General features: G+C 69.9%; 51 protein-coding genes and 2 pseudogenes. 10 read left to right on the top strand and 43 right to left on the bottom strand.

Going from position 1 to position 49,072, the window contains the following annotated elements:
- Positions 1-88: 88 nt before the first annotated feature.
- The 3 genes from cobM (at position 89) to CKO43_RS10990 (ending at position 3,631) form a co-directional block, all read left to right on the top strand.
- A complete protein-coding gene (gene cobM / locus CKO43_RS11000) occupies positions 89-871 on the top strand; it encodes a precorrin-4 C(11)-methyltransferase (protein WP_200378663.1) in 783 nt (260 codons plus the stop codon).
- Complete coding sequence (locus CKO43_RS10995) at positions 868-2,190, top strand: cobyrinate a,c-diamide synthase (RefSeq protein ID WP_200378662.1); 1,323 nt, start codon at positions 868-870, stop codon at positions 2,188-2,190. Before cobM ends, CKO43_RS10995 begins: the two co-directional genes overlap by 4 nt.
- A 67-nt stretch (positions 2,191-2,257) precedes the next feature.
- Positions 2,258-3,631, top strand: coding sequence for a diguanylate cyclase domain-containing protein (locus tag CKO43_RS10990; protein WP_200378661.1), 1,374 nt, complete (start codon positions 2,258-2,260; stop codon positions 3,629-3,631).
- Between the two features lie 19 nt (positions 3,632-3,650).
- Here the strand turns inward: CKO43_RS10990 and cobF are convergent, their stop codons facing one another.
- Both cobF and CKO43_RS10980 read right to left on the bottom strand, forming a co-directional pair.
- Positions 3,651-4,400 carry a precorrin-6A synthase (deacetylating) gene (gene cobF / locus CKO43_RS10985; protein ID WP_200378660.1) on the bottom strand — a complete coding sequence of 250 codons (750 nt, stop codon included), beginning with the start codon at positions 4,398-4,400 and terminating at the stop codon, positions 3,651-3,653.
- A 39-nt stretch (positions 4,401-4,439) separates the two neighbouring features.
- Complete coding sequence (locus CKO43_RS10980) at positions 4,440-5,351, bottom strand: LysR substrate-binding domain-containing protein (RefSeq protein ID WP_200378659.1); 912 nt, start codon at positions 5,349-5,351, stop codon at positions 4,440-4,442.
- A gap of 61 nt (positions 5,352-5,412) precedes the next feature.
- On the opposite strand from CKO43_RS10980, the gene CKO43_RS10975 reads away from it, so the two are divergent.
- On the top strand, positions 5,413-6,453 hold the full coding sequence (locus tag CKO43_RS10975; RefSeq protein WP_200378658.1) for a putative sulfate exporter family transporter: 1,041 nt from the start codon (positions 5,413-5,415) through the stop codon (positions 6,451-6,453).
- A 154-nt stretch (positions 6,454-6,607) separates the two neighbouring features.
- Positions 6,608-7,918 (top strand): lactonase family protein, encoded by a 1,311-nt coding sequence (locus CKO43_RS10970; protein ID WP_200378657.1) that lies wholly within the window; start codon positions 6,608-6,610, stop codon positions 7,916-7,918.
- 22 nt (positions 7,919-7,940) lie between these two features.
- On the opposite strand, the gene CKO43_RS10965 is transcribed toward CKO43_RS10970, so the two are convergent.
- From CKO43_RS10965 to CKO43_RS10945, 5 genes are all read right to left on the bottom strand, one after another.
- On the bottom strand, positions 7,941-9,941 hold the full coding sequence (locus CKO43_RS10965) for a sigma-54-dependent Fis family transcriptional regulator (protein ID WP_200378656.1): 2,001 nt from the start codon (positions 9,939-9,941) through the stop codon (positions 7,941-7,943).
- Positions 9,942-10,023: 82 nt separating this feature from the next.
- Positions 10,024-11,532 (bottom strand): AMP-binding protein, encoded by a 1,509-nt coding sequence (locus tag CKO43_RS10960; protein WP_200378655.1) that lies wholly within the window; start codon positions 11,530-11,532, stop codon positions 10,024-10,026.
- Positions 11,533-11,914: 382 nt separating this feature from the next.
- Positions 11,915-12,421 (bottom strand): acetone carboxylase subunit gamma, encoded by a 507-nt coding sequence (locus CKO43_RS10955; protein ID WP_200228248.1) that lies wholly within the window; start codon positions 12,419-12,421, stop codon positions 11,915-11,917.
- Positions 12,422-12,463: 42 nt separating this feature from the next.
- A complete protein-coding gene (locus CKO43_RS10950; RefSeq protein WP_200378654.1) occupies positions 12,464-14,785 on the bottom strand; it encodes a hydantoinase B/oxoprolinase family protein in 2,322 nt (773 codons plus the stop codon).
- 18 nt (positions 14,786-14,803) lie between these two features.
- Positions 14,804-16,969: a hydantoinase/oxoprolinase family protein gene (locus tag CKO43_RS10945; RefSeq protein WP_200378653.1), complete on the bottom strand. Its 2,166-nt coding sequence runs from the start codon at positions 16,967-16,969 to the stop codon at positions 14,804-14,806.
- Between the two features lie 327 nt (positions 16,970-17,296).
- Here CKO43_RS10945 and CKO43_RS10940 point away from each other — a divergent pair, with 327 nt between their 5' ends.
- Together CKO43_RS10940 and CKO43_RS10935 are read left to right on the top strand one after the other, a co-directional pair.
- Positions 17,297-17,935: an MBL fold metallo-hydrolase gene (locus tag CKO43_RS10940; RefSeq protein WP_200228245.1), complete on the top strand. Its 639-nt coding sequence runs from the start codon at positions 17,297-17,299 to the stop codon at positions 17,933-17,935.
- A 147-nt stretch (positions 17,936-18,082) separates the two neighbouring features.
- The gene (locus tag CKO43_RS10935) at positions 18,083-18,370 is read left to right on the top strand and encodes a hypothetical protein (protein WP_200228244.1); all 288 of its coding nucleotides are present in this window, start codon (positions 18,083-18,085) and stop codon (positions 18,368-18,370) included.
- 83 nt (positions 18,371-18,453) lie between these two features.
- Here CKO43_RS10935 and CKO43_RS10930 read toward each other — a convergent pair whose 3' ends face one another.
- The 7 genes from CKO43_RS10930 to CKO43_RS25780 form a co-directional block, all read right to left on the bottom strand.
- Positions 18,454-19,581, bottom strand: coding sequence for a hypothetical protein (locus tag CKO43_RS10930; protein ID WP_200228243.1), 1,128 nt, complete (start codon positions 19,579-19,581; stop codon positions 18,454-18,456).
- Between the two features lie 73 nt (positions 19,582-19,654).
- Positions 19,655-21,004 (bottom strand): hypothetical protein, encoded by a 1,350-nt coding sequence (locus CKO43_RS10925; protein ID WP_200378652.1) that lies wholly within the window; start codon positions 21,002-21,004, stop codon positions 19,655-19,657.
- A gap of 190 nt (positions 21,005-21,194) precedes the next feature.
- Positions 21,195-22,820: an asparagine synthase-related protein gene (locus CKO43_RS10920; protein WP_200378651.1), complete on the bottom strand. Its 1,626-nt coding sequence runs from the start codon at positions 22,818-22,820 to the stop codon at positions 21,195-21,197.
- Between the two features lie 9 nt (positions 22,821-22,829).
- A complete protein-coding gene (locus CKO43_RS10915) occupies positions 22,830-23,057 on the bottom strand; it encodes a hypothetical protein (RefSeq protein ID WP_200378650.1) in 228 nt (75 codons plus the stop codon).
- A 115-nt stretch (positions 23,058-23,172) separates the two neighbouring features.
- Entirely contained in the window at positions 23,173-24,564 is a 1,392-nt protein-coding gene (locus tag CKO43_RS10910) for an ATP-binding protein (RefSeq protein ID WP_200378649.1), read from the bottom strand.
- Between the two features lie 172 nt (positions 24,565-24,736).
- Complete coding sequence (locus CKO43_RS25785) at positions 24,737-24,913, bottom strand: response regulator transcription factor (RefSeq protein ID WP_242481126.1); 177 nt, start codon at positions 24,911-24,913, stop codon at positions 24,737-24,739.
- Between the two features lie 10 nt (positions 24,914-24,923).
- A complete protein-coding gene (locus CKO43_RS25780; protein ID WP_242481125.1) occupies positions 24,924-25,271 on the bottom strand; it encodes a response regulator transcription factor in 348 nt (115 codons plus the stop codon).
- A gap of 358 nt (positions 25,272-25,629) precedes the next feature.
- Here CKO43_RS25780 and CKO43_RS10900 point away from each other — a divergent pair, with 358 nt between their 5' ends.
- Positions 25,630-26,412, top strand: a complete 783-nt coding sequence (locus CKO43_RS10900) for an enoyl-CoA hydratase/isomerase family protein (RefSeq protein ID WP_200378648.1) — start codon at positions 25,630-25,632, stop codon at positions 26,410-26,412.
- A 2-nt stretch (positions 26,413-26,414) separates the two neighbouring features.
- Here the strand turns inward: CKO43_RS10900 and CKO43_RS10895 are convergent, their stop codons facing one another.
- The 13 genes and pseudogenes from CKO43_RS10895 to CKO43_RS10840 form a co-directional block, all read right to left on the bottom strand.
- Positions 26,415-26,813: a VOC family protein gene (locus tag CKO43_RS10895; protein ID WP_200228237.1), complete on the bottom strand. Its 399-nt coding sequence runs from the start codon at positions 26,811-26,813 to the stop codon at positions 26,415-26,417.
- A gap of 92 nt (positions 26,814-26,905) precedes the next feature.
- Positions 26,906-27,475, bottom strand: coding sequence for a DUF4124 domain-containing protein (locus tag CKO43_RS10890; protein ID WP_200378647.1), 570 nt, complete (start codon positions 27,473-27,475; stop codon positions 26,906-26,908).
- Between the two features lie 78 nt (positions 27,476-27,553).
- Entirely contained in the window at positions 27,554-28,381 is an 828-nt protein-coding gene (locus CKO43_RS10885; RefSeq protein WP_242481124.1) for a GNAT family N-acetyltransferase, read from the bottom strand.
- Positions 28,382-28,514: 133 nt separating this feature from the next.
- Positions 28,515-28,883, bottom strand: coding sequence for a cupin domain-containing protein (locus CKO43_RS10880; protein ID WP_200378646.1), 369 nt, complete (start codon positions 28,881-28,883; stop codon positions 28,515-28,517).
- A gap of 17 nt (positions 28,884-28,900) precedes the next feature.
- Positions 28,901-29,623, bottom strand: coding sequence for an SDR family NAD(P)-dependent oxidoreductase (locus CKO43_RS10875; RefSeq protein ID WP_200378645.1), 723 nt, complete (start codon positions 29,621-29,623; stop codon positions 28,901-28,903).
- A gap of 9 nt (positions 29,624-29,632) precedes the next feature.
- Positions 29,633-30,106 carry a GNAT family N-acetyltransferase gene (locus CKO43_RS10870; protein WP_200378644.1) on the bottom strand — a complete coding sequence of 158 codons (474 nt, stop codon included), beginning with the start codon at positions 30,104-30,106 and terminating at the stop codon, positions 29,633-29,635.
- 17 nt (positions 30,107-30,123) lie between these two features.
- Positions 30,124-30,546 (bottom strand): HAD family hydrolase, encoded by a 423-nt coding sequence (locus tag CKO43_RS26310; protein ID WP_346728244.1) that lies wholly within the window; start codon positions 30,544-30,546, stop codon positions 30,124-30,126.
- A 126-nt stretch (positions 30,547-30,672) separates the two neighbouring features.
- Positions 30,673-31,113, bottom strand: a pseudogene (gene aac(6'), locus CKO43_RS26305) (aminoglycoside 6'-N-acetyltransferase); the annotation flags it as partial.
- A gap of 47 nt (positions 31,114-31,160) precedes the next feature.
- Positions 31,161-31,775 (bottom strand): LysE family translocator, encoded by a 615-nt coding sequence (locus CKO43_RS10860; RefSeq protein WP_200378642.1) that lies wholly within the window; start codon positions 31,773-31,775, stop codon positions 31,161-31,163.
- Between the two features lie 93 nt (positions 31,776-31,868).
- A complete protein-coding gene (locus CKO43_RS10855) occupies positions 31,869-32,252 on the bottom strand; it encodes a hypothetical protein (protein ID WP_200378641.1) in 384 nt (127 codons plus the stop codon).
- Between the two features lie 71 nt (positions 32,253-32,323).
- Positions 32,324-32,644: a heavy metal-binding domain-containing protein gene (locus CKO43_RS10850; protein WP_200228224.1), complete on the bottom strand. Its 321-nt coding sequence runs from the start codon at positions 32,642-32,644 to the stop codon at positions 32,324-32,326.
- Between the two features lie 78 nt (positions 32,645-32,722).
- On the bottom strand, positions 32,723-33,100 hold the full coding sequence (locus CKO43_RS10845) for a toxin-antitoxin system HicB family antitoxin (RefSeq protein WP_200228223.1): 378 nt from the start codon (positions 33,098-33,100) through the stop codon (positions 32,723-32,725).
- Between the two features lie 2 nt (positions 33,101-33,102).
- A complete protein-coding gene (locus CKO43_RS10840) occupies positions 33,103-33,300 on the bottom strand; it encodes a hypothetical protein (protein ID WP_200378640.1) in 198 nt (65 codons plus the stop codon).
- A 241-nt stretch (positions 33,301-33,541) separates the two neighbouring features.
- Between CKO43_RS10840 and CKO43_RS10835 the strand changes: the two genes are divergently transcribed.
- Positions 33,542-33,685 carry a hypothetical protein gene (locus tag CKO43_RS10835; RefSeq protein ID WP_200378639.1) on the top strand — a complete coding sequence of 48 codons (144 nt, stop codon included), beginning with the start codon at positions 33,542-33,544 and terminating at the stop codon, positions 33,683-33,685.
- Between the two features lie 229 nt (positions 33,686-33,914).
- Positions 33,915-35,666: a methyl-accepting chemotaxis protein gene (locus tag CKO43_RS10830; RefSeq protein WP_346728243.1), complete on the top strand. Its 1,752-nt coding sequence runs from the start codon at positions 33,915-33,917 to the stop codon at positions 35,664-35,666.
- A 107-nt stretch (positions 35,667-35,773) separates the two neighbouring features.
- Here the strand turns inward: CKO43_RS10830 and CKO43_RS25775 are convergent.
- From CKO43_RS25775 to CKO43_RS25655, 16 genes and pseudogenes are all read right to left on the bottom strand, one after another.
- Positions 35,774-35,929, bottom strand: a pseudogene (locus tag CKO43_RS25775) (heavy metal-binding domain-containing protein); the annotation flags it as partial.
- 17 nt (positions 35,930-35,946) lie between these two features.
- A complete protein-coding gene (locus CKO43_RS10820) occupies positions 35,947-37,146 on the bottom strand; it encodes a M48 family metalloprotease (protein WP_200228220.1) in 1,200 nt (399 codons plus the stop codon).
- 396 nt (positions 37,147-37,542) lie between these two features.
- Positions 37,543-37,983: a hypothetical protein gene (locus tag CKO43_RS10815; protein WP_200378638.1), complete on the bottom strand. Its 441-nt coding sequence runs from the start codon at positions 37,981-37,983 to the stop codon at positions 37,543-37,545.
- Positions 37,984-38,151: 168 nt separating this feature from the next.
- Positions 38,152-38,658, bottom strand: a complete 507-nt coding sequence (locus tag CKO43_RS10810) for a hypothetical protein (protein WP_200378637.1) — start codon at positions 38,656-38,658, stop codon at positions 38,152-38,154.
- Positions 38,659-38,661: 3 nt separating this feature from the next.
- Positions 38,662-39,267 carry a hypothetical protein gene (locus CKO43_RS10805; protein WP_200378636.1) on the bottom strand — a complete coding sequence of 202 codons (606 nt, stop codon included), beginning with the start codon at positions 39,265-39,267 and terminating at the stop codon, positions 38,662-38,664.
- A 172-nt stretch (positions 39,268-39,439) separates the two neighbouring features.
- Entirely contained in the window at positions 39,440-40,084 is a 645-nt protein-coding gene (locus CKO43_RS10800) for a CPBP family intramembrane glutamic endopeptidase (RefSeq protein ID WP_200378635.1), read from the bottom strand.
- A gap of 40 nt (positions 40,085-40,124) precedes the next feature.
- Entirely contained in the window at positions 40,125-40,667 is a 543-nt protein-coding gene (locus CKO43_RS10795) for a flavin reductase family protein (RefSeq protein WP_200378634.1), read from the bottom strand.
- Positions 40,668-40,766: 99 nt separating this feature from the next.
- Entirely contained in the window at positions 40,767-41,516 is a 750-nt protein-coding gene (locus tag CKO43_RS10790; RefSeq protein ID WP_200378633.1) for an SAM-dependent methyltransferase, read from the bottom strand.
- A gap of 895 nt (positions 41,517-42,411) precedes the next feature.
- On the bottom strand, positions 42,412-42,900 hold the full coding sequence (locus tag CKO43_RS10785) for a GNAT family N-acetyltransferase (protein WP_200378632.1): 489 nt from the start codon (positions 42,898-42,900) through the stop codon (positions 42,412-42,414).
- 1,232 nt (positions 42,901-44,132) lie between these two features.
- Positions 44,133-44,399: a hypothetical protein gene (locus tag CKO43_RS10780; RefSeq protein ID WP_200378631.1), complete on the bottom strand. Its 267-nt coding sequence runs from the start codon at positions 44,397-44,399 to the stop codon at positions 44,133-44,135.
- A gap of 130 nt (positions 44,400-44,529) precedes the next feature.
- Entirely contained in the window at positions 44,530-45,624 is a 1,095-nt protein-coding gene (locus CKO43_RS10775) for an IS5 family transposase (RefSeq protein ID WP_200378630.1), read from the bottom strand.
- Positions 45,625-45,907: 283 nt separating this feature from the next.
- Positions 45,908-46,279, bottom strand: coding sequence for a hypothetical protein (locus CKO43_RS10770; protein WP_200378629.1), 372 nt, complete (start codon positions 46,277-46,279; stop codon positions 45,908-45,910).
- A 90-nt stretch (positions 46,280-46,369) separates the two neighbouring features.
- Positions 46,370-46,837 (bottom strand): type II toxin-antitoxin system VapC family toxin, encoded by a 468-nt coding sequence (locus tag CKO43_RS10765; protein WP_200378628.1) that lies wholly within the window; start codon positions 46,835-46,837, stop codon positions 46,370-46,372.
- Positions 46,838-46,932: 95 nt separating this feature from the next.
- Positions 46,933-47,313, bottom strand: coding sequence for a BrnT family toxin (locus tag CKO43_RS10760; protein WP_200378627.1), 381 nt, complete (start codon positions 47,311-47,313; stop codon positions 46,933-46,935).
- A gap of 490 nt (positions 47,314-47,803) precedes the next feature.
- Complete coding sequence (gene hppD / locus CKO43_RS10755; protein ID WP_200378626.1) at positions 47,804-48,898, bottom strand: 4-hydroxyphenylpyruvate dioxygenase; 1,095 nt, start codon at positions 48,896-48,898, stop codon at positions 47,804-47,806.
- The coding region (locus CKO43_RS25655) for a hypothetical protein (RefSeq protein ID WP_207184978.1) at positions 48,891-49,072 on the bottom strand (182 nt) is incomplete at its 5' end. The genes CKO43_RS25655 and hppD, both read right to left, overlap by 8 nt.

Genomic DNA, 49,072 nt, shown 5'->3' with positions numbered 1-49,072 from the left:
GCCCCGGCGCGCGGTTGCTCGCCTCCCGCGCCGTGTCGGCCGACGGTCTGGCGACCGCGGCCCTGGCTCAATCCGCGAAAGAAGAACGATGACGGTCCATTTCATTGGCGCCGGCCCCGGCGCCGCCGACCTGCTGACGCTGCGTGGCCGCGACCTGATCGCCGCCAGCCCCGTGTGCCTGTACGCCGGCTCTCTGGTGCCCGAAGGCGTGCTCGCGCACTGCCCGCCGGGTTGCCGCATCGTCAACACCGCACCGATGAGCCTGGACCAGATCGTCGACGAGATCGCCGCCGCGCACGCGCGCGGCCAGGACGTCGCGCGCCTGCACTCCGGCGATCTGTCGATCTGGTCGGCGATGGGCGAGCAGCTGCGCCGGCTGCGCGCGCTGGGCATCCCCTACGACGTGACGCCCGGCGTGCCCTCGTTCGCCGCCGCCGCCGCTGCGCTGGGCGCCGAGCTGACGCTGCCCGGTGTCGCCCAGTCGCTGGTGCTGACGCGCACCTCGGGCCGCGCCAGCGCGATGCCCGAAGGCGAGAAGCTCGCCGCTTTCGCCGCCACCGGCGCCACGCTGGCGATCCACCTGTCGGTGCACGTGCTGGCCCAGGTCGTCGCCGAGCTGCGCCCGCACTACGGCGACGACTGCCCGGTGGCAGTGGTCTGGCGCGCCAGCTGGCCCGACCAGCGCATCGTGCGCGCGTCGCTGGCGACGCTGGACGCGGCCGTCGGCGCCGAGATGGAGCGCACCGCGCTGATCCTCGTCGGCCGCGCGCTGGGCAGCGATGACTTCGACGAGAGCCGGCTCTACGCCGTCGACTACGACCGGCGCTACCGGCCGACGGGCGCCTCGCCGCGGTTCCCCGAGACCCGATGATCCCGCCCGGGCTGCTGGTCGCGGCGCCCGCCTCGGGCTGCGGCAAGACGACGGTGACGCTGGGCCTGCTGGCCGCCTGGCGCGCCGCCGGGCTGGCGGTGCAGCCGTTCAAGAATGGCCCGGATTACCTGGACCCGGCCTTCCACACCGCCGCCGCCGGCCGCGCGTCGTTCAACCTGGACAGCTGGGCGATGGGCCGCGAGCGCGTCGCCGGCCTGCTGGGCGCGGCGCAGGGTTGCGACCTGCTGCTGGCCGAAGCCTCGGTCGGCCTGTTCGACGGCGCCGCGACTCCCGGCGAATGGGGCCGCGGCGCCGGTGCCGACCTGGCCGAAGCCTTCGGCTGGCCGGTGCTGCTGGTGCTGGACGTGCGCGGCCAGGCGCAGTCGGCCGCGGCGGTGGCGCTGGGTTTCGCCAGCCTGCGCCCGGGCATCCAGCTCGCCGGCGTGCTGCTGAACCGCGTCGGCAGCGCGCGCCATGAGGCGATGGTGCGCAGCGCGGTCGAGGCCGCCGGTTTCCGCGTCTTCGGCGCGCTGCCGCGCGACGCCGCCGTGGCGCTGCCCGAACGCCACCTGGGCCTGGTGCAGGCCGAGGAACTGCCCGAACGTGCCGCGACGCTGGCCGCGCTCGGCCGGCTGGTCGCCGAACACGTGGACCTGGACGCGCTGCGCGCCGCCGCCGCCGGCGCCTGCGAACCCGTGCCGCCGTTGCCGCTGCCGCCGCCGGGCGCGCGCATCGCGCTGGCGCGCGACGCCGCCTTCTCCTTCGTCTACCCGCACCTGCTGGACGCCTGGCACGCCGCCGGCGCGGCGCTGCTGCCGTTCTCGCCGCTGGCCGACGAGGCGCCCGACGACAGCGCCGACGCCTGCTGGCTGCCCGGCGGCTACCCCGAGCTGCACGCCGGCCGCCTGGCCGCCGCCAAACGCTGGCGCGACGGCCTGCGCGCCTTCGCGCGCACGCGGCCGGTGCACGGCGAATGCGGCGGCTACATGGCGCTGGGTTCGGTGCTCGAAGACGCCGACGGCACGCGCCATGCGATGGCCGGGCTGCTGGGGCTGGAAACCTCGTTCCGCAAGCGCCGCCTGCACCTGGGCTACCGCCTGGCCGAGCTGCAGGCGCCGTTGCCCGGTTATGCCGCCGGCACGCGGCTGCGTGGCCACGAGTTCCATTACGCCAGCGTGTCGGCCCAGCCCGACGCGCCGCTGGCGCGCATCAGCGATGCCGACGGCCACGAGGTCGCCGAGACCGGCTCGTGGCGTGCGCTGGACGGCGGCGGGCGGGTCAGCGGCAGCTTTTTCCACCTGGTCGCGCCGGCCGGCTGAGGCCGCCCGCGGCGGCGCAAGCCCCGTGTCCGCCGGCAATCGGCGCATCGGGGAGAATCAGCCGCACATGGCCCCCCTCGACAAGGCGTTCCTGGCGAATGTCATCGACCTGCTGCTCGACGCCGTCTGCGTCGTCGACGCCGAGGGACGCTTCGTCTTCGTCAGTGCCGCCGGTGAGCGCATCTTCGGCTACACGCCGCAGGAGATGATCGGCCGGCCGATGATCGAGCTGGTGCATCCGGACGACCGGGCGCGCACGCTGGGCGCGGTCGACGAGATCGTGGCCAAAGAGCACAAGCCCATCTTCGAGAACCGCTACGTGCGCAAGGACGGGCGCGTGGTGCACATCATGTGGTCGGCGCGCTGGTCGCCCGAGGACCGGGTGCGGGTCGCGGTGGCACGCGACATCACCGAGCGCAAACGTGCCGAGTCGATCCAGGCAGCGCTGTACGCCATCTCCGAGGCGGCGCATGCGGCCGAAGACCTGCTGGCGCTGTTCGAGCAGATCCACCGCATCATCGGGCAGCTGCTGCCGGCGAAGAACTTCTTCGTCGCCCTGTACGACGCCGCCGGCGACTGGCTGAGCTTCCCCTACTTCGTCGACGAGCACGACCCGGCGCCGGCGCCGACGACGCTGGATGCCGAGACGCTGAGTGCGCAGGTGATCCGCAGCGGGCGCGAGCTGCTGGTCAGCCGCGAGTCTTCGTTACCGGCGCCGGGTGCCGTGCATCCCGATGTCGGCCACGCCGCCGTCGACTGGCTGGGCGTGCCGCTGGGCGGGCCGCAAGGTGTCTTCGGCGCGCTGGTCGTCAAAAGCCATTCGCTGGACACCCGCTACGGCCCGGCCGACGTCGAGCTGCTGAAGTTCGTGTCGGCCCAGGTCGCGTCGGCGATCGAGCGCAAGCAGGCCGAACTGCGGCTGCAGCATGTGGCCCGGCACGACGCGCTGACCGACCTGCCCAACCGCAGCCTGGTGCGGGACCGCGTGGCGACGGCGCTGGCGCGTGCGCGGCGCGATCACGCGGACCTGGCGCTGCTGTACCTGGACCTCGACACTTTCAAGCCGGTCAACGACCGTTTCGGGCACGCCGTCGGCGACGGCCTGCTGCAGCAGGTGGCGCAGCGCCTGAAACGCTGCGTGCGCGAGTCCGACACCGTCGGCCGCATGGCCGGCGACGAGTTCGTCGTGCTGCTGAGCCACGTCCATGCGCCACAGGATGCACCGGCGGTGGCCGAGAAGATCCGCCTGGCGCTGTGCCAGCCCTTCGAGGTGGCCGGGCAGCATTTGTCGTTGTCGCCCAGCATCGGCGTCGTCTGCTACCCCGCGCACGGCGAAACCGGCGACCAGCTGATCCACCGCGCCGACGAGGCCATGTACGCGGCCAAACGCGCCGGTGGCAACCGGGTCTGGCTGGCTGAAGGCGGCCGGGCGCCGGCCTGAACACGGCCGGCGCCGGGCTTCAGCCGCCGCGCCGGCGCAGCAGGTAGATGTCCATCACCCAGCCGTGGCGCGCGCGGGCCTCGGCGCGGGCAGCGAGGATGCGCGGGCCCACCTCGGCCAGCGGCCCGGCGATCGTGATCTGCTCGGCCATGCCGACGTAGGCGCCCCACCAGATCTCGACGCCCTGGGCGTCCAGCGCCTCGAAGGCGCCGCCGGCGTCGAGCATCACGACGACGGTGTCCACACCCGCCGGCCAGCCCTCGTCGCGCAGCCGCCGGCCGGTGGTGACGACGAAGGGCGCGCCGATCTCGTTGAGCGGGATCGCGTGCGCCGCGGCCAGCGCCTGGATCGAGGTGATGCCGGGCACGACGCTGATGCGCGGCGCCGGCTGCAGCCTGGCGGCGATGCGCAGCGTGCTGTCGTACAGCGCCGGGTCGCCCCAGACCAGCAGCGCCACCCGCCGCGCACCGGGGTGCGCGGCGATGGTGCGCGCCCAGACCGCGGCGATCGCGTCGTGCCAGTCGTCGACGCGGCGGCGGTAGTCGGGCGTGGCCGCGTCGCGCACCGGCAGGTCGAACTCGGCGAGCTGGGTCTTCGTGTCGTCCAGCAGTTCGGCGCAGATCGTGCGGCGCAGCTCGGCCAGGTCGGCCTTGTCATCGCCCTTGCGCGGAATCATCACCAGGTCGGCCGCCGCCAGCGTGCGCATCGCCTGGCGCGTCAGGTGGTCCGGGTTGCCGGTGCCGATGCCCACCAGCGCCAGTTCGATCATGTCGTGTCTCGGGTGCCGCGAACGCGTAGGACGGCGAGTTTACGGGCCGGCTGCGGGCGCCAGCAGCGCCGCCCGCAGCGCCGGCGACGGCACGCGCGCGCGGTGGTGCACCAGGAACAGCGGCCGCACGATGGGCGGCAGCTCGGTGGCCACCAGGCGCACGCGGCCCAGTGCCAGCAGGTCGGCGGCGACCTGCACCGACAGGCAGGCAATGCCCAGCCCCGCGGCCACGCCCTGCAGCAGCGCCTCGTTGCTGTCGAACTCGAGCGTCTGAACGAAGTAGTCCAGCCGCGGCAGCAGCGCCTGCTCCACCGCCTCGCGCGTGCCCGAGCCCGGCTCGCGCAGCAGCCAGCGCGCGCCGCGCAGCTCGGCGTCGCCGACGGGCCGGCTCGCCAGCGGGTCGGCGGCGGCGCAGACCAGCACCAGCCGGTCTTCGGCCCAGCGCTCGACCACGAGATCGGGTTCGCTGCAATGGCCTTCGACCAGGCCGACGTCGACCTCGAGCCGCGCCACCGCGGCGGCCACGGCACGCGTGTTGGCGATGCGCAGTGCCACCCGGGCCTGCGGCTGGCGGCCGAGCAGCGCCGCCAGCATCGGCGGCACGAGGTAGGTGCCGATGGTGCGGCTGGCCGCCAGGCGCAGGTCCAGCGGCGCTTCACCACCGGCGCCAGGCGTGGCGCCGAAGCCGGCTTCGACGCGGCGCAGGTCGTCGAGCGCGGCACGCACCTGCGGCAGCACCGCGCGCCCCCTGTCGTTGAGCAGCAGCCGGCGGCCGACGCGGTCGAACAGCTGCGCGCCCAGCAGCGACTCCAGCTCGCCCAGCGCCGCGCTGGTGGCCGACTGCGACAGCGCGACCCGTTCGCCGGCCGCGGCGGTGCTGCCGCTGTCGGCAACGGCAATCAGCACCTCGAGCTGGCGCAGCGTGAAACGTAATCGATCAAGCTGTTGCATCGATCGATGATACGTAGAGAAGTCGTTTTTCAGATTGGTCGGCACGGCGCAGAGTGCGCCCGTGAACACCGCCAGCACCACCCTCCTGCCTCGCGCCGCCGCCTGGCGCGGGCGTGCGCCGGGCCTGGTGCTGGTCGGCACGCTCGCCGCCGCGGCGGCGCTGCTGGCCACCCGCCCCTGGTTCGCCGCGCACGGCCTGGGCGCGCTGACGCTGGCCATCGTGCTGGGCATCGTCTGTGCGCACCTGCCGGGCCTGCGCACGGCAGCCGCCGCGCCCGGCATCGACTTCGCCAAACAAGGCCTGCTGCGCGCGGGCATCGTGCTCTACGGCCTGCGGCTGAGCCTGGCCGACCTCGGCGCGCTCGGTGCCACCGGCGTCGCCGTCGACCTGCTGGTGCTGGCCAGCACCTTCGCGCTGGCGATGGCGCTGGGCGTGCGCCTGTTCGGGCTGGACCGGCGCACGGCGATGCTGATCGGCGCCGGCAGCTCGATCTGCGGCGCCGCCGCGGTGATGGCCTGCGCGCCGGTCGTGCGCGCACGCGGCGACGAGGTCGCGGTGGCGGTGGCCACCGTCGTCGTCTTCGGCACGGTGGCGATGTTCGGCTATCCGCTGCTGTACCCGCTGCTGGGGCTGGACGCTGCGCAGTTCGGGCTTTATGTCGGCTCGACGGTGCACGAGGTGGCGCAGGTGGTGGTCGCGGCGCGCCCGCTGGGCGAAGCCGCGGCCGACACCGCCGTCGTCGCCAAGCTGGTGCGCGTGATGCTGCTCGCGCCCTTCCTGCTGCTGCTGTCGGCCTGGCTGGCGCACGAGGGCGCCGGCACCGGTGGGGCGCGCCGCATCGCCGTGCCCTGGTTCGCCTTCGCCTTCGTCGCGGTGGCGGCGCTGCACCCGCTGCTGGGTTTGCCGCCGGCGGTGGTCGAGGCGCTGCTGGCGCTGGACACCGCGCTGCTGGCCGCGGCCATGGCCGCGCTCGGGCTGACGACCCACGTCTCGGCGCTGCGCCGGGCCGGCGCCCGGCCGCTGCTGCTGGCGGCGCTGCTGGCGCTGTGGCTGGCCGGCGGCGGGCTGGCGATCAACCTCGCGCTGCACACCGGGCGCTGAACGCCAGCGCTGGGTAAAGCGGGGGAGAAACCGGTCTGTCTCGCGGTCTGCGCGGTGGCCGGCACGGGCACACTCGGGCGACGCGCCCGGTTCAGGCCGGGCGGCTGCGCGCCTGCCGCGCGGCAACCCCCAACCATCACGCCGACCCGCCAGCATGAGCCTCCGTCCCAAGACGCACCGCCTCCACTTCGCACTGCCTGCCGCGCTGCTCGCGGCCGGCCTGCTGGCCGCCTGTGGCGGCGGCAGCGACTCGGGCAGCTACACGCTCGGCGGCACGATCAGCGGCCTCGCCACCGACGGCCTGGTGCTGGCCAACGGCAGCGACACGCTGGCCGTGGCGTCCGGGGCCACGCGCTTCACCTTCGACGGCACCGTCAGCGGCAGCTACGCGGTGAGCATCAGCTCCCAGCCTTCGGGCCAGACCTGCCAGGTCAGCAAGGGCAGCGGCAGCGCCAGCGGCGATGTCGCCAGCGTCGCCATCAGCTGCCGCACGTACCGGGTCTACGTCGCCAACAGCGCCAGCAACACGCTGTCGCAGTTCGCCGTCGGCAGCGGCGGCACGCTCGCCGCGCTCGGCACGGCGACGCTCGGCGTGTCCTACGCGCCCTCGGCGCTGGTGGTCAACGGCGACGGCAGCCGCGCCTGGCTGAACTACCGCGACGACGAGGCGCTGACGGTGCTGGACATCGACAGCAGCGGCGCGCTGAGCGTGGCCAGCGTCGGCGCCGAGGCCGCGACCTTCGGCTATGCGCTCGCCCTGGCGCCCGACGAGTCGCACCTGTACGCGCTGAACTACGGCGGCGCCAGCGTCTCGCAGTTCAGCCTGGCCAGCAGCGGCAAGCCTTCGGCACTGTCGCCGGCGTCCGCGGCCACCGGCCTGTCGCCGTACGCGCTGGCGATCACGCCCGACGGCGCCTACGCCTACGTGGCCAATGCCAGCGACGACACGATCTCGCAGTACGCGGTGAGCAGCAGCGGCGCGCTGACGGCCAAGTCCACGGTCGACGTCTCCAGCCGCGGCAGCAAGCCGCAGGGCCTGGCGGTCGCCCCGGGCGGCGGCTACCTCTTCGTCACGCTGGCCGGCAGCGCCAAGGTGCTGAGCTACGCGATCAACAGCAGCACCGGCGCGCTCACCTACAGCAGCAGCCAGAGCACCGGCACGACGCCGCGCGCGATCGTGCTCAGCTCCTCCGGCGCCCAGGCCTACGTGGCCAACGCGGGCTCGGCCACGGTGTCGCAGTTCCTGGTGTCGGGCGGCACGCTGACGCCGATGGCCACGCGCACGGTGGCCACCGGCAGCACGCCGTCGGCCATCACGATCACGCCGGACAACGCCTACCTCTACGTCGCCAACGCCGGCGACGGCACGGTGTCGCAGTACACGCTGGGCTCCGGCGGCGCGCTCGGCGCACTGGGCACGGTCGGCGCGGGCGGGTCGTCGCCGGTCGGCATCGTGGCGCGCTGAGCGCGGCGCCCGCGGGCGCGCCTCAGTGCGAGGCCTTGCGCGCGCCGTCGCGGCTCAGGCCGTAGCGCTGCAGCTTGGCGTACAGCGTGCTCTTGGCGATGCTCAGGCGCCGGGCGGCGAGCGTGAGGTTGCCGCCGCTGGCGGTGATGGCGCGCACGATCAGCGCCTCCTCGCCCTCGGCCATGCTGGTCACCGCAGGCTCGGGCGCCAGCGCCGGCGCCGGGGTGTCGAAGGTGCTGGGGTCCAGTTGCAGGTCGGCCACGGCGAGCGGCGCGTCCGGACAGGTCAGCACCGCACCCTCGATGACGTTGCGCAGCTCGCGCACGTTGCCCGGCCAGCGGTAGGCGGCCAGCGCGCCCAGCACCGCCGGCGACAGCCATTCGCGCGGCTGGCCGTTCTGGCTGCGGAAGCGGTCGAGGAAATGCTGGGCCAGCAGCGCGATGTCGCCGGGCCGCTCGCGCAGCGGCGGGATGCGCAGGCTGGTGACGGCGACGCGGTAGTACAGGTCCATGCGGAAGCGCCCGGCGGCGACCTCCTGGCGCAGGTCGCGGTGGGTGGCGGCCACGAGGCGGAAGTCGACCCGGCGCGGCGTGTTGTCGCCCAGACGGTAGATGACGCCCTGCTCCAGCACGCGCAGCAGCTGCGGCTGCATGTCCAGCGGCAGCTCGCCCAGTTCGTCGAGGAACAGCGTGCCGCCCTGCGCCGCCTCGATCTTGCCGATCATGCCGCCCTTGCGCGCGCCGGTGAACGCACCGTCGGCATAACCGAAGAGCTCGCTGGCCAGCAGTTCGCGCGACAGCCCGCCGCAGTTCAGCGCCACGTAGGCGCCGCTGTGCGCGCCGTGCAGGCCGCGCGCGAACTCCTCCTTGCCGGCGCCGGTCTCGCCCTGCAGCAGCACCGGCGCACGCGAGCGCGCGAGCTGGGTGGCGCGGTGGATCAGCTCGCGCATCGCGGGGTCGGTGGTCAGCACGTGGGCGAAGGGGTCGGCGGCGGCGCCGCCGGCCGGCAGCGTGCGTTCGGCGCTGGGCGGCGCCGCGGCGATGCGCGCCCGCCCCTGCAGCGCGGGCATCACCAGCAGCGTGCCCAGGTGCTCGCCCTTGACCACCAGCGGCTCCAGCCACTCGGGCCGCAGCCAGGGCGGCAGCGCGGCGCGGCCGACGCCGCGGCTCAGCGGCGCGGCGCCCAGCTCGGGCACGCTGCGCATCGTCGCCAGGTCGATCGAGCCGCCGGCGTCGGCGATGGCGATCTGCGCGTGCTCGCTGGCTTTCACCGGGCAGCCGCGGCGGTCGAACAGCACCAGCGCGTCGCGCCCGGCCGCCGACCAGCGGCCCATCGCGTGCTCCAGCAGGCGCAGCCGGCGCTCCATCTCGTTCATCGCCAGCCGGCTCTCGATGCGGCTGGCGGTGGTGACGACCAGCGCCAGGCTCTGGCGGTTGTAGGTCGAGGACAACCCCGAGACGTCGACGACGCCGATCACCTCGCCATCGGCCGGGTGGCGCACGACGGTGGCCGAGCAGGTCCAGCGCTTGATGCCGGCGCAGAAGTGCTCGGCCGAATGGATCTGCACCGGCTGACCCAGCGCGAGCGCGGTGCCGATGGCGTTGGTGCCGCACAGCGCCTCGCTCCAGCTGACGCCGGGCACCAGCAGGATGGTCTCGGCCGAGCGCAGCGCCGGCAGGTCGCCCTCGGTGGCGAGGATGGTGCTGCTGGTGTCGGCCAGCGCCATCAGCGCGCCGGTCTCGGCGAGGTAGTCGCGCGCGCAGGCCATCACCGGGGCGCTGGCTTCGAGCATGTCGCGCTGGCGTTCGCGCAGCAGGTACAGGTCCTGTTCGGACACCGGCTGCGGGCCGCTGCGGCGGTTGGGGTCGACCTTGGCCTGGGCGCAGCGCTGCCAGGAGCCGTCGACCAGCGCGCGCAGCACGCCGGCGGGCCGGTCTTCGCCGTTGAGGAAGGACTCCCAGGCCCTGGCCACCGACGATTCGTCGCCGGGGTTGGAGAACATCTGGTCGGGTGATGAGGCCATGCTGCTTTGTCTCCACCGGGCCGTGTGTCCGGCCTCTGGCATCCAGGGCATCAGGGGCGCCGGCGGCCGGCGGCGGCGGGGCTCACCCGCCCCCCGCCCACAGCCGGCGCAGCTCGGTCTTGAGCACCTTGCCGTAATGGTTCTTGGGCAGCTGCGGCAGCAGCCGGTAGTGCCGGGGGCGTTTGAACCGCGCGATGCGCGAGCGGCACAGCGCGTCCAGCGCCGCCGGGTCGCAGGCGGCGTCGGGCCGCGGCACGACGAAGGCCACGACCACCTCGCCCCACTGCTCGTCGGGGGCGCCGATGACCGAGACCTCGGCCACCGCCGGGTCGCGCAGCAGCACTTCCTCGACCTCGCGCGGGTAGATGTTGCTGCCGCCGCTGATGATCACGTCCTTGCTGCGGTCGCGCAGCGTCAGAAAGCCGTCGGCGTCGAGCTCGCCGACGTCGCCGGTGCGCAGCCAGCCGTCCTGCAGCGTGGCCGCGCTGGCTTCGGCGTCCTGCCAGTAGCCGGCCATCACGGTGTCGCCGCGCACCAGCACCTCGCCGGGCGTGCCTGCGGGCAGCGGCCGGCCGGCTTCGTCGGCGATGCGCAGCTCGACCGCGCTGTGGGCGACGCCGACCGAGGCCAGCCGCTGCGCGCGGCGCGGGTGGGCGGCGTCGGCGAGGTGGCGGCGCGACAGCGCGCTGATCGTCATCGGGCTCTCGCCCTGGCCGTAGATCTGCACGAAGCGCGGCCCGAGCTGCTGCAGCGCACGTTCGATGTCGGCCGCGTACATCGGCGCGCCGCCGTAGACGATGGTCTTGAGGCCCTCGCCGTCCAGGCCGTGGGCCTGAGCGTGGTCGACCAGCCGCTTGACGATGGTGGGCGCGGCGAACAGGCTCAAGGGGCCGCAGCGCCGCGCCAGCTCGAACAGCTCGGCGGCGTCGACGCCGCCGCTGGCCGGCACCAGGTGGCGGGCGCCGGCGATGACGTGCGGCACCGCGTACAGGCCGGCGCCGTGCGACATCGGCGCGGCGTAGGTGCTGGCGTCCTCGGGGGCGATGGGGTCGACGTCGGCGAAGTAGCACAGCCCCATCGTCAGCAGCTGGCGGTGGCCCAGCATCACGCCCTTGGGCCGGCCGGTGGTGCCGCTGGTGTAGAACAGCCAGGCCAGGTCGGCGCCGTCGCGCGCGGTGATGGGCAGCGGCTCGGCCTCGAACAGCGCGTGATAGCCGGCGTCGTCGATGGCCAGTAGCGGGCAGCCGGCGTCCAGCCCGGCGCCGGTGTCGGCATCGACCAGGCACAGCCGCGCGCCGCTGTGGCCGACGATCCAGGCGACCTCGCGCGCATGCAGCTTGGCGTTGATCGGCACGATCGCCAGCCCGGCCCACCACGCGCCCCACATCAGCTCCAGATAGGCCGGGTGGTTGTGCAGCACCAGCGCGATGCGCTCGCCCGTCGCCAGGCCCAGCCGGCGCAGCCCGCCGGCCAGCCGCGCGCAGCGCCCGGCCCATTGCCCGTAACGCCACAGCAGCCGCTCGCCGTGCAGCACGGCCGGGCGCTCGGGGTCCTGCGCGGCGACGCGTGCAAGCAGCAGGGCGAGATTCATGGTGGCGGCAGCATGGCGTGGTGATGCCCTCGTCACAAGCAGGAATGTCCCGAGGCGGACTGCCGCCCCGAGGCGCAGGGCCACCCCGAGACAGAGTCCCGCCCCGACGCGCAGGGCTGCCCCGAGGCAGAGTCCCGCCCCGACGCGCAGGGCTGCCCCGAGGCAGAGTCCCGCCCCGACGCGCAGGTCCGTCCCGAAGCGAAGTGCCGCCTCAATCCAGCGGACGCCGTGGACCGGCTCTGCCGGTCCACTGGCGTCGCCCCCTCGGGGGGGCTTCGGCGGGACGTGGACCGTCCGGTGGACGGTCCGCGCCAGCCGAAGGGCCGGGCCACCGGCCCGGCGCGGCCTGCAAGGTGCGCCGAAGGCGCTTCGGGGGGGGGCCTTAGTTCGATCGTTCAGGCAGCGGCAGCTTGACCCACTCCTTGTAGAACGCGTCGATGTCGGGCTCGAAGTCGTGGATCACCGGATACCAGGGCGTCGGCGCCTCGACGTCGTGCAGCGTGCCGCACTGCTGGCAGCTGTACTCGCGGTAGACCTGCCAGGCGGTGTCGGGCGCCATCAGCCGGGGGTAGACCTCGGTCATCGCCGCCTCGGTCTCGCGCACGTACAGGTTGGCGTGCAGCTTCCAGTTCTCGTTCCAGTCGCAGAACACGTGGCCGCAATCGCACTGGATGACCCAGCGCTTGCTCTGCGTCTGCTGCACGACGTGCAGGTGCGGGCCCAGCGGCAGCACGATGCGGTCGCTCCACGGGCGCCTGGCCTGCAGCGCCTGCAGGTACAGCGAGAAACGCTCGGGGTCCTTGGGCATGGACAGCATGCGCAGCGTGGTGTCCCAGTCGAGCTTGCCGTCGACGAGCTTGCTGACCTGCTCGGGGGTGTAGGTGGACATCGGGTTGGCTCTTTCGTCAGAGGGTTGTCGGGGCACCGGGGCTCATTGCTCGACCAGCGTGACGGTGTGCACGTCGGGCATCGCCGAGAGGTCCATGCGGAACTTCGAGCCGTACGAGGGCACGCCCAGGTCTTCTTCCTTGAGCTGCCAGGTGTCGGGCAGGTCCCAGAAGCTGCGGAACTGGTTCTCGAACTTCGCCGACAGCCCGAAGCTGGTGGCGAACATGTGCTGCACCTGCACCGAAGCCTGCTTGTCGAGGATGCGTTCGCGCTCGTGTTTCATCCACTCGCGCGTGGGCACCGAGCGCGCGATGCGCTGCTGGCGGATCTCGATGCGCTGCAGCGCGGTGGCCTTCTCGTCGATCTTCCACTGGCCGTGGGCGTCGCGCGTGGCGACCACGCCGTGCACCTTCTGCGCGTACTCGGGCAGCAGGAAACCGTTGTTCAGGTCGGCGGCGATGGCCGGCAGCTCGCGGTCCAGCGGGTCGCCAAAACCCGGGCCGCCGCGGATGTAGTTGAGGTAGAGGTCGTGGTTGGCGTAGCAGTCCTCGGTGGTCATGCACTGGTGGTCGCGCTTGACGCGGGCGTCGGGGCCGAGGTGGTTCTCGTAGTCGGGCAGGTCGGGGTTGGTGTCGCCGCCCAGCGGCAGCGTCTCGCCCCTGGCGATGCGCTGGGCCAGGCCGGTGTCGTGCGCCTCGAAGCGGTAGCCGGTGGCCGAGGGGTAGCCGCCCATCATTCCCCAGTCGCTGTTCATGTAGCCGTTGCCCATGAAGAACATGGTCCAGTCCTGCGCCTTCCAGACCATGCGCAGCGTCTCGAAGCCGTGGCCGCCGCGGTACTGGCCGTAGCCGCCCGAGTTGGCCTTGACGTTGCGGCCCAGGTACAGCAGCGGCTCGGCCATCTCCCAGATCTCGATGTCGCCCATGTCGCCTTCGGGGTTCCAGATCGCCGCGCCGTGGTTCAGCCCGTCCTTGATCGCGCCGGCGCCGGTGCCGCAGGAACTGGCCTCGAAGCTGTTGACGGCGTGGATCTCGCCGTCCTGGTTGATGCCGCCGCCCTGCAGCCAGTTGCTGGTGTTGGCGTTGCCGGCGTTGACCTCCTCGAGGTAGCCGCGGCTGAAATAGGCCTGACCCAGGCCGCGCCACATCGTCGTCCAGGCCGAGACCAGGAAGTGCCAGGCGTAGGCGTGGCCGGTGCGGCGGTCGTCGGGGTTGTTCCAGCCGCCCTTGGGCATGTGGAACTCGGTGCCGTAGTAGGCGCCGTCGTTGATACGCTGGGTGGGCACCAGGGTCTGCGTCATCATCACCCAGATGCCGCTGGTGAAGGCCACCTGGTGGGCGTTGTAGCTGTGCCAGCCCCAGCGGCTGGCACCCTCGAAGTCCAGCCGCCAGGAGGCGTCGGCGCGGATCTCCATCTCCACCGGCGCGTGCATGATCGAGTCGAGCTTGGCGAAGGCGTTGGAGGTCTGAACGTCGGGGTGCTTGTAGGGCACGTCGACGAAGGCCACCTTGCGGTACTTGCCCGGCAGCGTCATCGCCTTGATGCGCGTGGCCAGGCCGCGGCGGCCTTCCTCGATCACCTCGGTGGCGAACTGCTCGTAGGTCTCCAGCCCGTCCTCGGCGATGGTCTCCTCGACCAGCGCGCGGACCATGTGGCAGCCGGCGATGCGGGTGCGTTCGTCCAGGATCCAGTACTTGGGCGTGCGCACCGAGCGCTGGCTCTCGTGCAGCCAGTCGCGCAGCGGCGTGTCGTTGATGCCGGTCTTGCGGCAGGTGATCATGTAGCCGTCGCCGAAGCGCTGCGTCTGGCCGGTGGACATCGAGCCCGGCGTCACCGCGCCGGTGTCGATGACGTGGGTGACGCCGCCGACCCAGCCCACCAGCTTGTCCTGCACGAAGATCGGCACGATGGTGGCGATGTCGCAGGGGTGGACGTTGCCGATCGCGCAGTCGTTGTTGGTGAACATGTCACCGGGCGCGATGCCGGGGTTGGACTCCCAGTCGTTCTCGATCATGTACTTGATCGCCGCGCCCATCGTGCCCACGTGGATGATGATCCCGGTGGAGGTGAGCACGCAGTCGCCCGCGGCGTTGTAGAGCGTGAAGCAGAGTTCGCCTTCCTGCTCGACGATGGGGCTGGCGGCGATCTTCTTGGCGGTCTCGCGCGCATGCACCAGGCCGCCACGCAGCTTGGAGAACAGCTTCTCGTAGCCGATCGGGTCCTTCTCGCGCAGCGCCAGGCGCTCCAGGCCGTTGTAGTGGCCGGTCCGGCGCGTGCGCTCGAGGATGCCGTCGCGGTATTCCTTCAGCGTCTGGCCGTTGCCCAGCAGATTGGCGAAGCCGACTTCCCGGTAGCTCATCTTCATGGTGTGTCTCCTCGGGGTTCAGTGGGTCTGGCGGCCGCTGCGGGCAAGCTCGCGCAGGTGGAACAGGCGGTGCTTGTCCAGCGTGGTGGCAAAACCCTGGGGCACGACGAAGGTGGTGGCGTCGGACTCGACGATGGCCGGGCCGACGATCTCGTTGCCGGCGCGCAGCGCCTCCATGCGCCAGATCACCGCCTCGTGCCACTGCTTGTGGCGGTACAGCCGGCGCGTGCCGATGCGGGCTTCGGCCGGCGGCGTGGGCTCGCCGATGGGGTCCTCCGGCAGCACGGGCTTCTGCGTGACCACCATGCCGCGCATGATCGCGCCGGTGACCGAGAAGCCCAGCTCCGGCGAGCGCGCCGAACTGGCGTAGACGCGGCCGTAGGTGGTCTCGAAGGCCTCGACGATGCGGTCCCAGTCCTCGGCGCTGGCGGCGGCGGCCACCGGCGAGTCGATCTCCAGGTCGTTGAGCTGGCCCATGTACTGCATGCGGTAGCCCGGGCGCAGGATCACGTCCTCGGGCTTGAAGCCGTTGATGCGGAACTCCTCGACCACCTTGGCCGCGAGGTCGCTCCAGGCCTGCTGGATGGTGGCCGCGGCGGCGCCCTTCTGCTCGGCCGAGGCGAGCTGCGACAGCGCCAGGTCCACGCTCTTGTCGTAGCGGTACTCGAAGTCGGCGCAGGCGCAGCCGAAGGCCGAGAAACCCGCGGCCCAGGCCGGCACCACCACGTCCTTGAAGCCCAGGCCCTCGGTGTAGCCGTAGGTGTGCACCGGGCCGGCGCCGCCGTAGCTGAAGCAGACGAAGTCGGTCGGGCTGTAGCCCTTGGCGCTGACGTTGCTGCGCAGGTACTCGCGCAGCTGCAGGTCCAGCAGCTCGATGACGCCGGCGGCGGCGTCCTCGACGCCGAGGCCCAGCGGGCCGGCGATCTGCGCCTGGATGTGCTCGCGGGCACGCTGCACGTCGAGCTTGATCGCGCCGCCGAGGAAGTTGTCGGGGTTCAGGTAGCCGAGCACGACGTGGCAGTCGGACACCGACACCGTGTCCAGGCCGCTTTCGGGCCAGCAGGTGCCGACGCGGTAGCCGGCGCTGTCGGGCCCGAGCTTGATCGCGCCGCTGTACGGGTCCAGGCGCACGAAGCTGCCGGCGCCGGCGCCCACCGAGTCCATCGTCACCAGCGGCAGCGACAGCACCAGGCGCGCCATGTCGGGGTCGGAGGCGATGGCGAAGCTGCCCTTGGTGATCAGCGCCATGTCGAAGCTGGTGCCACCGATGTCCGAGCAGGCGATGTTCTCGTCGCCCAGCGCCTCGCCCAGCAGCTTGGCGCCGATGACGCCGCCGATCGGCCCGGAGACGATGGTGCGCGCCAGCTCCTTGGCCTTCCAGCTGATGGTGCCGCCGTGGGTGGCCATCACGCGCAGGTCGAACTTGGCGCCGTGCTGGCGGAAGCGGTCGCTGACCTTCTTCAGCGTCTGGCGCGACGGCTCGGCAGCGTAGGCCTCGAGGATGGTGGTGTTCATCCGGTGGCTCTCCTTGCGCTGCGGGTAGTAGTCGACCGAGGCGAACACCGGCAGCTCCACGCCCAGGCGCTGCAGCTCCTCGCGGCAGACGTCGCGCGCGCGCTGCTCGCTGGCGCCGTTCTTGTGCGACTGCAGCAGGCAGATGACGATCGCCTGGGAGCCGGCCTCGACCAGCTCGCGCGTGGCCTGGCGCACCTCGGCCTCGCGCAGCGGGATCACCACCGTGCCCTGGACGTCGGTGCGCTCGGTGACGCCGCGGGTGCGCGCCAGCGGCACCAGCGGTTCGTCGTAGCGGTGGGTGTTGAGGTGGATGCGCTCTTCCAGCGCGTAGCCCAGGTAGCTCTGGATCGCGCGGCCCATCGAGTGCACGTGCTCGAAGCCTTTGTTGACCATCAGGCCCACGTCCAGGCCCTTGCGCTGCACCACGCGGTTGAGCATCGCCGTGCCCGAGTACACGCAGGTCAGCAGCTCGGGGTAGACCTCGTCGACCTCGCGGCCCCAGTGGGCGAGCGCGTCGCGCGACGAGTGGTAGATGGCCAGCGATTCGTCGGCCGGATTGCTCTGCGCCTTGCCGACGACGAAGCGGCCGTCCTCGCGGACAAAAAAGGTGTCGGTCATCGTGCCGCCGGCATCGATTCCCATCACCTGCACCTGGGGTTGGGCGGGCATGAACTTGTCTCCGTTTTTTCGTGGGTCGAAGGCGCCGCGATCCAGCCGCGGCGCCCGCCTGGGCAGCGCTGCCGCCCGCCAGCCCCAGTGCAGCGGCCATGCCAGCCGCTGCGCGAGCGCGCACGGCTGCGCCAAGTGCTTGATTCGATTCAACAGGCGCGGGAAAACGCGGAGCCGCCTCCAGCCCTCGGACCGACCTGGCCGGACGTTCGATTTCCGGTCGGTCGGACGGTTTTCGAACGGGGAACGCCGAATGACCGGTTGCCCGGTGGAGGCCAGACCGCGCCGGTCTTGGTCTAATCCCGGTCGGGCCTAACCCTTATTGCGATGCTCCAGTACCGAACCGTCCCCGTCACCGCCTTCCAGCAGAACTGCTCCATCGTCTGGTGCGACCAGACCCGCGAAGCGGCCGTCATCGACCCGGGCGGCGACCTGCCCCGGATCCTCGCCGCCATCGACGAACTGGATGTCGCGCCGCGCCTGATCCTGCTGACCCACGCCCACATCGACCACGCCGGCGCCGCCGGCCAGATGGCGCGTGAACTGGCGCTGCCCATCGTCGGCCCGCACGAGGGCGACCGCTTCTGGATCGAGGCGCTGCAGCAGCAGGCGGCAATGTTCGGCTTCCCGCCGGCCGAGCCCTTCATGCCGGTGCGCTGGCTGCAGGACGGCGACACGGTCGCCGTCGGCCGCTCGACGCTGGCCGTACGCCACTGCCCGGGCCACACGCCGGGACACGTGGTCTTCCACAGCGCCGAAGCCCGGCGCGCCTTCGTCGGCGACGTGCTGTTCGCCGGCAGCATAGGCCGCACCGACTTCCCCGGCGGCGACATGCAGACCCTGCTCGACAGCATCCGCGACCGCCTGTGGCCGATGGGCGACGACACCGTCTTCATTACCGGCCACGGGCCCGAGAGCAGCTTCGGCGAGGAACGCCGGCACAACCCCTTCGTGCGCGGCACCTGAACCCGCAAGGCGTGCAACAGCGTGGTTTCGCTTGACCTATTTCAAGGCTGAGCGCGAGGCCTGGCCGCTACGCTGAAGGACATCATCTACCGCGCCCGAAACGCCAGCCTCGACTGCCGGCGGCCGGCGCACCGTCCGGTCTCACCCATGAAACTCATCGGCATCGCGCTGCGCAAACCCAGCTTCAACGAGCTCACCGCCGCTGCCGTGATGGGCTGCGGACTCTGGCTGCTGATCGTCGGCCTGCTGCAGGCGGGCGGTTTCGGCCTGGCGCGTGCCGACGCCGGCGCGCTGCTGATCGTCGTGATGTGGGGCGCGGTCAGCGCCCGCGTCGGCATCCACGTCGGCATGGGCGAACGCCACCTGCTGGCCAACATCGCCGTCAGCGCGCTGCTGCTCGGCGCCTACCAGGGCGCGATCGCACTCGTGGCCTGAGGCGCCGGCAGCGGCGGCCGGCGGCGCGATCGGCTGCCAGCCCGTCCCCCGTCTGACGGGATCGGCCACACCGGAACACCCGCCTATGGCACAGCGTCCACACGGGCCAGATCCATGCTGACCACGCCCAGCAGGATCGGCATGCTGGACGCGGCGGGACCGATGGTGAGGGTCGTGCCGTCACCGCCGGTGGCCGATTTCAGCGAGGCGCTGTCGAAACTCAGCGGGCCCACGCCGATCGAGGCGCCGGGGGGCGGCGCCAGCAGCGGCTTTGCGTTGCGGTTGCCGGAGCTTCCAGCGTCGAAGCGCAAGGTCGCCGAGGGTTCGAAGCCGACGACGACCTGGTAGATGCGACGCGCCAGCACGCCCTGGCGGCCGAAGTAGCTGACCTGGTCCGCCGCCGTAAGCTGGCTCGCGAACAAACGTACCGCCGTGTCGCTGAACCACTGGGTCGGCCCCAGCATGAAGGTGCCCAGGCCGGTAAAGCACACCTCCAGCGAGTAGCTGTCCAAGGCCGGGGTCGCAACTGGCGCTGCCGCCTGCGGGCCGGCCAGATCCCGCATCGATGTCTTGGCGACCACGCCCGGCGCGTGGAACCGGATGAACGGCGGCAGCGCATCGGCCGCAGGGCCTGCGCTCGCCTTCATGGATCGCAGGACCGGCGCACCCGCGGCGCTGCCGGCCGAGCTGACGCGGATGACGCCGCCGTCGCTGGTTCGTCCGGCAACGCTGGACGCCTGCCATTCCTTGTACCGGCCGCGAAAGCCGGCATCCAGCGAATAGGCCGGCAGATAGGTGGTCGAGCCCTGCGGATCGGCGGCAGGCCCGACCGGCACGGTGCCGGCCGGTGCCTGCGTGCCTATCTTCGTCGGCATGTTGAAGCGACTGGGGCTGATGCTGGTGGCGTCCTTCCAGGCCGCCAGCGCCGAGGCCAGCGCTGGCGACGACAGGCGCTGCAGAAAGAAGCCGTAGGCCTCGTACAGGCTGCCCATCGGCACGAAATCCGGGGACGGCTGGGGCACCGAGTCGCCGATGCGAAAGATCTCGGAGTTGATGACTTCCGGATCACTGTTTGCGAAGTCGGCGACCAGCGTGGTTTGCCCGAAAGCGAAGTGCTGGCCCGAGCCCAGGCCGGCCGGGAACAGCGTGGCGACCAGCGCGTCGGCCCAATCGGCCCAGGCCGACTTCAACCCGTTGTCTTTGGTGGTCATGGTGGCGGCGCTCCCTGCCGGCATGGGGGCCGCCCCGGGCCGTCGGCCCGGGGCGGTGAGGGGTGGCAGGCGCTCAGAGCCTGCTGCTGACCACGCCCAGCAGAACCGGCATCGTGGACTTGATCGGGCCGATCCGGATCGACGAGCTGGCATCGTCGTAATGGATCTGGTCCTTGGACGAGTTCGCCCCGCCCGAGGCGCCGAAGCTGAACGGCCCCACACCGATGGTGAGCGCCGCCTGGGTCTGCCAGGACGACTTGACGCGGCTGTAGTCCTGCGCCGACATCTTGATGGTGATGGTCGGCTCGAACCCCAGCACCACTTGCGAGGCGCGCCGCGCCAGGGCGCCGGCGTCGGAGAAGAAGTCAGGCGCACCGGGCTTGAGCTTGTCGCGATAGGTGCTGACCAGCGAGCCGTTCTGCCACCAGGGCCCCGGGTTGATGCCGAAGGCCTTGGCGCCGACGAAGGACACATCGAAGCTGAACGCGGACGAGCTGGCGTCCACGGACACGGCCGTGGCGCTGGAGCTGGTCGAGCCGCTGACCGTCCTGAAGAAGTCCGACCAGCTCGCCTTGGCCGAGGCATTCCAGCCCGAAGCCTGGTAGTCGTAGTCCTGGCTGCTCGAGTCGAAGTGGAAGGTCTGCCCGATCGTGCCGGCGACGCTCGCGGCCTGCCATTGCGTGTAGGTCGCCGCGTAGGCGGTGTCGAACTGGTAGAGCGGCACGTAGGACGACACGTTCGTGACCGTGCTGGCCGTGGTGGACGGTGCGGCCTGCCCGATCACCGCCGCCGTCGAGCCCGGCGGGATGTAGGTCGCCGAGGTGATCTGCATGTTGTAGTTGTTCTGCTGCATCGGATCCTGGGCGCCGCCGTTGATCCCGGTGATCTGGCGCGCCAGCTGGACCTGCTGATAGCCGGGCCCGTAGAGCTGGTTGCTCAGCTGGTCCACCTTCGATTGCGCACCCGCGAGCTGGCTCTGCGCCGTGGCGAGCGAGGGGTAGTTGGTCAGGACCCAACTCTTGAACGGGGCGACCGTGTCGCCGACCGTGGCGGCCGCCGCCTTCTGGTCCGTATAGGCCTTGGCGGCAGCGTTGTAGGTGTTGTTGTAGCCGGCCTGGATGGCGATCAGGCCGGGGTTGGCGCCGCCATCGCCGGCGAGCGCGATGTTGAGCTGCGACTGCAGGTTCGGATTGGTGTCGCCACCCAGATCGATCCAGGCCAGGAACTGCATGTACGACGCGGCCAGGCCGCTGGGCGCCGGGTTGTAGTCGGGGCTGTTGGCGGGAATGATGTCGCCCAGCGAATAGATGCCGTAGTTGGTGACGCCGGCATCGGTGGCGTTGAGGTTGATCGAACGGGCCACCGATGCGGCCGAGAACATCGTGCCGGCCCCGAGGCCGTTGGGAAACAGTTCCGCTTGCATGGACTGCATCAGTCGCGCCCACATGACGCTTTGGTCGACGTTGGCCATATTCGTGCTCCGCTAAGGTTGACGGGATCGCGCGCGCCGGCTGAGCGGCGTCGCGCACGGTGAGCGGGTCTTGCGTCCTCAGCCTGGTTGCCCGCGATGCCAGTGCCGCGATGGAGGCGTGGTGCCCTCCGATGGATGGAACTCAGGCCGCGACGGCCTCGTGCTGTCGTTCGGTGCCGGCCTGCAGCGTGCGCAGCGTCAGTTCGAGCACGACGGCCTCGAGGAGGAAGTCGGACTCGCTCAGGTCCTCGCCGCTGCAGTAACGGCGGTAGGCCGCCAGCAGGCGCGGGGTGTCGACCAGGCCGGCGTCGGCCAGCAGCGAGTCCTGGAACAGCGCCTCGATGGTCTTGCGCGCGTCGTGCCGCATCGCCTGGTCCAGCAGCGGAATGAAGCTCTCCGGCAGCTCCGGCCGGTAGACCTCCTGCGGCAGGCCGTGCCGTGCCAGGTACTCACGCTGCAGCCGCCGGCCGCGCCGCCACTCGGCCGGCAGGCTGCGGCAGAACTCGACGAGCTCGGGCGTCGCGTACGGATACAGCGGCCAGACACCGGCGCGCAGATAGACCGCGGTGCCGGCCTGCGCGGCCTCGAAGACGCTGCGCAGGGCGGCCCCGTTCGGCGCGCAGTCCAGGCCGTGCTGCGCCTCCTCGCGAAAGGCCTGCAGCGCACGGTCGCTGAGGTAGCTCGGCAGGGCCGGTTCCGCCATCGGGGCGGGCCGGCGCGGATCCAGCTCGTCGTGCGCCAGCGTCGAGATCTCGTCACCGCCGATGCCGGTGAGGATGGTGTGCACGCCGTGGCCGCGAGCACGGCGCAGCAGCGCCAGAAAGGCCTCGTGATAGAACTCGCCCCAGGGCACGATGGCGTCGTCACCCTCGTGCCGCGGCGAACTGAAAGGCGTGTGGCGCGAGGCGTCGATGGCGCTGTCCAGCGCCCCGAGGCGCTCGACGATCAGCTGCCGTCGTCGCGTCTGCACGCGGCCGGTTTCGTCGGGGACGATGAGCCCGTAGCTGCGCACCGGCCGACCGCTGAGCTTGGCGGCGACCAGCCCCACCACGGCGCTGTCCAGGCCGCCGCTCAGCTCCGTGGCGAACACGTCACGGCCTGGGTCCAGCCAGCGCGTGATGCTCGCGCCCAGCAGCGCTTCGAAGCTGCCGAGCACGTCGGCATCGGCGCGCAGGGTGCGCGGCCCGGCCACCGGCATCGGTTGTGGGTAGTCGATCCGCAGGCCGTGCCGCTCGGGGTCCCAGTCGGCGCAGGCGCGCTCGGTCAGCAGCTGCATGCCCGGGAAGAGCGTGCGCCGCGAGTACGGCGCGCCGATGCGCGCCAGCAGGTAGGCGGCGCGACCGAAGTCGACACCGCCCTGCAGGAAGCGGTACAGCTGCGCCGGGTCCCAGTGGCCGTGCAGCGTGTCGCGCTGCACGGCCAGGCACACCGGAGCCGTGCCCCAGCCGCCGCACCGAAGGAGCACCGACCCGGCTGCATCGGTCCGCCACGTCAGCACGCTGACGTTGAGCGGCCATTGCAGTGCCGCGGCAAGCTGCTCGTCCCACGCCTGCTCGTCCACCCGCTGCGGCTCCAGGCCGGTCAGGCGACCGGTCATGGCGCCCCGCTCGCGCACGATGAAGGCAAGCCGGTCTGGGCTCACCAGCGAGCAGCACTCGAGCGCGGGATGTTCGAAAGGCTGGACCCAGCTGCGCCCGGCCACCCAGCGGCCCGCAGCAGCGGTCCACGGCAGCAGGCGGTCACCAGCTTCGATGCGAAACGAGATCATGGCGGCCTCTCAGCCGGCGTCTCGGCTTTGGCGGGCGTCGTTGCCACCGCGGGCCTTGACGTTCGTCGCGCGGCCGGCGCTGTCGCCCGAGCCGTTCTGCTTGTCGTCGGCGTGGGTCGGTGCGGCGAGCACCACCGGGCTGCCGGAAAACAGGTGCTCGACGCCCGGCAGGGCAAACAACGGATTCGTCGCGGCCCGCAGGCCCTGGGAACGCTGGAGAGTGAGAGCGGTTGTCATGGCGGTCCTGATCGGTTGGGTTCAAGCGCAAGGGCGGGATTGCCGTTGCGCTTGCACTGTCGATCTGATGCCGGCCTTCAGTCCTGGCCGGGTCTGAAGACGGGACTGAAACGTTCTAAAGACGGCCGGGCGGCTGCCCGCGGTCTTCGGCCTCGTCGCCCAGCCGGCACGCCAGCTCGCGGATGCCCACCACCAGGCGATAGGCGTTCAGTGCCTGGGCATCGCGCTGGATCAAGGACCGCTCCACCAGGCTCGCCATGACCTCCATCACCGCCCAGGGATCGAGGTCGCCGCCGGCGACCAGCTGTGTCGCGTGGTCGAGCGCGAAGACACCGTCGAACACCGCGAGCCGGCACAGCACCAGGCGCTGCATCTCGTCGAGCAGCCGGAAACTCCAGTCGAACGAAGCCATCAGCGTCTGATGGCGCGCCGGCGCACCGCGCCTGGCATTGCGCAGCAGTTGCAGATGAGCGGGCAGCAGGTCGCGCAATGCCGTCAAACCGAGTGCGTGCGTGCGCTGCGCGGCCAGCTTGATGGCCAGGGGCAGGCCGTCGAGCCGGCGGCACACGTCCAACACGAGCGCGACATTGCCTTCGTCGAGTGCGAAGCGCTGGTCCGCGGCCTGGGCCTCGTGGGCGAAGAGTGCGACGGCACCACATCGCATGGCGATGTCCGGCTGGACACCGGGCGGCGGTATCGGCAGCGTGCACAGACGCAGCACGCGCTCGCCCTCGACGCGCAGTGCCGCCTGGCTCGTGACCAGCAGGCGCGGGCCCGCCGCATCGTCCAGGATGTCTCCCGCCACGCGGGCGACGGCGTCCAGCAGGTGTTCGGCACCATCCAGGACCACGAGGGCGGGACTGGCGCGCAAGGCCGGGGCGATGTCCGACGGCGGCGCGGGCGCCCGGTCGGTGCCGTCGAGGGCCCGGGCCACGGCCTCTGGCAGCTGCTGCGCCTCGGTCAGCCCATGCACGTCGACCCAGCAGGCGCCGCGCTGCCCGGCCTGGACGCTGGCGCGTGCGCCCGCGTCCGCCAGCATGGACTTGCCGACCCCTCCCGGGCCGACGATGCTGACCAGGCGATGCGCCGCCAGCAGCTGCACGAGCAGCGCGAGTTCGTCCTCGCGGCCGAACATCTCGGCGGGTCGCGGCGGCGAGCGGGCGCCGGCAAGTCCTGCGGCCGGCCCGTGGCTACCCGCGGGCTCTGGCAGCGGCTGCACCGCAAGCCGGTAGCCGTACCCGGGCACCGTGCGGATCGCCTGCCCGCCGATCAGCTTGCGCAGCGCCGACACCTGGACGTGGACGTTGTTCTCGGTCACCACCAGGTTCGGCCATACACGGTCGAGCAACTGGTCCTTGGTGACCAGCGCCCCGCCCTGTTGCGCCAAGGCCAGGAGCAGGTCGAAGGCGCGCGAGCCCACGAGGACGGGCTGTCCGCGCACGAGCAGGCGGCGTTCGACAGGATGAAGTTCGAAACCGTCGAAGCGGAGCACCTCGCCGGGGGTCATCACGGGCCCCCAGGCCCAGCGCGCGATGCCCAGACGTTCGCTTTTGCCATGTTCGTCCCTGAGTTCTCTTGTGTCCGTCGGGCCGCAGGCGCGCGGAACGTTATGGCGCGATCTTTTGGAGCGATCCGGATCGGTGCAAATACTCCCGATGTCGTATTCGATTGCAGCGAATTCAGTCGCCGGACTCCGGCCGAAAGCCGGAACGCAGCGCGAGCGCGACCAGTTGCGCGGTGCTGCGCAGATTCAGCTTGCGCAGCAGATGTTCCCGATGCTTGCGCACGGTGAAGTCGCTGATGCCGAGCAGGCGCCCGATCTGCTTGCTGGTGCGCCCCTGGAGCACCAGCCGCATCACCTCCTGCTCACGCGCCGACAGGTTCGCGAAAATGCTGCACCGGGAAGGCGGCCAGCCAGCCTCGAGTGCGCGCATGCGCAACGAGCTGCGCCGCGTTGCGCAGACCCAGCTTTGCCAGCATGTTGCTGCGGTGCTTTCGCACCGTGGCTTCGCTGATCCCGAGCCGGGTCGCGATGTCGCGGCACGCCAGACCTTCGGCGATCGCTTCGAGGACCTGTCTCTCACGCGCCGTACAGCCGGGGGCTTCGGTTGTCATGTCTGCCGCATTGGCGGGACGCTGTTCAAGGCGCCGCGAACGACGCATAAACCAGCCGTTGCCGACATGGCCGCCACCGGCATTGCCCGGCGATTTCATCTGCCGCCGGCAATCCGCCGAATATTCTAGGCATCAATAAATCACATCCAGACGAACTCCGAGGAGATATTCACCAGAACCGGCAACTGCTCTATTGCGACGGATATCGCCAGTCGATTGCGCGCTGGCACCAGCGATGCTGCCCGCCCATCTTCTGGCGTCAATCCGCAGCGGCATGGGCTGCAGCAACCGGGTCGCCACCGTCGCCGCCGGTCCGCCCCCGCTCGACGCCTGACAGGGCGCATCGCACCTGCAGCCTGAGGCGAACCGGGCCGGTGCCGGCGCCGGCCGCACCTGGGGGGAGAATTCCGCTTCCCGGCCGCCACCTGGCGCGGCCGGCCGCAACAGGAGTCCCCCGATGGACCAACCCTCCCCGCTGCGAGTCGAACGCGAGGGCGCGATCCTGCGCCTGACCGTCGACCGGCCGGAGCGCCACAACCCCTTGTCGATGGCGGTGCTGACCGCGCTGCGCGAAGCGCTGCTGCAGCACGCCCACGACGACAGCCTGCGCTGCGTGCTGGTCAGCGGCGCCGGCGAACGCTACTTCGCCGCCGGCGGCGACGTGCTGGAGCTCGAGTCGGTGCGCAGCGACGACGACGCGCGCCTGATGTCCGACCGCGGCCGCACCGTGCTCGACACGGTGCGCGACTGTCCGGTGCCGGTGGTGGCGGTGCTCAACGGCGACGCCATCGGCGGCGGCAGCGAGCTCGCGGTGGCCTGCGACTTCCGCCTGATGCGCGAAGGCACGCACATCGGCTTCATCCACGGCAAGCTGGCCATCACCTCCGCCTGGGGCGGCGGCCCCGACCTGGCGGCGCTGGTCGGCCCGGCGCGTGCGCTGCGCATGATGTCGCGCTGCGAGCTGGTGCCGGCGCAGACGGCGCTCGCCTGGGGCCTGGCCGACCTCGTCGTGCCCGACGCGGCGGCGATGCCGGCGGCGGTCGAGGCGTTCATCGCGCCCATCCTGGCCCAGACCCGCGCGGCGCTGACCGGCGCCGTCGAGCAGACGCGTGCGCTGCGCCGCGGCGAGCCCTACCGCGAACGGCGCGAGATCGAGCAGCGCCATTTCGTGCACGCCTGGGTGCACGAGGACCACTGGGCGGCGGTGGAGCGCTTCAAGACGAGGAAGCGCGGCGCCTAGCGTCAGCGCGCCGGCGGCGCGTGGCAGGCGACGGCGAGCTTGTTGCCGTCGGGGTCGCGGAAGTAGGCGCCGTAATAGTGCTCGTGGTACTCGGGCCGCGGCCCCGGCGGCCCTTCGCAGCGCCCGCCGTGCGCCAGCGCGACGGCATGCACACGATCGACCGTCGCCCGATCGGCGGCGAGCCAGGCGAGCATCTGGCCGTTGCCGGGCGCGTGCGGCGCACCGTCGTGAGGGTGGCCGACGAGGAACAGCGGCCGCGCGACACCGGGCGCCTGCCAGCCGGCCCAGGGACGCTCGTGTTCGACGAAGCGGCGTTCCAGGCCCAGCGCGGCCATCACCGGGCCGTAGAAGGCGAGTGCACGCTCGAAGTCGGCACAGCCGACGAAGACATGGGAGAACACCGTCAGGCTCCTGCTGGCAAGGGGTGGGACCGGACACGCGGGGCGCGGCGCGGCCCGCGTGTCCGGTCTGCGCAGCTTGCCACGCGCCGACGCTAGCGGATGTAGCGCCGGCAGCGCTCGACCGGCGGTTCGTGCACGACGTTGCAGACCGCGAAGGCTTCGGCCTTGACGCCGCCGCCGACGGTGCGGTACGGGCCGAAACAGGCTTCGCTCTCGTCGTACAGGCGCTGCCAGGTGTCGCAGTCGGTCTGCTCGTCGGGCAGCTGGCTGGGCCGCTTGCCAACGGGCCGCGACGCCGCAGGCGGCACCGGCGCGGCCGTGGGTTCGCCCCCCGTGTCCACCGCCGCCGCCTTCGCCTTCTGCTGCTGCAACCGCTGCTGCGCCTGGCGCTGCTGCTCCGCGGTCGGCGGGGCCGGCGGCTGCAGCGGCCTGGCCGTGTCGCGGTAGCGCTCGGGCACCACTTCGGAGTAGTGCACGGTGCCCGTGTCGTCGACCCAGCGGTAGACCGTCGAAGCGTCCGCTGCCACAGCCGGCAACACGCAGCCGCAGAACAGGAGCGCCGCGATCCGTCTCGCCAGGCCGCCGGCACGACGGGCCGAGCCGGATCCGTGGACCGGCTGGTGCTGGCCGGGGATCGTCGGGGGCGGAAGCTGGCGGGTCATCGGCGACTCCTGGCGCTATGGCCGCAAGCCTAGCCGGCCGGCCCGCATCACGAAAGCCGCCCGTGACGGCATCGGCGCTCAGCCGGCGAGCCGCTTGTCGTACAGGTCCAGCGTCTCGCCACCGTGGGCGACACGCTCCAGCCGGCGCCAGCCGCAGCGCTCCAGCAGCGAGGCGGCGGTGGCGGTGGCGCAGTACAGCCGGGTCTCGCCCAGCGCCGCCGCGCGGCGCTCCAGTTCGAGCAGCAAGGCACGGCCGATGCCCAAGCGGCGCAGGCCCGGCAGCACCACCGCGGCGCCGACCCAGGGGCCGAGCTGCGGCAACGAGGCCAGCCCTTCGCGCTTGAGCGCCATGAAGCCGCAGGGATGGCCGTCGAGCCGCGCCACCAGGCCGAAGGGCAGCGCGTCGTGCTGCGCGTAGGCCTGCAGGTCGTGCAGCGCATGGCCGGGACCACCGGGGCCGTAGTGCGCGGGCCACTCGGCCTCGAACCAGCCGCGGATCAGCGGGATCAGGTCGGGCCGTTCGGCCAGTGGCACAACCTGCGCAGCCGGCGGCGTGCCGCGCATCACGACGACCTCGACGCGCGTCTCGGCAGCGCCGCGCACGAAGAAGCTGTGCTCGACGGCGACGAAACCGTGGCGCTCGTAGAAACGCTGCGAGTTGCGCGTCGCGACCACCGTCAACGGCCCGTCGTGCCCGCGACGCGCCTGCGCCAGGGCCACCTGCAGCAAGCGGCTACCCAGGCCGCTGCCGGCAGCCTCGGGCCGCACGAAGAGCAGCGTCACCTCGCCGGGCACGGCGGCGCAGAAGCCGAGCACGCGGCCGTCGCGCTCGGCCAGCGTCATCTGGCCGGTCTCGATCGCCGGGTGGTGGATGGCAGGCGTGCGGCCCTCGAACCAGGCCGCCATCTGCGCCGGCGTGTAGGCGGCGGCGCACAGGTGCAGGACGGCGTCCTGGTGGGCGTCGAAGACCGCCGGGCGTCAGCGAGCACGGCGGGGCGCAGCGTGATGGCGCCGGCAGCCAGCGGTTCGGGCCAGGCCGTCATCTCAGCTGCTCTCCATAAGCCGAGGAAAAGTCGAGCGGTGGAGAGGTGACCGACAGGTAGATGAAGGGTTCGGCGCCGGTGTTGCGCAGGCCGTGCACCTCGCCATCGGCAAAACGTGCGACCTGGCCGGCCGCGAACGCCGCCAGGGCGCCATCGGCCAGCAGCAGCGTGCCCTGGCCGGCGACGGCCACCCAGACCTGCTCCGACGCCGCGTGCACATGGCGCGGCTGCTCGGCGCCGAGCGCCAGCACGACACGCGTGATCGTCAGCCGCGTCGACGCGGAGTTGTACGGGGACAGCAACTGCCAGGATTCGACGCCGGGGTTGGCGAGACGGATGAAGTGGTCGGGGGCGAGGAGTTCCATGGTGCTCTTGGCAATGCTCAGGCCGCCGCCAGCGGCGCGTCGTATCGTGCCCCCGACTCGAGGTCGTCGCGCGCGACGAGTTCAAGGATCGCGGCGGCCACGGTATCCGCCGGCACCAGGCCACCCGCCTCGTAACGCCGGACGAAGCGCAGGACCTCGGGAAAATCTTGCGCGGAGGTGTCGCGGATCAGCGCCTGCATCCCGGTGTCGATGACACCCGGGTCCACCGACACCGCGACGAACGGCCGCGGCTGGTGACGCTCTTCTACCGCCAGCCCCCGGATGAACGCTTCCATGCCGGCTTTGGCCGTGCCGTACAGCGACCAGCCGGCATAAGCCTTGAGCGCCGCGCCCGACGAGACGTTGACCAGCAGCTTGCGCCCGGGCGAATCGCGGAAGTGGCGCATCACCTCGCTCAGCACGAGGATGGCCGACGACAGGTTGACGTTCAGATGGGCGAGGACCTCGTCCACCGGCTTGGCCCAGACCGGGCCAATCGGGTCGAGCCGGCCGGCGTTGTTGAAGACCAGCACCTCGGCGCATCGCGCCGGGTCGATCCCCGCTAGCACCCGAGACACAGCCGTGACGGCCGTCGCAGGATCGGCCAGATCCAGATGGTGCGAGAACACGTGCGGCGCGGTCCGAGAGAACTCGAACACCTGGAAGCCCGCGCGCCGCAGCAGCAGGCATAAAGCGGCACCCAGCCCCTTCGAACCGCCCGTGACGATCGCGATACGCATCGAATGCTCCTAGGGGGACGCCGCAGCAGAGGAGGCGTCGAACTCGTAGATCCACGCCGGCGGCCGCGCATGTTCGTGCACGGCGAGCCCCGGCTTGCCGGCCAGCAGCTCGCGCCAGAAGACGAGCGCCGGGCCGTTGTCCTGGCGCACGCCGACGCGCCAGCGGCCCGGCCTCAGGGCGAACAGCATTTCGGCAGCGAGGCGCCCGCAGCCCTGGCGGCGGTGCTCGGCAGCGACGTAGAACTCCACCAGCTCGGTGGTGCCGGCGTCCACCTGCTCCAGCAGCGCGAAGCCGGCCGCGGCGCCGTCCAGCCAGAGCAGGAAGGCCGCGCAGCGCGCATCCGACCCGTAGCGCTCCAGCCCCGGGTACGGCCCCTCGGCGCCGAAGCCGCGCAGGTACGGGACCATCATCGCTTCGACGAGCGCACGGTGCTCGGGCCGCGCGGGGCGGACCTCCAGCGCGGGTGTCGTGTGCAGCGTCATCCGCGCCCCTCCCCCGTTCACGACGCCTGGATCACCCAGCGCGCGAAGGCCGGCAGGTCGGCGACGACCGGCACCTCGTCCCCGTCGGTCGCCACGGCACCGGCCGGGTTCAGCCACACCGCCTGCACCCCGAAGCGCCGCGGCGCCCGCACATCGTGTTCGAGCGAGTCGCCGACCATCGCGATGTGCGCCCGCGGCACGCCCAGGCGGCGTTCGACGGCGTCCCAGAACTCGGGCTCGTCCTTGCGGTGGCCGAGTTCGGTGAAGCAGAAGACGTGCTGGACGTGGCGCCCGAGGCCGACGCGGCGCAGCGCCAGTTCGATCATCGGCCGGCGCGAGGCCGAGGCGTTGGTGGCGATGGCCAGCGGCAGCCGCCCGGCCAGCAGCGCCAGCGCCTCGGCGGCGCCGGGCAGCGCCTGGACCTGCGGCCACAGCCCCATCGGCGTGTCCGCGGGGCCCTGCTCCGACATCAGCGTGCCGCCCCAGTCGAAACACACGGCCTGGACCTCGTGCAGCGGGTTGGCCGCCTGCGCAGCGGCGACGACGGCCGTCGCCGGCAGCCCCGCCAGCGAACGCCGGTAGAAGACCACACGCTCGGTCTCCTCGAAGCCCAGGTGCTCGTGCAGCGCCTGGCTGGCAAGGTTGTCGAGCGCGGTGTCGGACGCCAGCTCGGCGCAGCCGCGGCTGCGTGCCCAGGCGGCGACGGCGTCGACCAGCGCACGCGAGACGCCCTGCCGGCGCGCCTCGGGCACGACGTACAGCCCTTCGAGGAAACCGACCGGGCTGGAGTCGGTGCCGTTGACGTAGTCGTGGCGGACCGAGGCCTCGGCCAGGCCGAGCGCGGCGCCCTCGTCGTCGCGGGCCAGGAACTGTGCATAGCGCTCGGGATCGGCAAGCTGCGACTGCATCTCGTGCACGTGTTCGGGCTCGGCGGCGTCGGGCCACAAGGCCAGGCGCAGGCGCAGCCAGGCCGGGTGCGGAAGCGTGGTGAGGGCCTCGATCTTCATGCAGCGGCGCGTGGCGGGATGCAAGAGCCGGCTTGCGGGCGCGGGGCTTAGCGCTCGCTGGCCGCGAGCCGCGCGCCGAGCCCGGCGAAGACCGCGGCGAAGCCGTAACGCAGCCGGCGCTGCACCGCGGCCGACTCGATGACGTGGCGGCGGAACGCGTGGGCGACGAAGCCGTAGGCGACGAAGACGACGAAGGTCATCGCCATGAAGATCGTGCTCAGGCTCAGCAGTTGCAGCAGCGGCTGCGCCGCCCCCGGCTCGACGAACTGCGGCAGGAAGGCGAGGAAGAAGATCGTCAGCTTCGGGTTCAGGATGTTCAGCAGCAAGGCCTTGAAGACGATGGCCGGCGCGCCGGCGCGTGCGACCGTGCCGTCGACCGCGAACGCCGACGGGTCGCGCCAGGTGGCCCAGGCGAGGTAGAACAGGTAGGCCACGCCCGCGTACTTCAGCAGCTGGAACGCCAGCGCGCTGGTGTGCATCACCGCCGCCAGGCCGAGGATGGTGGCCGCCAGGTGCGGCACGATGCCGGCGGTGCAGCCCAGGCTGGCCCAGACGCTGGCCTTGCGGCCCTGCACCAGCCCGGTCGACACGGTGTAGACGACGCCGGTGCCGGGGATCAGCACGACGACCAGCGAGGTGACGAGGAACTCGAGACTGACCATGCGGGGCTCCTGCAACGATGGTGGCCGGATGCTAGCCGTGTGGCGCGGCCTGAAGCGCGCGCTCGCCCGCAAGCGGGTGTACGGGCGCGCGGCCTAGCCGTAGCGGCGCTGCCACTCGGCGGCGTCCAGCCGCTCGACCGCGGCTTCGTAACGCGCCTGCGAGTCGGCTGCGAGCGTGCCGCCGGGGGACTGCATCAACTCGAAGAAGTGTTCGGCGAGCGCGGTGCAGACGGCGTGGATCGCGTCGTGGCGGCTCAGGCCACCGGCGCGCAGCCGCGCCATCGCCCGCACGACCGGGGCCAGGCCGAGCGCGATCTGGTTCTCGACGATCGCGTGGAAGGCGGCGTGCGCCGCGACGTTCGGCAGCTGGATGCGCGCTGCGCGGTGGTACTGGGCGGCCAGGTCGATGCGGGTCTGCTCGGGCAGGGCGAGCCACTGGCCGGCGTCGGGTTCAAGGGCGGGGTCGTAGCGCGGCATCGTGGGCCTCCAGCGGCGTCTGCCCGGGCATTGTCGCCGGCCGCATCGGCGGCGGCGGCGGGCCCGCGCGGCTACTCGAGCACGACGGCGGTGCCGCTGGCCGACACCATCAGCATGCCGTTGCCCTGGCCCAGCACCTCGTAGTCGAGGTCGACGCCGATGACGGCGTTGGCGCCGACGGCACGCGCGCGCTCTTCCAGTTCGGCCAGTGCGATGTCGCGAGCGCGCTGCAGTTCGCGTTCGTAGGTGGCCGAACGCCCGCCGACGATGTCGCGGATGCCGGCGAACAAGTCCTTGAAGAGGTTGGCGCCGAGGATGGCCTCGCCGGTGACGATGCCGCAGTAGCGGCTGACCTTGCGGCCTTCGACGCTGGGGGTGGTGGTGAGGATCATGCGGGCTCCAGATGGGCTACCGGGAAGGAAGGCGCCGGCTTCGGCGCCCGGCGTGGCGGGGTAACGGCCACGGTTCGGTCATCCCGCGCATTTGGCGCGTGCCGTCGTGCCGCTGGTGCCCAGGCCCTGGGCGATGAAGGTGAGCACCAGCGTGTTTAGCGAAACCCCTTCGGCGCGCGCCCGCGCGGCAAGCTGGGCGTGCACGGTCTTGGGCACCCGCGCGACGAACCTGCCGGACGCGACGCCGCCGCTGTTGGGGGCCGGTATCGGCAGCTTCTTCGCCTTGAGCGTCGCGATCGTCGCTTTCAGGGCATCGCGGCCGTTCTCCAGCGCCTGCTCGACCGTTTCGCCGTCGGAGATGCACTCGGCGAAGTCGGGGAACGAAACCAGATAGCCGCCACCATCGTCTTCGGCGAGAGGGCGCACTTCGAACGGGTAATCGGTCAGCTTGCTCATGGTCATGCTCCGTCGATCAGATCGATGAACTTGCGGATGTAGATCGGCTTGATCGGCCGGTGCGCCGGGACGGACAGCGTGCGGCCGTCGTCACGCACGAAGACGCAGTGACTGCTCTTCTGGTGCCGCCAGCCGACCCCGTGCTGTCGAGCGACCACCTGGAGATCCGCGATCTGCCAGTCCAGCGCGCGGCCTCTCATCGCCGCGAGGATCTTCGCCGCGGAGTTATCGGCGTGATACTACCCGTAGAACCACCATCCTGCCGCGCACGGGCCGGCTCAAGCCTCGGCCGAGCCGGGGCTGTCGCCGCAGGAGCGGCGCGCGACGTAGGTCTCCAAGGCCCGAGCCTCCCGCTCGTCCAGCGCGCTCAGCGCCCGCCCCACCGCCGCCGCGTATTGGCGGCAGGCCCACGAGCGCCGTCACAACGGGTTCGTCGCGTCGATGAACGGACGGCTTCAGCAAGCCAAGCGCGCTGCGCGCGGACGCAGCACCGCCAAGAACTTCATCGCCATCAGCTACCTGCGCCTGTCACACCTGAAGAACGTGCCGGCTCACCCGTTCAGCGCCGCCACGCCCGTCAGGTGAGCCCGTCGCAGTGCACACAAAACGGTATTTAGCCGGCAGGACGCAGGCGACACGATGAAACGCGGCCGAGTGTGCGGTGTTTGGCGTAATTTATTTGCAGTTAAATGTACTGAACCCAGACCCGGCGGCCTCAGGTTTCTACCGGGTTGTATGCTGATCACAACCGAGATCCAGGATGGCTTGCGTCGCGGCATTTTTTTGACGATGTATCTGAACATCTGGAGATCACGTGGGTGCCTTTTTGAATAATCTGCCGGTGGCAAAACGCCTGGCAGCGGCTTTTGCGCTGGTTTTGATGCTGTCGGTGGCCATCATCCTGATCAGTCTGGCGCGCATGAATGCGGTCGCCGATGCCACCCGGCAGATGCTGGCCAACCCGGTCAGGACCGAACGCATGGTGAGCGACTGGTACCGCAACATCCACACCGGCATCCGCCGCACCTCGGCCATTGCCTACAGCAGCGACCCGAAACTGGCGGACTTCTTCGCTGACGACCAGGCGCAGTCGTCCAAGAGTTCAGCGGAGCTGCAGAAATCCCTCGACGAGCTGCTGGACACCGACAAGGAGAAAGCGCTCTACGCGGCCATTCGAGTTCAGCGCAAGGTCTATGTCGAAGCGCGCGATGCAATTCTCAAGCTGAAGAAAGAGGACAAGGTTGAAGACGCCAGGCAGCTGATGCAGGAAACGTTCGTGCCCGCCGGCAAAGCCTACCAGGCCAAGATCGAGGAACTGGTTGCACTGCAGCGCGAGGAGATCGATGAACTGGGCCAGTCGATCCAGGACAACTACGTCGCCAGCCGCAATTTGATGATCATGCTGGAAGCTGCCAGCGTGCTGCTCAGCATCACCGTGGTCTGGTTGCTGTCCGGCAGCATCACCCGGCCTTTGTCACAGGCCAATGCCATCGCCCGCAAGGTGGCTGAAGGCGAACTCGGCACCCGCATCGACAGCCAGCGCCGCGATGAACTGGGGACCTTGCTGGGCAGTCTGCGCGACATGCAGTCGAGCCTGGTGACGGTCGTCACCAATGTGCGCCAGGGCTCGGAGTCGGTGGCCACCGCCAGTGCTGAAATCGCCCAGGGCAACAACGACCTGTCCGCCCGCACCGAAAACCAGGCCGCCGCGCTGGAGCAGACCGCCGCCTCGATGGAGGAACTGGGTTCCACCGTCAAACAGAACGCCGATGCCGCCCGCCAGGCCAACCAGTTGGCCATGAACGCGTCCACCGTGGCGACCCGCGGTGGCGAGGTCGTGAGTGAAGTGGTCGAGACGATGAAGGGCATCAACGAATCGAGCCGCAGGATCAACGACATCATCAGCGTCATCGATGGCATCGCGTTCCAGACCAATATCCTGGCGCTGAACGCCGCCGTGGAAGCGGCGCGCGCCGGCGAGCAGGGCCGTGGTTTCGCCGTGGTGGCGTCCGAGGTTCGCAGCCTGGCCGGGCGCAGCGCCGAGGCCGCCAAGGAGATCAAGAGCCTCATCGGCGCCAGCGTCGAGCGCGTCGAGCAGGGCACCGCGCTGGTGGACCGGGCGGGCGAGACCATGACCGAGGTGGTCAACGCCATCAAACGCGTCACCGACATCATGGGCGAGATCAGTGCGGCCAGCGTCGAGCAGAGCGCCGGTGTGTCCCAGGTCGGCGAAGCCGTCACGCAGATGGACCAGGCCACGCAGCAGAACGCGGCGCTGGTGGAGGAGATGGCGGCAGCGGCCACCAGCCTGAAGATGCAGGCTCAGGATCTGGTGCAGGTGGTGGCGCAGTTCAAGCTCGGCGCCGCGGAGCAGCAGGCTGTGGTGGCAGCGCCGGCGCCGGCCCGCTCGCACGCCGCTGCAGCGCCCAAGCTTGCGCCGCGTCCCCGGGCGAGTGCGCCCAAGGCCACCGCCGCCAGCACGCCGCTGCCGTCCAGGCCCGCCGCCCCCCAGGCGGGCACGCCAGCCGCCACCTCCGGGGGCGAAGGCGACTGGGCGAGTTTTTGAGCCCGGGCGGTCGACACCGCGTGCGGGCCGGCTCGGCGCCCGTGACCGGCTGAGGCGCCCGGCCTGAAGCGGCGCCGGGCAAAGGGCAGCCTGCGCCTGAGGCGCTGCCGGCCCAGCACCTCGTAGTCGAGGTCCACGCCGATGACGGCGTTGGCGCCGGCGGCACGCGCGCTTTCATCCAGCTCGGCCAGCGCGATGTCGCGGGCGCGCTGCCGTTCGCGTTCGTAGCGGGCCGAGCGCCCGCCGACAATGCTTCGTCTGCCGTCGACAGCCTCTGGCTTCAAGTGGCCGGCGAGGCGCGGCAACTGGCCGGCAGCAGCGCCGGTTTGAGCCGGGCGCCGTTGGTGCAAGACCAGGTGACACGCCGGTCTTCGCTGGCGGTCGGCACCAGCACCAGCTCGCCTTGCGGCAGGGTCACCGTGACGACCATGTTCTCCGCATTGAGGGACAGCGCGCTGCTGTCGCGCAACTGCTGGGGCACGCCAAGCGCGGCAAGGGACTCCGGGACGTCCCCGGTGCGCTCGTAGTGCTCGCCCAGCGCCGTCTCGATGGGCTGCAGCTCGATCAGCGCGGCGGCAACGCTCGCCTTGCCTTTGTAGTCCTGGTACGCCGGGAAGGCGATGGCGGCGAGAACGCCGACGATGTAGACCATGATCAGCGCGCCGAACAAGCCGCCCTGCGGCCCCGCGTAAGGCACGAAGGCGGCCAGCAGGTAGGCCAGCGGCTTGCGCCGCGGCATCGCGGCGTCGTTCTTCATCACGCGAGCCACCCGCTTGGTCAGCCAGGGATAGGCCGCGGTCAGCTCGTGGAACGACGCCCAGAAGCCGCCGGCATCTGGCAGCTGGTTGCGCTGGTAGGCCGCGACGTCGACGGTCTTCCAGCGGGCCGGGCCCGCGGCCAGGGCCACCAACGATTGCGCCGCCGCCAGACGCGAACTGCTGCAGGCCAGGCCGTGCCGGTCGCAGGTGCTCTCGCGGCTGCGCGAGTACGCCGCGCCGAGCAAGGGCAGCCAGAGCACCGGCCAGCGCAGCAGGTGCCCTTGCAGGTGCTTCATGCGGAGGTGGCCGAGTTCGTGCCCGATGTAGAACTTGACGCCGTCCGGATGCTCAGCCATCGCGTCGACGGTGTCCGTGTAGAGCACCACGAACTCGTGGCCGAGGAAGCGGGTGGCAAAAGCGTTGATGCTGCCGCTGCCGTTCAGCACGTAGACCTTTGGCGGCTTGGCAATGCGCAGCCGGGTGCAGCATTCGACGTACTGGGCGTACAGATCAGGGAACTGGTCCTCGGACAGTTCCACGCCATTGCCGCGGATGTAGGCGATGAGCGCCGAGTGGGCGACGACGTAGAAGACGAAAGCCACGAGCAGCGCGATCAGCAGCCCGCCGACGGTGCCAACCAGCAGCACCAGCCAGGCGATCACGCCCAGGATCAGCGTGATGCGCCCGAGGCGCTTCTCGCTGTAGTGCACAAGATCGTTCACTCATTCCTCCCTGTTCATTGTTCGAGCGACGAATGGCCGCCGGGTACGGCCGCGGAGGCTATCCGCGACGGGAAGCGATCGGCCTCGGGACGCGCGGCCGCAGAGCCGCCGCGTCCCCTGCCCAGCCGACGGCGCGGGCGTCGTGCACAACGGGGAGGTCAGCGCTGGCTCGTGAACCGGGGTTCGCCAGGCGTCAGCCCACCGGTCATGCGTCCGCCCGGACCGCTGCGCCACGTAGGTCTCCCAGGCCGCGGCAGGCCCAGGGTTGGGCGGTGAACAGCGTGCCGTCCAGGGCCAGGCCCGCGCACACGAATGGGATGCCGGCCCGGAAGTGGCGTGTCCCGGCGCCGCTCTCGGCGGGCGCGTGTTCGGCGGTGTCGTCGTGCGTGCCCCGGCTCAGAGCGCGCCAGCCCCAGGCGTCGTCTGCAGGTATCCGGGGGGAACCGGGACGGGACAGACACCTGAGACCGCCAAGCGCCCCGCCGGCCCGTAGTACTCCCGCACGCCCGCATAGCCGCCGGTCCGGATGATCCAGACCTCGCCTGTGCGGCGGTCCGCCGCGAGGTGGTAGGTGAAGCCATCGTGGACCAGCGGGTCGGGCTCGGATGACTGGACGATGAGGTTCTGGCCCGGCGGCTGTTCGGCCCGGGGCCAGGGCAGCTCGTCGCCGACTCGAACGGCGCGCAGGAACCCGGCCGCGCTGGCGGCCAGCCGCTGCGCGAGCTCGGGTTGTTCGCAGGTCGGTTGCGCCGACGGCGACGGCGGCACCTGGGCGCCCGCGTGTGCAGCGGTCAGTGCGATGAGGCCGGACAAGAGACACCGGTTCAAGTACGCCATGTCACGCGCTTTCAAGGGGCGACCGGGGCAGGAGTCGGGACAGGAGCGCGTCGCGGTGGGCCTGGCAAGAACAGAGTTCGGCGTGCCCGTCGGCGGCGCGGGTGATCCGAAGAAGAGGCCGCTGGTGGAGCAGGACGACGACGTGCAGGTCGAGTGGCGTGCCCGCGGTCACAGCGCACCGGCCTCGGGCATCACCAGCCGGCCGATCGACATCAGGCCCTGGGCGTCGAGTTCGGTGACCTCCGTCCAGCGCCGGCTGCCCGGCGCCGTTTCCAGTTCCGGCAGCGGCAAGCCATACACGAAGCGGGTCGCCACGCCCGACAAGGCGAAGAACCGGCGCGAGCCTGGCGCCAGCTCGACGGCCAGCGGCGGGGCCATCTCCCCGAACACGGGCAGGCCGGCGACGGTGCGCAACAGGTGGCGCCCGGGCGGCAGGCTGATCACGGTGTAGGTGCCCGAATCCAGGTCCGCCAGATGGCGATCGGCCTCGACCACCCGGACGAGCTTCGAGTCGTGCGGCGCGCGCAGCAGGTAGACGAGGGCCTGCCCCGGCGGAGCGTCCTGCAGAGGCAGGTCGACCGGAGGCATGTAGGGCTTGAACTCGGTGGCGCAGGAAGCGAGCGCGGCGGAGAAGACCAGCAGCAGATGGCGGCGCGAGAGCGGGCGGCGCGGCATGGCTCAAAGCCCCCCGGCTTCACGCGACAGGTCGTCGAGGGCCTCGAAGAGGACCTGGTGGATGTCGTCGCCCGCGATGTGGCCGACGAGGCTCTGACGGGACAGACCGACGACCGGCACGCCGTCGACCGTCGCTTCGATCCTGGCCGAGACCAGCGACGACCGCGAGCGCCGCGCGATGTAGTCGATGACGACCGGCGCCAGCAGGCTGCCGACGACGGCCGACCTGCCGGAGCCGCCCGCGTCAACCGGCATCGACAACGGCGCCGGGCCCGAGGCGAGACTGCTGTTGCCCGCCGCCGGCTGGAACACCTGGACCTTGAGATCCTTCAGTTCGACGCTCTTGCCGGCCAGCGCGGTGCCGGCACGGCCCTGCAGCCAACTGCCGACCAGCACCGACGGCGGCCGCGTGAAGGCGTCGTCGCCGAAGTAGACCGTGGTGCCGAGCGAGTCCTGCTCCTGAGTCGTGACCAGCCGCAGCTGGCTACGCGCATCGATGAAGGCGAACGACAGGGCCGTCGCCTCCGGTGGTGCGACAAGGCGGGGACTGGGAGGCGCGCTCTGGCAGCCGGCTACGAGAACGACGAGCGCGAGGAGCAAGCGGTTCATGACTGAAGCCTAGGTTGGATGTCGAGCAACTGGAACCGGGTAGTCGTTGAGCTTGCTCATGTTCGGGCCGCGTCGACGGGTTCGATCGACTTGCGGCTGTCGCTCCGCTCCGCCACGGCTCGATGCGCTTGCTGCAGCAGCAAGGCCTGTGGCCGACCCAGGCGGCAGCGCCTCACGGCTGGCGCCGTTCCCGCCAGACGCCCAGCCGGTCGGCGATGGCGGCCAGGATCAGCCCCGGCTCTATCAGCGCGGTGATCAGGACGTGCGCCGCGACGCAGGGGGCCAGGCTCCGGTCTGCCGCCAGATAGACGATGGCGAGCGCGGCCCCGAGCAAGGTCGTCGACAGCACGGCGTTGAGCCCGGCAGCGAGACTCCTGAGCCCCCATACGGCGTGTGCGAGGCCGAAGGCCAGCGCCGACGCGAGGACCTGGACGACAGGGCCGAAACCTCGGTCCATCAACGCATCCATCACCAGCTTGCGGAAGACCACCTCCTCGACGACGCCCGCCAGCACCGCCGCGACGAGCGCCAGGCACTTCAGCATGTCGATGCGCGACAGATACAGGCGAACGTAGGAGATAGCCGCCGCGCTGCGCACATAGACGGCCGTGAACAGCGCGGCCAGCACCCAGGCCCCGGGTGTTCCGGCCCGGCCCGGGGCGAACCCGAGATAGGCCGGCACCTTGGACGGGGCGCTGGAAAACAGCAGGAGCAACAGCGCCAGCTGAATCGCGACCAGGATGGCCATGAGCACGGCCGCCTGCTTCAGCTCGGCCGCGGGGATTTCGAGTTCTGACGCCTGGCCGCTTGACTTCAAAACAGACTCCTCGGGCCCCCGATGCACATCGACCGATGTATCAGACCCCAGGCGGCAGCCTGTTGCCCATCAGCTCCCGCTTGTTGACGGTTCTGCCATCGACGATGAACCGGCCATCGCCCACGGCGTGAAGGGTCCGCTTTTCCTTGCGCGCGTCGTCGACATATGCGGCGAGGCCGTCCAGCACGACGATGTTGTGCTGCTGCACGATATCGACCACCTTGCATTCGATGTTCGCCAGGCACTCCTGGATGAGCGGGGCCCGCACGTGTCTGGCGGCGACGGCGGTCAGGGCGAACTTCTCGAACTTGTCCACGTCCGCGCCGGAACAGGTTCCGACGGCCAGGACCGTGTCGATCAGGTCGACCGTGGGAACCGCGATGACACATTCCCCCGACTTCTCGAGCGCGGCATACGAGTGGTTCCAGGGGCCCGTGGTGATGGCGAATCGGGGCGTGAAGTCCATCACCATCGTCCAGGTGATGGTCATGACGTTGTGCCGATGGCCGTCGCTGGTGGTGACCAGAACGACAGGCCCCGGCTCCAGCAGCGTGAAGGCCTTGGCGAGCGGGAAGTCATTCATGCATCGGTTCCCTGCAGACGAACGCCCGGACCGCGTGGCCCGCGGCCCGACCGGAGCCGAACGCGCCGAGCCACCGCGCGCCTTCGGCCCCAGCCAAGCCTAGAGACGCCGCATCAGCGCGAAGACGCCCCAGCCCATGTACTCGCGCGTATAGGTCACGTGACGTTCCGGCTCGGTGTCCAGCAAGGCCCGGACCTCATGCGCGAACTCGTCGCCCGGATGGGCTTCGAGCCAGCGGCGCATCGTCAGCCATTTGGCCGCTTCGTAGCGGTCCCAGCCGTCCTGGTTGGCCAGCACCATTTCGACGAGGTCGTAGCCCAGGCCGCCGAAAGACGCGACGAGCTGAGGCAGCAGCAGAAAGTCGGAGATGGCGTTGGCCAGACAGCCCTTGGCAACATCCTCCGTCGGCGGCAGCTGCCGCCAGTAGGGCTCGCCGACGAGGATGATTCCACCCGGGCGCAGGCTCCTGGCCAGCAGATCGATGGTGCCGGCGACGCCGCCACCGATCCAGGTGGCACCGACGCAGGCCGCGACGTCGACCTTCTCGTCCGACACATAACCTGCCGCATCGTCGTGGATGAACCGGACCTGATGGGCCACGCCGAGTTCCTCGGCACGGTGCCGGGCCTGCTCGCTGAACAGCCGGCTCATGTCGACGCCGGTGCCGACGATGCCGTGGTCCCGCGCCCAGGTGCAGAGCATCTCGCCGGAGCCGCAGCCCAGGTCCAGCACCCGCGCTCCCGCTTGCAGCCGCAGCGCCGCACCCAGCGTGGCGAACTTGTCGGCCGTGAACGGGTTGTGGATGCGGTGTGCGCTCTCGGCGATGTTGAAGATTTGGGGAATGTCCATTACGAGACGTCGTGGTTCAGCTGGGCAAATGCCTGCGGGGATTCTGGGTCTGTGAAACGAGGGCGCCAGGCCCCCGCCTGCCTTCGAAAGGAGGCAGGCCCCAGAGAAATAGAACCCGCCTGCCCTACCACGGGAGCCGGCGTTCCGCCCCCACCAGACGCACCAAGGAAAAGGAGTACAGGGCTACAAACTCAACGTTCAAGCCAACCGGACCGTTGCGGCGAGCGACAAAAGCCAAGAATGGACCTGCGGTTTTTGGCCGCACGCCGGTGGGAAGCCCCTGCAGAGGGTTAGGCCGCACGTTCCGGCAAGACGAGCTTTGAGTTTGAAAGTAGACCCTGCGCATCCAGTTCACTGCATTCTGTCCAGTGCCGCGCGCCCACAACTCTGGTAGTCGGCGTGAAAATTGGGACAATGGCTCCGGCAATGGGCACAATGCCGATATCGACAGAGGATTGGGTTGGAACTGACGTGCAGAAGAAGCGACGCTCCTGTGACTTGACCGTTATAGTTTGCTCGCTTGCCTCTTGATTGACCTCGCGAGGCCTCGTAGCAAATACATACTGCCCTGGATCGAGGACCAACGCCGTATAGCTGGCCGGCGGCATGACAGCCGCCAGTCGAGAATCCACGAAGACTTCGATAGTCAGCGAGTCACGGGGAATTCGAAGCAGGTACACAAGTGCCTTGCCAGGTAGCGGATCCTGCAACGGTGTGTCTGGCGGGAATTCCAGAGGGTGGTTATCTCTCGAGGCGCACCCCACTCCTGTGAGCGTGAGAGCGACTAGTGCGAGGCGACGATGCATCTTGTGCGGCCCAAAATTTGAATCAGAGGGAGCGGAGCCAGCTGGCCGCGCGCAGCGACGATGACCTGCTGCAGGTCCACTCGAGCGGGTTAGGCCACGCTGCGAACAAAGCGTTGCTCCAAGACGGTCTTGCCCCACCTGGCGCCTGGGCGCTCCTCGGCCAACTGGAACCCGTGTGCTTCATACAGGTGACGTGCCGCAGGCAGACCATCGAACGTCCACAAATGTACGTGCTTGTACTTGGCGTCATCGGCGAAGGCAATCGCGCGGGACAGTAGGAGCTTTCCGATTCCTTGGCCGCGTAGCACATCTGAGGTGATGAACCATCGCAGGTGCGCTCCTTGTTCGGTTCCTCTTGATCCGTCAATGGCGACCGAGCCCTCAACTGACGAACCTATTGCAAGCCACAGTCCATCCCTGCCTCTCTTGTATGCGAGGCAGAAAGCACCGAGCTCTTGCGCGACCTTTGCTTCAAACTCTGCACCGAAGCCATTGCTGCGGTTGTAGTACTCGGCGTGAAGCTGCGCGATGCGGCCGATGCAGCCGGGTGAGTAGCCTTCTTGGATGGTGACAGACATGACTGGCGGTTTGCGTGGCCTAACGAGGTTGTAGAAAAAGTCCGATCACTTCAAAGCAAGACGGAATCGGGGATCCTCCGACCCTTGTCGGGCCATCGATCGGCGCTCCTGGAGTGATCTGAGGGGTCGATATCTCGACTCAAGCATGCGATCCGAGCTTCAGAGGGTTTTGCTACAGCCTCAACGTTGAAAATCACCGGACGCAGGCAAGGGCAGCTTGCCGGAGGTCCGGTGGATTAGAATGTTGGGCGTCACGGTTTTATTACCCAATTGGCCTGCAATACCCTTCATGCCTATAGCCAACGATGACGCCTTCCTTGTTCACGAGCCACCAGTGAACGCACGAGGGGTCAAGTTTCTTTAGATTGAACCTGTACTCGGCGTCTCCGTCACCGACAAGGGCGACTGACGTCGGTTCGCCATTCAACTTGATGAACTTCGATATAGGTTGCCCCAACCACGATTTGCTCACGTCATTCCAAGAGACGAAGTAAGCACAGCCACTGCAGATGCATACGACCACCGCGCACACAGCAATAAGTTTAGTAAGCGGAGATATCGCGGAACTCATGATTCCCAACGAATAGCGTTTATCTGCCGCCGAGCAAACCCGCCCGGCGCGCGCCGGCGTGGCGCGGCAGATAAACTGTGTTGGACTAAACCTGCCGCGCTGCAGGCGTGATAGGGCAATGTAAGGCGGCGCCCCTGCTGCGACAACCGCTGCGCTGTGGATGGCGCCGGGCCGCGGAGGCCGTGTTGCCGCAAATCGATGCGTCACATCCACGCCGGGCGCCCGTTCCTGCGTCGTGCAATCGACAGCGAGGCTCGCGTGCAGGCCCGGCGCCGCGATGACGACAAGGCCGTACCGGCGGCCTGCCGCAACGGCGGCCGCAGGCGCCTGGGGCGATGGGCCTACTCAGCCCGGCGTCCGAGCCGGGGGCCCGCGGCAGGCGCGACTGCATGATTCGTCCGTCGCGCGCCCATGGGCAGCACACTGCTGCGGCCCTCAATGCTCCAGCGCCACCCATCGCCCGCCGCGGCAGTGCGGGCAGGTGGCGATGTCGAGGCCGGCCACGCGGCGCATGAACTCGGCCACGTCTTGGCCAGCAGCGCGCGGGCGTAGGCCAGGCGCTGCGCCTTGGCCACCGGCGCCAGCAGCCCGTAGTGGCGGATGCGCTTGAACTCGCTGGGCAGCACAAATCAGACACCGACTTCTGCCCGCCGGCTGAGGGTCACCAGATCGTCCACGGACCCGAATAGTCGCGCAGGTCGGCGTCCCCGTTATGAGCAAAGAAGGATGCGGCGTCAGTATCGTTCAGAAGGATCTGTCCAGCCGAGAGGTGGATCAGTACATCATTGGTATCGAACAGCCGCCAGCCGGCCTTGGGCGTCAGCGATGCTCTATTGCTATAGATGCCTGAGGGATCGCCTTGCTGCAAAATCGGGTAAATCGCGGCGATCTTCTCATAGCAGGCCGTTGAAAAACCGATCGCCGGCACGTCAGCACGCCTCAAGATGAACTACCCCGAGGTCATCCAGTACGTCGCGGCGGCGAAATCGGCTTCCAGAAGACGTTTGAGACGCCATTCCTGGCCCCGAAGTCGGCAATTCGGCGGTTCTGGGCCCTCATTACGCCCCCTGCGGACGCACTACGGCCAAGCTGCGCAGCCGCGTGAGGTTGTAGGCGGCCATCGTCAGCGTGAAGAGCTGGTCGACCTTATCCAGTCCGCGCAGCATCACCTGCCGCATCGTGCCGACGACCTTGCCCCAGCCGAAGCACTGCTCGATGCACTTGCGCCGCCGCTGGCTGACGGCGTAGCCGCCGTGCCGCGTGGTGCGCCCGTCGATGGCGCTGCCGCCTCGGCGGCCCAGGTTCTGCGCGACGTGCGGCGTGACCTCGTTCTCCCGGCACGCCTTCACGAAGCCGCGGGTGTCGTAGGCCTTGTCGGCGCCCACGGTGATTCGCCGGCCTGCGGCCCTGGCCGCGTCGCCGACCATCTGTGCGGCCACCTCGCGTTCGGCTCGGCCGTCGCTCTGGCTGGCCTGCACGTCCACGACCAGGCCGTGGCGGTTGTCCGTCATCACGTGTCCCAGGTAGCTCGGCAGCGCCGGCGCCGCATCGCTCTTGCGGTACAGCCTGGCCTCGGGGTCGCTCTTGGACTCGTGCGTGTCGTTGCTGCGCGGCTCGCCGCGCCAGTCCTCGGGCGGCCGGTCGTCGTCGCTGCCGTCCTTGCGCCGCACGCTCTTGTGGCTGGCCCAGGCCTGGATCAGCGTGCCGTCCACGCTGAAGTGCTCGCCCGACAGCAGCCCGCGCGAGCGCGCCGTCTCCACCGTCGCGTTGAACAGGTCCGTCACCACGTCGTGCTCGATGAGTCGGTCGCGGTTCTTGCTGAACACCGAGTGGTTCCACACCGCGTCCTCGATGGCCAGGCCGACGAACCAGCGAAACAGCAGGTTGTAGGAGATCTGCTCGACCAGTTGCCGCTCGCTGCGCACGCTGTAGAGCACCTGCAGCAGCATCGCGCGCATCAGCTTCTCCGGCGCGATGCTCGGGCGACCGCCCTTGACGTCGGCCTCGTACATCGCGGAAAACTTGCCGTCGAGCTGCGACAGGGCTTCGTTCATCCACTGACGAATCGGTCGCAGCGGGTGGTTGGCCGGGACGAACTCCTCCAGCCGCACCGTGCTGAACAGCGATTCGTTGTAACCGTCGGCGCCTCGCATCGGCCTCGTCCTCCGTCCTCGATGGCTGGATGCTCTACGCCGCGGGGCGGGGCGTCCAGAGGTTCTTCAACAGCCTGTTAGGTCGACTCCGGCGCGGTGCCGCTGCACGCGTTCCACGCCTTCTATCGCAACGACGAGACCGGAGCGCCTGCGGTCTCGCCGGCCGTGCTGCTCAAGTTCGTGTTGCTGGGTCATGCGCGCGGCCCCTGCATCAATCACTTGGGAGGAGCTTCTTGAGAGGTCTCAGTCGCGGCACGGTGTGCAGGCTCTGAGTCTTTTCTTGTCAGGGCTTTCGAAGTGCTCGTATAGCCAAATAGAGTACCAAGGCTCCTGCGACAAACGCCGACGATATTACGATTTTGTTACCAGAATACGGATCAAATGAGGTCTCGTTAAGTAGGCCCGCACAGGCCAGCAGCACGCAGGCAATGAATGGACCGATCAAGAGCGCGTGCAATGCCATACGCGCCTTGCCACTCGCAACTCCAGCCCCTAATGATGACGCCGCGGCGCCCGCGATGAGTAGTGCGATGGGGCGCTCAGTGGCGACGGAAGTTGCCAAGGCCTCGGTCGTTGCGAGAGACGAAAACAAGCCGCAGATAGCCGCCAGTATTTCGAAGCCTTGCGCGGCGTGTCGGCGATTGAAGAATGACATGGGAAGCGGGGCGGTATTCTGAGGCCTAATGTAGAAGTAGGCGGACTGCGCGGTTTCTCGCGCAGGTCCGCTCGACTGCCGGGTTGGGCGTCACTTCCGGGTCTCCAGAAGAGCTTCCGCCGGCGTAAAAACGGATACTCCCGCGGCTTTAGCGATCTTGATCATATTTCCGTCGCTGGTGATGAGCGATACGTTGTTCACCTTTGCTACCGCGAGAAAGATGTGATCGCCGGCCTTGATGTACGGAATATCCGCCATTGCGTACTTTGCGATGAACTTCTCATCGATGTGAATTAGCTTCAGCGGGCACTGCTGTTTTTCATCGATTTTCGGGCCGACGAATTTCCCTTCATTCCGAAGACGCTGGAGCGTGCATTGAACCTCGAACCATCCGTGAGCAGGCATAGTCACTAACACACCACGGGTGGCCAACGTTTCGAGCAACGCCAGCGAGTCGCTATGGTTTGGGGAGCAAGGGTCAAATGCGTCTATGAAGACACACGAGTCCACTAAGACGCTACTCCTGCGCTCCAACGGTTGATGATCCGCGACGGTCATGGTGACGCCCAACGTTTGACGTGAGGGGCCGCCGCAGCGGCGAAGCCGCGGAGGGAACCTGCCGGCGTAGCTGACTGGCCCTCTCGACGGAATTGTTAGCGCGGCGGCTGCACATAACCGGTAAGCTGCTGGAATTCTTCTCGCTCATCGTGGTGTGCCTTCCGAAGCGAAATGACCCGAACAGTTTCGTCGAGGCGCATGGTTGTGACCATGAGCACAACATTCCCGCTGTCGTCGACGCACATGTGCATATGTCGCGCTTCGCCGTTCTCCAAGAATGCTTCGCTGACGGCGTGCGGCCGGGGCGAAGAAGTCGGCAGAAGCAGCCTTTCAAGAAAATAGACTGCGCTTTCGAGCGAGTAGCCGTGTCTTGCGCGGTTAGCTTCTTCTTTGTTCGGGTCGTAGTCAATTTTTGATCGCCCCAATATCACTCGGAATTCGTGTTCCGGAATGCCCAGCTTTGAGGGAATCTCCATAGCGCTAATGTTTTATGAAAGGCACCAAGACGCCGTTTATCACATCCGACGCCCGCATAACAGGCGCCCTCGAAGACGAGTCAAGTCCCTGTCCCACCTGAAGTTTCTCCCGCCTGTTCCACCGCGCCACCCAGCATAAAGATGACGCCGAAAGCGGAGTCGGTTATAGATCATTCTGAGCCCGCGCATCGACGCCGCCAACCCCACCGCCCGCTTCTGAGGGGACGCCGTCCGCCCGGCGAGAACAACACCTGCCTGCCCTGCCGCGGACGCCGGGTGGCCGGTGGAGTGAAGTATTAGGAGGAGGCCCGGCGCAGCCGGGCCGGGGGACATGAACGGAACCGGCCACCCGGTGGCCGCGGCACGCCACAGTCGCTCGCGGACGAGACGCCAGGAAACCTGCGACTCACGCGAAGAACGGGACGGCAAACAGGCAGCGCCAGAACAGCGCCGCCCTCAAGCACCAAAGAACTAAAGACGCGAGGCGCGCCTACGCCCCCACCTTCAACGCCCCCCGCCGAATCTGGTCCCGCTCCAGGCTCTCGAACAACGCCCTGAAGTTGCCCTCCCCAAACCCTTCCTCGCGCCGCCGCTCGATGAACTCGAAGAACACCGGCCCGAGCAGCGTCTCGGAAAAGATCTGCAGCAGCAGCCGCTTGTCGCCGTCCTTCGTCGTGCCGTCGGCCAGGATGCCGCGCGCCTGCAGTTGCGGCACCGGCAGGCCGTGGCCGGGCAGGCGCTCGTCGAGCATCTGGTAGTAGATGTCGTTGGGCGCCGTCATCAGCGGCACGCCGGCCATCTGCAGCGCGTCGACGGTGGCGACCAGGTCATCGGTCAGCAGCGCGATGTGCTGGATGCCCTCGCCGCTGAACTTCATCAAAAACTCCTCGATCTGGCCGCTGCCGCCCTTGCCCGACTCCTCGTTCAGCGGGATGCGGATCAGCCCGTCGGGCGCCGTCATCGCACGGCTCGTGAGGCCGGTGTATTCCCCCTGGATGTCGAAGTAGCGGATCTCGCGGAAGTTGAACAGCCGCTCGTAGAAGCCGCCCCAGAACGCCATGCGCCCGCGGTAGACGTTGTGCGTCAGGTGGTCGATGACGCTCAGGCCGTGGCCACGCGGGTGGCGCGAGGCGGGGTCCTCGAAGCCGGGCAGGAACTCGAAGTCGATGTCGTAGATGCTCTTGCCGTCCTCGAAACGGTCGATCAGGTACAGCGCCGCGCCGCCGATGCCGCGGATGGCCGGCAGACGCAGCTCCATCGGCCCGGTGGGCACCTCGACCGGCTGCGCGCCCAGCTCCAGCGCGCGCGCATAGGCGTGGTGCGAGTCGCGCACGCGGAAGGCCAGGGCGCAGGCGCAGGGCCCGTGTTCGGCGGCGAAGTAGCCGGCCAGGCTCCTGGGCTCGCGGTTGACGATGAAGTTGATGTCGCCCTGGCGGTACAGCACGACGTCCTTGCTGCGGTGGCGGGCGACGAGCGCGAAGCCCATCTTCTCGAACAGCGGCTCGAGCAGGCCCGGGCTCGGCGAGGCGAACTCGACGAACTCGAAGCCCATCAGGCCCATCGGGTTGGGGAACAGGTCAGGCATGGGTGTCTCCGTTGGAATCGTGAACGTGCGGTCGGCGGGCGCTTGAGCCCGGCGGCGCGCACGCGATTCCGCGCACGGAGACGGCGAGGTGGTCGCCGAAGGTCATCGCCAGCGCCGCGCCACGCGCCCGCACAGTGCTGCGGGCGGCGGGCACGCGGCGGCGGGGCTTGGCGG

It is taken from the genome of Rubrivivax gelatinosus (genome assembly GCF_016583785.1).
GTDB lineage: Bacteria > Pseudomonadota > Gammaproteobacteria > Burkholderiales > Burkholderiaceae_C > Rubrivivax > Rubrivivax gelatinosus_B.
This window is presented reverse-complemented; position numbering and strand designations above follow the sequence as displayed.

Bases quoted from the DNA above. Each gene is read 5' to 3' on its own strand.
- cobM (WP_200378663.1), top strand. From the start codon at position 89: ATGACGGTCCATTTCATTGGCGCCGGCCCCGGCGCCGCCGACCTGCTG.
- CKO43_RS10995 (WP_200378662.1), top strand. From the start codon at position 868: ATGATCCCGCCCGGGCTGCTGGTCGCGGCGCCCGCCTCGGGCTGCGGC.
- CKO43_RS10990 (WP_200378661.1), top strand. From the start codon at position 2,258: ATGGCCCCCCTCGACAAGGCGTTCCTGGCGAATGTCATCGACCTGCTG.
- cobF (WP_200378660.1), bottom strand. From the start codon at position 4,400: ATGATCGAACTGGCGCTGGTGGGCATCGGCACCGGCAACCCGGACCAC.
- CKO43_RS10980 (WP_200378659.1), bottom strand. From the start codon at position 5,351: ATGCAACAGCTTGATCGATTACGTTTCACGCTGCGCCAGCTCGAGGTG.
- CKO43_RS10970 (WP_200378657.1), top strand. From the start codon at position 6,608: ATGAGCCTCCGTCCCAAGACGCACCGCCTCCACTTCGCACTGCCTGCC.
- CKO43_RS10965 (WP_200378656.1), bottom strand. From the start codon at position 9,941: ATGGCCTCATCACCCGACCAGATGTTCTCCAACCCCGGCGACGAATCG.
- CKO43_RS10960 (WP_200378655.1), bottom strand. From the start codon at position 11,532: ATGAATCTCGCCCTGCTGCTTGCACGCGTCGCCGCGCAGGACCCCGAG.
- CKO43_RS10955 (WP_200228248.1), bottom strand. From the start codon at position 12,421: ATGTCCACCTACACCCCCGAGCAGGTCAGCAAGCTCGTCGACGGCAAG.
- CKO43_RS10950 (WP_200378654.1), bottom strand. From the start codon at position 14,785: ATGAAGATGAGCTACCGGGAAGTCGGCTTCGCCAATCTGCTGGGCAAC.
- CKO43_RS10945 (WP_200378653.1), bottom strand. From the start codon at position 16,969: ATGCCCGCCCAACCCCAGGTGCAGGTGATGGGAATCGATGCCGGCGGC.
- CKO43_RS10940 (WP_200228245.1), top strand. From the start codon at position 17,297: ATGCTCCAGTACCGAACCGTCCCCGTCACCGCCTTCCAGCAGAACTGC.
- CKO43_RS10935 (WP_200228244.1), top strand. From the start codon at position 18,083: ATGAAACTCATCGGCATCGCGCTGCGCAAACCCAGCTTCAACGAGCTC.
- CKO43_RS10930 (WP_200228243.1), bottom strand. From the start codon at position 19,581: ATGACCACCAAAGACAACGGGTTGAAGTCGGCCTGGGCCGATTGGGCC.
- CKO43_RS10925 (WP_200378652.1), bottom strand. From the start codon at position 21,004: ATGCAAGCGGAACTGTTTCCCAACGGCCTCGGGGCCGGCACGATGTTC.
- CKO43_RS10920 (WP_200378651.1), bottom strand. From the start codon at position 22,820: ATGATCTCGTTTCGCATCGAAGCTGGTGACCGCCTGCTGCCGTGGACC.
- CKO43_RS10915 (WP_200378650.1), bottom strand. From the start codon at position 23,057: ATGACAACCGCTCTCACTCTCCAGCGTTCCCAGGGCCTGCGGGCCGCG.
- CKO43_RS10910 (WP_200378649.1), bottom strand. From the start codon at position 24,564: ATGACCCCCGGCGAGGTGCTCCGCTTCGACGGTTTCGAACTTCATCCT.
- CKO43_RS25785 (WP_242481126.1), bottom strand. From the start codon at position 24,913: ATGCGGCTGGTGCTCCAGGGGCGCACCAGCAAGCAGATCGGGCGCCTG.
- CKO43_RS25780 (WP_242481125.1), bottom strand. From the start codon at position 25,271: ATGAAATCGCCGGGCAATGCCGGTGGCGGCCATGTCGGCAACGGCTGG.
- CKO43_RS10900 (WP_200378648.1), top strand. From the start codon at position 25,630: ATGGACCAACCCTCCCCGCTGCGAGTCGAACGCGAGGGCGCGATCCTG.
- CKO43_RS10890 (WP_200378647.1), bottom strand. From the start codon at position 27,475: ATGACCCGCCAGCTTCCGCCCCCGACGATCCCCGGCCAGCACCAGCCG.
- CKO43_RS10885 (WP_242481124.1), bottom strand. From the start codon at position 28,381: ATGGCGGCCTGGTTCGAGGGCCGCACGCCTGCCATCCACCACCCGGCG.
- CKO43_RS10880 (WP_200378646.1), bottom strand. From the start codon at position 28,883: ATGGAACTCCTCGCCCCCGACCACTTCATCCGTCTCGCCAACCCCGGC.
- CKO43_RS10875 (WP_200378645.1), bottom strand. From the start codon at position 29,623: ATGCGTATCGCGATCGTCACGGGCGGTTCGAAGGGGCTGGGTGCCGCT.
- CKO43_RS10870 (WP_200378644.1), bottom strand. From the start codon at position 30,106: ATGACGCTGCACACGACACCCGCGCTGGAGGTCCGCCCCGCGCGGCCC.
- CKO43_RS26310 (WP_346728244.1), bottom strand. From the start codon at position 30,546: ATGGGGCTGTGGCCGCAGGTCCAGGCGCTGCCCGGCGCCGCCGAGGCG.
- CKO43_RS10860 (WP_200378642.1), bottom strand. From the start codon at position 31,775: ATGGTCAGTCTCGAGTTCCTCGTCACCTCGCTGGTCGTCGTGCTGATC.
- CKO43_RS10855 (WP_200378641.1), bottom strand. From the start codon at position 32,252: ATGCCGCGCTACGACCCCGCCCTTGAACCCGACGCCGGCCAGTGGCTC.
- CKO43_RS10850 (WP_200228224.1), bottom strand. From the start codon at position 32,644: ATGATCCTCACCACCACCCCCAGCGTCGAAGGCCGCAAGGTCAGCCGC.
- CKO43_RS10845 (WP_200228223.1), bottom strand. From the start codon at position 33,100: ATGAGCAAGCTGACCGATTACCCGTTCGAAGTGCGCCCTCTCGCCGAA.
- CKO43_RS10840 (WP_200378640.1), bottom strand. From the start codon at position 33,300: ATGAGAGGCCGCGCGCTGGACTGGCAGATCGCGGATCTCCAGGTGGTC.
- CKO43_RS10835 (WP_200378639.1), top strand. From the start codon at position 33,542: ATGAACGGACGGCTTCAGCAAGCCAAGCGCGCTGCGCGCGGACGCAGC.
- CKO43_RS10815 (WP_200378638.1), bottom strand. From the start codon at position 37,983: ATGGCGTACTTGAACCGGTGTCTCTTGTCCGGCCTCATCGCACTGACC.
- CKO43_RS10810 (WP_200378637.1), bottom strand. From the start codon at position 38,658: ATGCCGCGCCGCCCGCTCTCGCGCCGCCATCTGCTGCTGGTCTTCTCC.
- CKO43_RS10805 (WP_200378636.1), bottom strand. From the start codon at position 39,267: ATGAACCGCTTGCTCCTCGCGCTCGTCGTTCTCGTAGCCGGCTGCCAG.
- CKO43_RS10795 (WP_200378634.1), bottom strand. From the start codon at position 40,667: ATGAATGACTTCCCGCTCGCCAAGGCCTTCACGCTGCTGGAGCCGGGG.
- CKO43_RS10790 (WP_200378633.1), bottom strand. From the start codon at position 41,516: ATGGACATTCCCCAAATCTTCAACATCGCCGAGAGCGCACACCGCATC.
- CKO43_RS10785 (WP_200378632.1), bottom strand. From the start codon at position 42,900: ATGTCTGTCACCATCCAAGAAGGCTACTCACCCGGCTGCATCGGCCGC.
- CKO43_RS10775 (WP_200378630.1), bottom strand. From the start codon at position 45,624: ATGCGAGGCGCCGACGGTTACAACGAATCGCTGTTCAGCACGGTGCGG.
- CKO43_RS10770 (WP_200378629.1), bottom strand. From the start codon at position 46,279: ATGTCATTCTTCAATCGCCGACACGCCGCGCAAGGCTTCGAAATACTG.
- CKO43_RS10765 (WP_200378628.1), bottom strand. From the start codon at position 46,837: ATGACCGTCGCGGATCATCAACCGTTGGAGCGCAGGAGTAGCGTCTTA.
- CKO43_RS10760 (WP_200378627.1), bottom strand. From the start codon at position 47,313: ATGGAGATTCCCTCAAAGCTGGGCATTCCGGAACACGAATTCCGAGTG.
- hppD (WP_200378626.1), bottom strand. From the start codon at position 48,898: ATGCCTGACCTGTTCCCCAACCCGATGGGCCTGATGGGCTTCGAGTTC.